Origin of the sequence: Gilliamella sp. ESL0250, from assembly GCF_013345045.1 — a bacterium.
Lineage (GTDB): Bacteria > Pseudomonadota > Gammaproteobacteria > Enterobacterales > Orbaceae > Gilliamella > Gilliamella apicola_H.
Genome location: NZ_JAAEDV010000001.1, coordinates 1 through 57,671 on the forward strand (window position 1 = coordinate 1; position 57,671 = coordinate 57,671).

General features: G+C 35.9%; 46 protein-coding genes, 4 tRNA genes and 2 pseudogenes. 24 read left to right on the top strand and 28 right to left on the bottom strand.

Translation table 11 applies throughout. The features are described from left to right. The first annotated feature begins 158 nt into the window (after positions 1–158). The 4 genes from GYY69_RS00005 (at position 159) to pflA (ending at position 4,984) form a co-directional block, all read left to right on the top strand. Complete coding sequence (locus GYY69_RS00005) at positions 159–437, top strand: hypothetical protein (RefSeq protein ID WP_174795836.1); 279 nt, start codon at positions 159–161, stop codon at positions 435–437. A 313-nt stretch (positions 438–750) separates the two neighbouring features. Next, positions 751–1,599, top strand: a complete 849-nt coding sequence (gene focA / locus GYY69_RS00010; protein WP_238786488.1) for a formate transporter FocA — start codon at positions 751–753, stop codon at positions 1,597–1,599. Positions 1,600–1,667: 68 nt separating this feature from the next. Continuing rightward, entirely contained in the window at positions 1,668–3,950 is a 2,283-nt protein-coding gene (gene pflB, locus GYY69_RS00015; RefSeq protein WP_174795837.1) for a formate C-acetyltransferase, read from the top strand. 254 nt (positions 3,951–4,204) lie between these two features. Beyond that, positions 4,205–4,984 carry a pyruvate formate lyase 1-activating protein gene (gene pflA, locus GYY69_RS00020; protein WP_238786489.1) on the top strand — a complete coding sequence of 260 codons (780 nt, stop codon included), beginning with the start codon at positions 4,205–4,207 and terminating at the stop codon, positions 4,982–4,984. Positions 4,985–5,035: 51 nt separating this feature from the next. Here the strand turns inward: pflA and rarD are convergent, their stop codons facing one another. The 10 genes from rarD to recA all read right to left on the bottom strand — a co-directional run bounded on the left by rarD (position 5,036) and on the right by recA (position 12,676). Next, positions 5,036–5,929, bottom strand: a complete 894-nt coding sequence (gene rarD / locus GYY69_RS00025) for an EamA family transporter RarD (RefSeq protein WP_174795838.1) — start codon at positions 5,927–5,929, stop codon at positions 5,036–5,038. Between the two features lie 74 nt (positions 5,930–6,003). Continuing rightward, positions 6,004–7,296 carry a serine--tRNA ligase gene (gene serS / locus GYY69_RS00030; protein ID WP_174795839.1) on the bottom strand — a complete coding sequence of 431 codons (1,293 nt, stop codon included), beginning with the start codon at positions 7,294–7,296 and terminating at the stop codon, positions 6,004–6,006. A 153-nt stretch (positions 7,297–7,449) separates the two neighbouring features. Beyond that, a tRNA-Arg gene (locus GYY69_RS00035) sits at positions 7,450–7,526 on the bottom strand. A gap of 20 nt (positions 7,527–7,546) precedes the next feature. Then, a tRNA-Arg gene (locus GYY69_RS00040) sits at positions 7,547–7,623 on the bottom strand. An 18-nt stretch (positions 7,624–7,641) separates the two neighbouring features. Further along, positions 7,642–7,718 (bottom strand) — tRNA-Arg (locus GYY69_RS00045). Between the two features lie 18 nt (positions 7,719–7,736). After that, positions 7,737–7,829: transfer RNA gene (locus tag GYY69_RS00050), tRNA-Ser, on the bottom strand. A gap of 123 nt (positions 7,830–7,952) precedes the next feature. Further along, positions 7,953–8,153, bottom strand: coding sequence for a carbon storage regulator CsrA (csrA, locus tag GYY69_RS00055; protein WP_065638771.1), 201 nt, complete (start codon positions 8,151–8,153; stop codon positions 7,953–7,955). Positions 8,154–8,292: 139 nt separating this feature from the next. Then, on the bottom strand, positions 8,293–10,926 hold the full coding sequence (gene alaS, locus GYY69_RS00060) for an alanine--tRNA ligase (protein ID WP_174795840.1): 2,634 nt from the start codon (positions 10,924–10,926) through the stop codon (positions 8,293–8,295). A gap of 204 nt (positions 10,927–11,130) precedes the next feature. Continuing rightward, positions 11,131–11,637 carry a regulatory protein RecX gene (locus tag GYY69_RS00065; protein ID WP_174795841.1) on the bottom strand — a complete coding sequence of 169 codons (507 nt, stop codon included), beginning with the start codon at positions 11,635–11,637 and terminating at the stop codon, positions 11,131–11,133. Then, on the bottom strand, positions 11,630–12,676 hold the full coding sequence (gene recA, locus GYY69_RS00070) for a recombinase RecA (protein WP_174795842.1): 1,047 nt from the start codon (positions 12,674–12,676) through the stop codon (positions 11,630–11,632). The genes GYY69_RS00065 and recA overlap by 8 nt, the downstream gene beginning before the upstream one ends. Positions 12,677–13,211: 535 nt before the next feature. Between recA and GYY69_RS00075 the strand changes: the two genes are divergently transcribed. The 3 genes from GYY69_RS00075 to GYY69_RS00085 are packed head-to-tail and all read left to right on the top strand — an operon-like array spanning position 13,212 to position 16,693. Then, the gene (locus tag GYY69_RS00075) at positions 13,212–14,456 is read left to right on the top strand and encodes a PqiA/YebS family transporter subunit (RefSeq protein ID WP_174795843.1); all 1,245 of its coding nucleotides are present in this window, start codon (positions 13,212–13,214) and stop codon (positions 14,454–14,456) included. A 15-nt stretch (positions 14,457–14,471) separates the two neighbouring features. Beyond that, complete coding sequence (pqiB, locus tag GYY69_RS00080) at positions 14,472–16,109, top strand: intermembrane transport protein PqiB (RefSeq protein ID WP_174795844.1); 1,638 nt, start codon at positions 14,472–14,474, stop codon at positions 16,107–16,109. Beyond that, entirely contained in the window at positions 16,109–16,693 is a 585-nt protein-coding gene (locus tag GYY69_RS00085) for a PqiC family protein (RefSeq protein WP_174795845.1), read from the top strand. The genes pqiB and GYY69_RS00085 overlap by 1 nt, the downstream gene beginning before the upstream one ends. 44 nt (positions 16,694–16,737) lie before the next feature. Here the strand turns inward: GYY69_RS00085 and pabB are convergent, their stop codons facing one another. From pabB to GYY69_RS00100, 3 genes are all read right to left on the bottom strand, one after another. Continuing rightward, positions 16,738–18,492 (bottom strand): aminodeoxychorismate synthase component I, encoded by a 1,755-nt coding sequence (gene pabB / locus GYY69_RS00090; RefSeq protein ID WP_174795846.1) that lies wholly within the window; start codon positions 18,490–18,492, stop codon positions 16,738–16,740. Between the two features lies 1 nt (position 18,493). After that, complete coding sequence (locus GYY69_RS00095) at positions 18,494–19,069, bottom strand: anthranilate synthase component II (protein WP_174795847.1); 576 nt, start codon at positions 19,067–19,069, stop codon at positions 18,494–18,496. A gap of 363 nt (positions 19,070–19,432) precedes the next feature. Then, positions 19,433–20,029 carry a CHAP domain-containing protein gene (locus tag GYY69_RS00100; RefSeq protein ID WP_174795848.1) on the bottom strand — a complete coding sequence of 199 codons (597 nt, stop codon included), beginning with the start codon at positions 20,027–20,029 and terminating at the stop codon, positions 19,433–19,435. A gap of 268 nt (positions 20,030–20,297) precedes the next feature. Here GYY69_RS00100 and yccX point away from each other — a divergent pair, with 268 nt between their 5' ends. From yccX to GYY69_RS00125, 5 genes are all read left to right on the top strand, one after another. Next, positions 20,298–20,576, top strand: a complete 279-nt coding sequence (gene yccX / locus GYY69_RS00105) for an acylphosphatase (RefSeq protein WP_174795849.1) — start codon at positions 20,298–20,300, stop codon at positions 20,574–20,576. An 81-nt stretch (positions 20,577–20,657) separates the two neighbouring features. Continuing rightward, positions 20,658–21,221: an LPS export ABC transporter periplasmic protein LptC gene (gene lptC / locus GYY69_RS00110; RefSeq protein WP_174795850.1), complete on the top strand. Its 564-nt coding sequence runs from the start codon at positions 20,658–20,660 to the stop codon at positions 21,219–21,221. Positions 21,222–21,224: 3 nt separating this feature from the next. Then, the gene (gene lptA, locus GYY69_RS00115; protein ID WP_174795851.1) at positions 21,225–21,767 is read left to right on the top strand and encodes a lipopolysaccharide transport periplasmic protein LptA; all 543 of its coding nucleotides are present in this window, start codon (positions 21,225–21,227) and stop codon (positions 21,765–21,767) included. A 1-nt stretch (position 21,768) separates the two neighbouring features. After that, positions 21,769–22,494 (top strand): LPS export ABC transporter ATP-binding protein, encoded by a 726-nt coding sequence (lptB, locus tag GYY69_RS00120; RefSeq protein ID WP_174795852.1) that lies wholly within the window; start codon positions 21,769–21,771, stop codon positions 22,492–22,494. Continuing rightward, complete coding sequence (locus tag GYY69_RS00125; RefSeq protein ID WP_174796140.1) at positions 22,494–23,909, top strand: RNA polymerase factor sigma-54; 1,416 nt, start codon at positions 22,494–22,496, stop codon at positions 23,907–23,909. Before lptB ends, GYY69_RS00125 begins: the two co-directional genes overlap by 1 nt. Positions 23,910–23,939: 30 nt before the next feature. Here GYY69_RS00125 and GYY69_RS00130 read toward each other — a convergent pair whose 3' ends face one another. The 5 genes from GYY69_RS00130 to leuA all read right to left on the bottom strand — a co-directional run bounded on the left by GYY69_RS00130 (position 23,940) and on the right by leuA (position 29,547). After that, positions 23,940–24,704, bottom strand: a complete 765-nt coding sequence (locus GYY69_RS00130; RefSeq protein WP_174795853.1) for a class I SAM-dependent methyltransferase — start codon at positions 24,702–24,704, stop codon at positions 23,940–23,942. A 46-nt stretch (positions 24,705–24,750) separates the two neighbouring features. Then, on the bottom strand, positions 24,751–25,353 hold the full coding sequence (gene leuD, locus GYY69_RS00135; protein ID WP_174795854.1) for a 3-isopropylmalate dehydratase small subunit: 603 nt from the start codon (positions 25,351–25,353) through the stop codon (positions 24,751–24,753). An 11-nt stretch (positions 25,354–25,364) separates the two neighbouring features. Continuing rightward, positions 25,365–26,765: a 3-isopropylmalate dehydratase large subunit gene (gene leuC / locus GYY69_RS00140; RefSeq protein ID WP_174795855.1), complete on the bottom strand. Its 1,401-nt coding sequence runs from the start codon at positions 26,763–26,765 to the stop codon at positions 25,365–25,367. A gap of 86 nt (positions 26,766–26,851) precedes the next feature. Then, positions 26,852–27,931: a 3-isopropylmalate dehydrogenase gene (gene leuB / locus GYY69_RS00145; RefSeq protein WP_174795856.1), complete on the bottom strand. Its 1,080-nt coding sequence runs from the start codon at positions 27,929–27,931 to the stop codon at positions 26,852–26,854. A gap of 68 nt (positions 27,932–27,999) precedes the next feature. Further along, positions 28,000–29,547 (bottom strand): 2-isopropylmalate synthase, encoded by a 1,548-nt coding sequence (gene leuA / locus GYY69_RS00150; protein WP_174795857.1) that lies wholly within the window; start codon positions 29,545–29,547, stop codon positions 28,000–28,002. Positions 29,548–29,985: 438 nt separating this feature from the next. On the opposite strand from leuA, the gene nfsB reads away from it, so the two are divergent. The 3 genes from nfsB to GYY69_RS00165 all read left to right on the top strand — a co-directional run bounded on the left by nfsB (position 29,986) and on the right by GYY69_RS00165 (position 34,671). After that, positions 29,986–30,630: an oxygen-insensitive NAD(P)H nitroreductase gene (nfsB, locus tag GYY69_RS00155; protein WP_174795858.1), complete on the top strand. Its 645-nt coding sequence runs from the start codon at positions 29,986–29,988 to the stop codon at positions 30,628–30,630. A gap of 502 nt (positions 30,631–31,132) precedes the next feature. After that, positions 31,133–32,668, top strand: coding sequence for a hypothetical protein (locus GYY69_RS00160; protein ID WP_174795859.1), 1,536 nt, complete (start codon positions 31,133–31,135; stop codon positions 32,666–32,668). A gap of 410 nt (positions 32,669–33,078) precedes the next feature. Further along, positions 33,079–34,671: a hypothetical protein gene (locus GYY69_RS00165; protein WP_174795860.1), complete on the top strand. Its 1,593-nt coding sequence runs from the start codon at positions 33,079–33,081 to the stop codon at positions 34,669–34,671. 267 nt (positions 34,672–34,938) lie between these two features. On the opposite strand, the pseudogene GYY69_RS00170 reads toward GYY69_RS00165, so the two are convergent. Continuing rightward, a pseudogene (locus tag GYY69_RS00170) lies at positions 34,939–35,121 on the bottom strand (integrase core domain-containing protein); the annotation flags it as partial. A 443-nt stretch (positions 35,122–35,564) separates the two neighbouring features. Here GYY69_RS00170 and GYY69_RS00175 point away from each other — a divergent pair. Further along, positions 35,565–36,593 carry a hypothetical protein gene (locus GYY69_RS00175; protein ID WP_174795862.1) on the top strand — a complete coding sequence of 343 codons (1,029 nt, stop codon included), beginning with the start codon at positions 35,565–35,567 and terminating at the stop codon, positions 36,591–36,593. Positions 36,594–37,231: 638 nt separating this feature from the next. Here GYY69_RS00175 and GYY69_RS00180 read toward each other — a convergent pair. Next, positions 37,232–37,408: pseudogene (locus GYY69_RS00180) on the bottom strand (integrase core domain-containing protein); the annotation flags it as partial. Positions 37,409–37,851: 443 nt separating this feature from the next. Between GYY69_RS00180 and GYY69_RS00185 the strand changes: the two are divergent. Together GYY69_RS00185 and ettA are read left to right on the top strand one after the other, a co-directional pair. Then, positions 37,852–38,877, top strand: a complete 1,026-nt coding sequence (locus GYY69_RS00185) for a hypothetical protein (RefSeq protein ID WP_174795864.1) — start codon at positions 37,852–37,854, stop codon at positions 38,875–38,877. Between the two features lie 611 nt (positions 38,878–39,488). Then, positions 39,489–41,156, top strand: coding sequence for an energy-dependent translational throttle protein EttA (ettA, locus tag GYY69_RS00190; protein ID WP_174795865.1), 1,668 nt, complete (start codon positions 39,489–39,491; stop codon positions 41,154–41,156). A gap of 94 nt (positions 41,157–41,250) precedes the next feature. Here ettA and GYY69_RS00195 read toward each other — a convergent pair whose 3' ends face one another. Genes GYY69_RS00195 through GYY69_RS00205 form a run of 3 tightly spaced genes read right to left on the bottom strand, consistent with a single transcriptional unit; the run spans position 41,251 to position 44,815 of the window. Then, positions 41,251–42,879, bottom strand: coding sequence for a DUF2813 domain-containing protein (locus GYY69_RS00195; RefSeq protein WP_174795866.1), 1,629 nt, complete (start codon positions 42,877–42,879; stop codon positions 41,251–41,253). A 15-nt stretch (positions 42,880–42,894) separates the two neighbouring features. Beyond that, a complete protein-coding gene (gene rfaP, locus GYY69_RS00200; RefSeq protein WP_174795867.1) occupies positions 42,895–43,698 on the bottom strand; it encodes a lipopolysaccharide core heptose(I) kinase RfaP in 804 nt (267 codons plus the stop codon). Then, the gene (locus GYY69_RS00205) at positions 43,691–44,815 is read right to left on the bottom strand and encodes a glycosyltransferase family 4 protein (RefSeq protein WP_174795868.1); all 1,125 of its coding nucleotides are present in this window, start codon (positions 44,813–44,815) and stop codon (positions 43,691–43,693) included. Before GYY69_RS00205 ends, rfaP begins: the two co-directional genes overlap by 8 nt. Before the next feature lie 352 nt (positions 44,816–45,167). Here GYY69_RS00205 and GYY69_RS00210 point away from each other — a divergent pair, with 352 nt between their 5' ends. The 3 genes from GYY69_RS00210 (at position 45,168) to GYY69_RS00220 (ending at position 48,014) form a co-directional block, all read left to right on the top strand. Beyond that, positions 45,168–46,094 carry a TIGR01212 family radical SAM protein gene (locus GYY69_RS00210; protein ID WP_174795869.1) on the top strand — a complete coding sequence of 309 codons (927 nt, stop codon included), beginning with the start codon at positions 45,168–45,170 and terminating at the stop codon, positions 46,092–46,094. A gap of 92 nt (positions 46,095–46,186) precedes the next feature. After that, a complete protein-coding gene (locus tag GYY69_RS00215; protein WP_174795870.1) occupies positions 46,187–46,462 on the top strand; it encodes a DUF2645 family protein in 276 nt (91 codons plus the stop codon). Between the two features lie 589 nt (positions 46,463–47,051). Then, on the top strand, positions 47,052–48,014 hold the full coding sequence (locus GYY69_RS00220; protein WP_174795871.1) for a hypothetical protein: 963 nt from the start codon (positions 47,052–47,054) through the stop codon (positions 48,012–48,014). 377 nt (positions 48,015–48,391) lie between these two features. Here the strand turns inward: GYY69_RS00220 and cydC are convergent, their stop codons facing one another. From cydC to trxB, 3 genes are read right to left on the bottom strand one after another with little or no spacing between them, the layout of a single operon-like run. Beyond that, positions 48,392–50,023 carry a heme ABC transporter ATP-binding protein/permease CydC gene (gene cydC / locus GYY69_RS00225; RefSeq protein WP_174795872.1) on the bottom strand — a complete coding sequence of 544 codons (1,632 nt, stop codon included), beginning with the start codon at positions 50,021–50,023 and terminating at the stop codon, positions 48,392–48,394. Further along, on the bottom strand, positions 50,017–51,732 hold the full coding sequence (gene cydD / locus GYY69_RS00230) for a heme ABC transporter permease/ATP-binding protein CydD (RefSeq protein WP_174795873.1): 1,716 nt from the start codon (positions 51,730–51,732) through the stop codon (positions 50,017–50,019). The genes cydC and cydD overlap by 7 nt, the downstream gene beginning before the upstream one ends. 15 nt (positions 51,733–51,747) lie before the next feature. Next, positions 51,748–52,701: a thioredoxin-disulfide reductase gene (trxB, locus tag GYY69_RS00235; protein WP_174795874.1), complete on the bottom strand. Its 954-nt coding sequence runs from the start codon at positions 52,699–52,701 to the stop codon at positions 51,748–51,750. A 342-nt stretch (positions 52,702–53,043) separates the two neighbouring features. Between trxB and GYY69_RS00240 the strand changes: the two genes are divergently transcribed. Then, positions 53,044–53,229: a hypothetical protein gene (locus GYY69_RS00240; protein WP_065585956.1), complete on the top strand. Its 186-nt coding sequence runs from the start codon at positions 53,044–53,046 to the stop codon at positions 53,227–53,229. A 71-nt stretch (positions 53,230–53,300) separates the two neighbouring features. On the opposite strand, the gene GYY69_RS00245 is transcribed toward GYY69_RS00240, so the two are convergent. Both GYY69_RS00245 and GYY69_RS00250 read right to left on the bottom strand, forming a co-directional pair. Further along, the gene (locus GYY69_RS00245) at positions 53,301–53,963 is read right to left on the bottom strand and encodes an NAD(P)H-dependent oxidoreductase (RefSeq protein ID WP_174795875.1); all 663 of its coding nucleotides are present in this window, start codon (positions 53,961–53,963) and stop codon (positions 53,301–53,303) included. 8 nt (positions 53,964–53,971) lie between these two features. Beyond that, positions 53,972–55,234 carry an AmpG family muropeptide MFS transporter gene (locus GYY69_RS00250; protein WP_174795876.1) on the bottom strand — a complete coding sequence of 421 codons (1,263 nt, stop codon included), beginning with the start codon at positions 55,232–55,234 and terminating at the stop codon, positions 53,972–53,974. A gap of 282 nt (positions 55,235–55,516) precedes the next feature. On the opposite strand from GYY69_RS00250, the gene GYY69_RS00255 reads away from it, so the two are divergent. Both GYY69_RS00255 and mltB read left to right on the top strand, forming a co-directional pair. Then, a complete protein-coding gene (locus tag GYY69_RS00255) occupies positions 55,517–56,506 on the top strand; it encodes an NAD(P)-dependent oxidoreductase (protein WP_174796141.1) in 990 nt (329 codons plus the stop codon). A gap of 56 nt (positions 56,507–56,562) precedes the next feature. Further along, positions 56,563–57,636, top strand: a complete 1,074-nt coding sequence (mltB, locus tag GYY69_RS00260; protein ID WP_174795877.1) for a lytic murein transglycosylase B — start codon at positions 56,563–56,565, stop codon at positions 57,634–57,636. The last annotated feature ends 35 nt before the right edge of the window (positions 57,637–57,671 follow it).

A 57,671-nucleotide genomic window follows, 5' to 3' on the forward strand; every position in this document is an offset into this window, starting at 1 on the left:
ACGATGTAATCTACAACGACGATGACTCTGACTTTGACAGTTTCAGTGTTATTTGCACCGCACCTTAGCTTTTAGCATTGAGTTCTTAATCATTAAGGCGCAGTGATACTTATATGACTGTAGTTGGCTAAGTTATCAAAGAACAGCCCCGAGTCAGTTTGGGAGGGAAGGCAGAGCTGCGAGCTTTGCGCTTTAATGACGGAAAATCAAAAAAAAGCACTTCTCTGACTGCCGATGTCAAAGGCATGGTTGGCATTAAAAGGGTCAGTCTTAAAGGTATTTGGGTCGGTAAGTTTTTGCGTTTTGATACTAACGTTGTTTATTTTCCTAAAAGGTTAAAATCTCCAAAACTTAACCATATCCACATAGGCTTTATTCAAATACAAAATCTCCCAAAAACACACTATAAGTACTTGATTTTATCAAAAAATCATTAATCGGAAAAATAAATAAAATCAATGCTCTACTTGGCTGTTTTTATGGAAAAACAGTTCAGTTTTTGCAGCACCAAAAAGCTAATCTAACTATTAATTTAGTGTTAGAATGCAACAATAAATAAACAACGTACGTTTCCATCGTGGATAAGGTTTCCAGAAAACTTGCCTTACTTATTTTTTACGATAAGCAACTCTTTTAATAAACAGTGATTTTTTTAGTTTTAAAATTTTTTAATAAAAAAAACGTGATCTGCTTCAAATTTTGAGTATACTATGCCTCTCATAAAACCCTAGTTTTTTTGAGGATGTTAGTTTGAGTACCGATAAACTTGTAGATTCCTATTCTCCCGCACAAATGACCCAAATTGCCGAAGATATTGGTAATTACAAAGTAAATAAACCCTTATGTAGCACAATGTTATCTGCGATTCTTGCAGGGGTTTTTATCTCTATTGCTTTCGTATTTTATATTACCGTAACAACTGGAACCGCAACCGTTACTTTTGGTTTAGCAAAATTGGTCGGTGGTATCTGTTTTTCATTAGGACTGATGCTGGTTGTTTGTTGTGGTTCGGACTTATTTACTTCAACCGTATTAACCATTTTACCCAAAATGACTCGCAAAGTGAGTTGGGCGAAAATGATCCGTAATTGGATTTTGGTCTATATCGGTAACTTTATTGGTGCTATACTGTTTGTCACAGTTATTTGGTTTTCTGGTCAGTATATGGTTGCTAATGGTTTGTGGGGATTGAATGTTCTACAAACAGCTGATCATAAATTACATCATACCTTTATTGAAGCTGTGTGTCTTGGTTTTCTCGCTAATTTAATGGTTTGTTTGGCTGCTTGGATGAGTTATGCTGGACGTAGTTTACTCGATAAAATGCTCATTATGGTATTACCTGTCGCCATGTTTGTCGCCAGTGGTTTTGAGCATAGCATTGCAAATATGTTTATGATCCCAATGGGCATTGTTATTAACAATTTTGCTTCTCCTGAATTTTGGCAAGCAGTTGGTGTATCGCCAGATGCATTTAAAGAGCTAACAGTAACACATTTTGTATTTAACAATTTAATCCCAGTGACAATAGGGAATATTTTAGGTGGTTTAGCTGTGGCGCTACCTTATTGGGCTTTATATTTACGTAAGCCACATTGATTTTATAATATTTACCCTCATATATATGGGGATAAATAGATATTTTTGTAAACCTGAGGTGAAAAACTATGAGTAATTTAAACGAAGTACAAGCAGTTGCTTGGAAAGGCTTTAAAGATGGTGATTGGCAAAATAATGTTAATGTCCGCGATTTTATTCAAAAAAACTACACGCCATATGAGGGCGATGAGTCTTTCTTAGCTGGCGCAACTGAAGCGACAACTAAGTTATGGGATAAAGTAATGGAAGGCATTAAAATTGAAAATGCTACCCATGCCCCTGTGGATTTTGATACTAGTGTTATTTCGACAATTACTGCTCATGATGCAGGTTATATTGAAAAAGATTTAGAAAAAATTGTTGGTTTACAAACTGAAAAACCACTAAAACGTGCAATTATTCCGTTTGGTGGTATCAAAATGATCGAGAATTCTTGTAAAGCTTATAACAGAACTCTTGATCCTTTAGTTAAAAAAATCTTCACAGAATACCGTAAAACACATAACCAAGGTGTTTTTGATATTTATACACCAGATATTCTTCGTTGTCGTAAATCAGGTGTTATTACTGGTCTTCCTGATGCTTATGGTCGTGGTCGTATTATTGGTGATTACCGTCGTGTTGCACTTTATGGTATTGACTACTTAATGCAAGATAAATTTGCACAATTTAATTCATTACAAGCAGATTTCGAAAACGGTGTTGATTTAGCAATGACTATGCAACGTCGTGAAGAAATCGCAGAACAACATCGTGCGCTTGGTCAAATTAAAGAAATGGCCGCTAAATATGGTTACGATATTTCAGCACCAGCTAAAACAGCACAAGAAGCAGTGCAATGGACTTACTTCGGTTATTTAGCTGCGGTTAAATCACAAAATGGTGCAGCAATGTCATTAGGTCGTACGTCGACTTTCTTTGATATTTACTTCCAACGTGACCTTGAAGCTGGATTAATTACTGAAAAAGATGCGCAAGAAATTGTTGACCATTTCGTTATGAAATTACGTATGGTTCGTTTCTTACGTACTCCTGAATATGATGAATTATTCTCTGGCGATCCAATTTGGGCAACTGAATCTATCGCAGGTATGGGAGTTGATGGTCGTACTTTAGTTACTAAGACTTCTTTCCGTTTCTTAAATACTTTATATACAATGGGTCCATCACCAGAACCTAATATGACTATCCTTTGGTCTGAAAAATTACCAAGTGGATTTAAAGAGTTCGCATCAAAAGTATCAATTGATACTTCATCATTACAATATGAAAATGATGATTTAATGCGTCCTGATTTTAACAATGATGACTATGCTATTGCATGTTGTGTAAGCCCAATGATTGTGGGTAAACAAATGCAATTCTTTGGTGCGCGTGCAAACCTTGCTAAAACACTTCTATACGCAATCAACGGCGGTGTGGATGAAAAATTAAAAATGCAAGTTGGCCCTAAAGAAGCCCCAATCACTGATGAGTATTTAGATTTCGATACAGTGTTTGCTCGTTTAGACCACTTTATGGATTGGTTAGCAAAACAATATGTAACAGCATTAAATGCTATTCACTACATGCACGATAAATACAGCTATGAAGCATCATTAATGGCGCTTCACGACCGTGATGTTATTCGTACTATGGCATGTGGTATTGCCGGTCTTTCTGTTGCTGCTGACTCACTTTCTGCAATTAAATATGCAAAAGTAAAAACTATCCGTGATGAAGATGGTTTAGCGACTGACTTTGAAATTGAAGGTGAATATCCACAATTCGGTAACAATGATCCACGAGTCGATGATATTGCTGTTGATTTAGTTGAACGTTTCATGAAGAAAATTCAAAAACTTAAAACTTATCGTAATGCAATCCCTACTCAGTCAGTATTAACTATTACTTCAAACGTTGTTTATGGTAAGAAAACGGGTAATACTCCAGATGGTCGTCGTGCTGGTGCACCATTTGGCCCAGGTGCTAACCCAATGCATGGACGTGATCAAAAAGGTGCGGTGGCTTCATTAACCTCTGTTGCTAAATTACCATTTGCTTATGCTAAAGACGGTATTTCTTATACTTTCTCTATCGTTCCAAATGCATTAGGTAAAGATGATGATGTGCGTAAACGCAATTTAGCTGGCCTAATGGACGGTTACTTCCATCACGAAGCAACAATTGAAGGTGGTCAACATCTGAATGTTAATGTCCTAAATCGTGATACATTATTAGATGCAATGGAGCACCCTGAAAAATATCCACAATTAACCATTCGTGTTTCTGGATATGCAGTACGCTTCAACTCATTAACTAAAGAACAACAAAATGACGTAATCAATCGTACATTTACTCAAGCAATGTAGTTGAGTTAATTGATTAACTGATCGAAATAGCGTCCTTAAGGGCGCTATTTTTTTATCTAGTTTGAAAGAATAAAGAATATTGGTGACAACTTTAATTAAATATCAATATGATGATAATAATTGAATATTGTTGGTATTTATTCGGTATAATTAAACAAAATATAATTATCGTCGATTAATATAATTGGTGTAAGCCAAATGCTATCGGCGCTAAAATTATTAAAAGTAATATGAGCAATGATTAGAGATTATCTATGGAACAACAAAATATTATTATGACAACAAAATCGCCTATTAAAGGTCGCATTCACTCTTTTGAATCCTTTGGCACTGTTGATGGTCCAGGAATCCGTTTTATTGTCTTTTTTCAAGGTTGTTTAATGCGTTGCTTGTATTGCCATAATCGTGATACTTGGGATTTAAAAGCAGGAAAAGAAGTCACAGTTGAAGAACTGATGAAAGAAATTATTTCTTATAAAAGTTTTATTATGCCAAATGGTGGTGGGGTAACGGCTTCTGGTGGTGAAGCAACGTTACAAGCTGAATTTGTTACAGAATGGTTTAAAGCCTGTCATCAAGAGGGGATCAGCACATGTTTAGATACAAATGGTTATGCAAGACAGCTCGATCATGTTGTTGATGAACTTTTAGATGTCACTGATTTAGTTATGCTTGATTTAAAACAAGTCAATGATGATATTCATCAAAAATTAGTCGGTGTCCCTAATAAACGGGTTCTTGAGTTTGCCAAATATTTACAAAAAATCAATAAACGAACTTGGATACGTTATGTAGTTGTTCCCGGATGGACCGATGATGATAATTCAGCGCATTTGCTTGGTCAATTTATTCACGGGATGGACAATATTGAGCGTGTAGAATTACTTGCTTACCATAAAATGGGGGCATATAAATGGGATACACTTGGCGATGAATATAAGTTGGAAGGGGTTGAAGCGCCACCAAGAGAAACGCTTGATAGGATCAAAGACATCATAGAAAGTTATGGTCATTATGTCACTTTTAGTAAATAATAGATAAGAGGTCGACAAAAGGCACAATGAATTGTGCCTTTTTAGTATCCACTAAATTCTTTTACGTTTTATTGCTCGCATAACAAAAATCCCACCTTCCAAAGCTAGAATACAAACTGATAGCCAAATAAATCCATATGACACAATGTGCTTTAATGAGACTGTTTCATGTAAAAATACTATTGAAATAAGTGTTAGTAGTACGGGTTCCACGTATCCCATTAAGCCAAATAATCCCATGGGCAATAAACGACTAGCAACGAAATACATTGCAAAAGCAACCGCAGTGATGATACCTAACATAGGGATATAAATATGGAAATGAGAAAGATCACTGATTATTTTGTCTAAACGATAGTTTAAAGCACAATATATAAGGCACCCTAGGAAGATAAACAAAAAATCAGAAAACGTGCCAGAAATGCCATCTATTTGCAATTTGCGCCTTACTATAAAGTATATTGGGTACCCCAAGGCAATAACAGCTGTTTCCCATGAAAATGCTCCAGTAATGTAGATTTCAATAGCAACGCCTAATACAGCGAGTCCAACCGCAATTTTTTGTAAAAAACTAAGTTTTTCTTTATAAACGATCTGTCCAGAAATCACCATTGCTAATGGTAATAAAAAATAACCTAGTGAGGCGGATAGTCCATGTCCATTAAGTGGCGCCCAGATAAAAATCATCATCTGTATTGTGAGTAAAGCCGAAGAGAATAATAACCCCAGTAAAAGAAGAGGTTGTTGTTTTATTCGGCTAAATAGTGCAGTTATGGCTGGCCACTGTTTTCCAGCAATGATCAATACAACTATTGCAGGAAAGGATGTTAATAATCGCCAACAAAAAATATCAACAACAGATAAGGGATTTAATAAAACAGGATAGTAATAAAGTAGCCCAAATAAACATGATGCCATTATTGAAAGCATAACTCCTTTTATCATTTCTCCACCTACCTTAATTAATAAAAAAATAGCGCTAATTATTAGCGCTATTGTCTATGTGATATGTAGTTATCTTATCCGATAAACTCAACGCCATTCATATAAGGAACTAAAACAGATGGAATTTTAATTGTGCCATCTGCTTGTTGATAGTTTTCCATAATGGCAACCAGCGTTCGACCAACTGCTAATCCAGAACCATTTAGCGTATGTACTAAATAGGTTTTATTGTCAGCTTTATTACGATAACGAGCTTGCATACGTCGAGCTTGGAAATCCCACATATTTGAACAAGAAGATATCTCACGATAGGTATTTTGAGCCGGTACCCATACTTCCAGATCATAGGTTTTACATGAACCAAAGCCCATATCACCAGTGCACAGTATAATTTTTCGATATGGCAGTTCAAGTAATTGTAGTACTTTTTCTGCGTGAGCAGTTAGTTCCTCTAGCGCTTTCATAGACTCTTCAGGCTTAACAATTTGAACCAATTCTACTTTATCAAATTGATGCATACGAATTAAGCCGCGAGTGTCTTTTCCATAAGATCCCGCCTCTGAACGGAAGCAAGGAGTATGTGCTGTCATTTTTAATGGTAATACACTTTCATCAAGAATTTCATCGCGTACAAGGTTAGTGACTGGCACTTCAGCGGTTGGAATTAACGCATAATTGCTGCTGTCTGCTTCTTCATCTAGTGGTTTAGTATGAAATAAATCACCTGCAAATTTAGGTAATTGTCCTGTACCAAAAAGTGTTGCTTGATTTACAAGATACGGTACATAAATTTCGGCATAGCCGTGTTGTTCGGTGTGTAAATCTAACATAAATTGGGTGATAGCGCGATGTAAGCGTGCTATTTGTGATTTCATGACCACAAAACGAGCACCTGTTAGTTTTACGCCAGCTGCAAAATCAAGCCCACCAAAACGTTCACCTAATGCAACGTGATCTTGAACAGGAAAATCAAATGTCCTTGGTGTACCAAAACGTGATATTTCGATATTATCGCTTTCATCTTTACCATCAGGGACAGATTCATCAGGAATATTCGGGATAGTAGAGGCAATATCTTTAATTTGATTGAGTAATATATCAAGCTCTGTTTTTGCTCTATTAAGTTTTTCACCTAGTTTGTTAACTTCTTCACGAACAGCTGTGATATCTTCACCGCGAGCTTTTGCTTGACCAATAGCTTTTGAGCGAGCGTTACGCTCAGCTTGTAAGTTCTCAGTTTCAACTTGTAATATTTTGCGCTTTTCTTCTAGATGACGAATAGCATCAACATCTAATTTAAATCCACGACGTGCTAATTTATTAGCGACAAGATCCAATTCATTTCGGAGTAAATTTGGGTCTAACATACATAATGTCCATTATTAATTAGGGAATATCTTTCTACTTTGTTGTTATTCTAATATAGATAACAGAACATATAAATCAAAAAGTAGATTGATTTATTGATATTAAATTTTGTGAGCTTAGTATACTAGAATTATATCGGGATTCAACCTAAATGGCGCACCCGAAGGGATTCGAACCCCTGACCGCTCGGTTCGAAGCCGAGTGCTCTATCCAGCTGAGCTACGGATGCGTGTAAGTTCGTTAAAAAAGTGGTGCATCCGAAGGGATTCGAACCCCTGACCGCCCGGTTCGTAGCCGGGTACTCTATCCAGCTGAGCTACGGATGCGTTTTGAATTTATTAAAATGGTGCATCCGAAGGGATTCGAACCCCTGACCGCCCGGTTCGTAGCCGGGTACTCTATCCAGCTGAGCTACGGATGCATATTTTAATTTTTTAAATGGCGGTGAGAGAGGGATTCGAACCCTCGATGCAGCTTTTGACCGCATACTCCCTTAGCAGGGGAGCGCCTTCAGCCTCTCGGCCATCTCACCAAAACATTATGACTCTGCTTTAACAACAAAATCATAATGTGTGGCGCACATATTACGGTTTACAAAAAATAAGTCAAACATTTTTTTGCTTACGCGTGCTAGTTGTTTATTTACTACCCAATATTACTCTGTAAGGTCAGATGATCCATCGTTTACATCTTGGTGTTGATGAATTTTATTATATATCTCTTCCCTATGAATCGAAACTTCTTTAGGGGCATTGATACCAATTCTGACTTGATTACCTTTGACACCTAAAATAGTAATGACTACATCGTCACCAATAATTAGTGTTTCACCTACTCTCCTAGTTAAAATTAACATTAGATCTCCTAATATCAGTTAAGTATATATCCAAACAATTTTTAAGATATAGCTTCGTCAGCCCCCATCAGTAAGATAGAAAGACGGAATTTTACAGAAAAACTCTAATATTTAATTAAAAATATTTGAGTAAATCTGGCTAACTTGCTTGTAATTTATTACTGATTTCTTTTTTCACAGAAGATAACGCTTCTGGTAACGCCGAGAGATCCATTCCACCTGCTTGAGCGAAATCAGGTCGCCCACCACCTTTACCACCTACTTTTAGTGCTAACTGCGAAACTAATTCCCCAGCCTTGATAATACTGACTAAATCATTAGTAACACCAGCTGCTAAATTGATTTTACTATCATTAACGGCAGCTAAAATGATGACGCCTGTTTTTAATTGATTTTTAAGATCATCAATCATCGTACGCAGTACTTTTGCTTCGACGTTATCAAGTTTAGCGATGAGTAAATTTTTATTATTGATTTTTTCGCATTGATTAAGCAATTGAGCACTCTCCTGAGTCGCTTTCTGCGCTTTTAATTGCTCAATTGTTCTCTCAAGTAGCTTAGTTTGATCAAGCAATTGCTCAATACGTGCTAAAACCGCGGATTTGTCACTTTTAACAGCTTGTCCAATTTGAGCTAATAAATTGGACTCATGGTGTATCAAATCCATTGCATTTTGCCCTGACGTTGCTTCAATACGGCGAACACCAGAGGCTATACTTGATTCAGATATTATTTTAAATAAACCAATATCACCAGTTCTATCTACGTGAGTGCCACCACAAAGTTCAATTGAAAAATCACCCATTGTTAAAACTCTAACAATATCTTCATATTTTTCACCAAATAAAGCCATTGCACCTTTATTTTTTGCCTTATCAATTGACATTAACTCAATATCTACAGGTAAATTGCGACGAATTTGTTGATTAACCAAGTTCTCTATTTCAATAATTTGTTCTGATGTAATTGCTTGATTATGTGAAAAATCAAAACGCAAATAGCTGTCATTAACTAAAGACCCTTTTTGATGAACATGGTTACCTAAAACACGTTGCAAGGCGGCTTGTAATAAATGTGTAGCAGAATGATTACGACGAATACGTTCTCGTAGCTCTACATCAATAGCTGCAGTGATATTATCGCCAATTTTTAAAGAACCTTTAATGATTTTTCCTAAATGACCAATGCTTTTACCATATTTTTGGGTATCAAAAATGCTAAATTCAAGATTCGCTGCTGTTAATAAGCCTTTATCACCAATTTGACCACCTGACTCTCCATAAAATGGTGTTTTATCTAAAATGACGATAGCTTCATCACCAGCGCTAATACTTTCAACTTTCTGTCCATTTTTAAATATAGCAATAACTTTTCCTGAGGATTCTGTTGCTTGATAGCCTAAAAACTCAGTTTTATCATCAAGTTTAATAACATTGCTATAATCGACATTAAATGAGCTTGATTCGCGGGCTCGTTTTCTTTGTTCTTCCATACATTGATTAAAGCCAGCTTCATCAATACTAATATTTTTTTCACGACATACATCAGCGGTTAGATCTAGCGGGAAGCCGTAAGTATCATAAAGTTTAAATGCAATATCGCCAGGCAATACTTCACCTGTTAGTTTAGCTAATTCTTGATCGAGTAAAAATAACCCGCGTTCCAAGGTCTTTAAAAATTGTTCTTCTTCAATTTTGAGTGCGTCTTCGACTAATTTTTGATTAGTTTCTAGTTCAACCGCTGCGCTCCCCATCACATCAATTAATGGTTTAACAAGCTTATAGAAGAAAATATCTTTTGCACCAAGCATATGCCCATGGCGCACAGCACGTCGAATAATTCGGCGTAATACATAACCTCGACCTTCATTTGAAGGTAATACCCCATCCGAAATTAGAAAAGCACAAGAACGAATATGGTCAGCAATAACGCGCAAAGATTTACTTTCTAAATCTTTAGTTTGAATAACATTGGCTGCATCATTAATTAATTTTTTGAACAGATCTATTTCATAATTAGAATTAACATGTTGTAATACGGCCGCAATACGTTCTAGCCCCATACCGGTATCGACAGACGGTTTAGGTAATGGCTCCATTGTGCCGTCAGGATGGCGATTAAATTGCATAAAGACAATGTTCCAAATTTCGATAAACCGGTCACCATCTTCTTCAGCGCTACCAGGAGGTCCGCCCCAAATATGATCACCATGATCATAAAAAATTTCGGTACAAGGACCGCAAGGACCAGTATCGCCCATCTGCCAAAAGTTATCAGAAGCATATGGGGCACCTTTATTATCACCAATACGAATTATGCGTTCTTTAGGTATACCGATCTCTTTTTCCCAGATTGCATAGGCTTCGTCATCTGTCTCATAAACGGTGACGGTTAACCTATCTTTTGGGAGATTAAACCATTCTTTACTGGTCAATAATTCCCATGCAAAATGTATTGCATCATGCTTAAAATAGTCGCCGAAACTAAAATTTCCTAACATTTCAAAAAAAGTATGATGTCGGGCTGTGTAGCCAACATTATCTAAATCATTATGTTTACCACCAGCACGCACGCAACGTTGTGATGTCGTTGCTCTACTATAAGAACGCTTATCAATACCAAGAAATACATCTTTAAATTGATTCATTCCGGCATTAGTAAATAACAGTGTTGGATCATTGTGTGGAACAAGGGAACTACTTGTGACAACTTCATGTCCTTTGCCACGGAAAAAGTCAAGAAAACTTTGACGAATTTCTGCAGTACTTTTCATTTATGCTTCCATATAAAACGATAGATTTTCAAACATAGTAATATACCCGCTACAGCTAAAGTTGAAAAGTAAATATTCTTCTATTGATGCGGATCTAGTTAATATTACAAGTAAATTAAGGAAAAAATAAAAAAGAATTAGTGAGCTTTATTTGTAATTGTTTTTTCTAAATTGTATATATTATATTCTAAATATTATAATTATTTAAGTCAATAAATCTTGTACAGCTTTAATATCATCTTGTGTATAACCTCGTGATATTAAAAATTGCATACACTTTTGTTTTTTATTATTATTTTTATGGTTAATTTGTTTTAGCTTTTTTAGTAATTGCTGATGCGCAAGATCTTCCCAGTTGATATTAGCCATTTGCAATAGCTGTCGACTTAAATCAACGGATAAACCGCGTTGTTTAAGTTCCATTGCAATTTTATATTTTCCGTAGCCTTTATTTGCGCGCATAACAATATATTTTTCAATATATTGCTCATCATTAATCCAATTTTTATTAATACAATACTCAATAACATCTTGTATTTCAATTTTTAGTTTGGCTAATTGGCTTTGAGATTCTTCATCTGTACTCTGTTGTTTCTTTGCAAAAAAAAATGTTATTTTTTGGCTTAGCTCATACGAAGAGTGATCGCGCTGTGCAAGTAACTGCACAGCTTTATTTAGGATTAATTTATTGAGTTTTTTCTCATTATTCAATGCTTTCATCCTCAGATGAAATATTTTCGTCATCAGCCGTAAAAACTGCTGGGCTATTAAGTAATAAATCACGTAGTTTAGTTTCAAGTTCTTTAGCGATTTCTGGACGTTCCTGAAAAAACTTAATTGAGTTAGCTTTACCTTGCCCCACTTTTTCGCCATTGTAGCTATACCATGCGCCAGCTTTATCGACTAATTTATGTTTAACTCCTAAGTCAATTAATTCACCCTCTTTAGAAATACCGCAACCATAAAGAATTTGAAATTCGGCTTGTCTAAAAGGTGCTGCAACTTTATTTTTAACTACTTTTACACGTGTATCACTACCAATAACATCTTCGCCTTCCTTTACTGAGCCTGTACGGCGAATGTCTAAACGTACTGATGCATAGAATTTAAGTGCATTACCACCGGTTGTTGTTTCGGGATTACCAAACATAACACCAATCTTCATTCGAATTTGGTTAATAAATACAACTAAGCAATTTGCATTTTTGATATTTGCGGTAAGCTTACGTAATGCTTGTGACATTAAACGGGCTTGTAATCCCATATGTGAATCGCCCATTTCACCTTCAATTTCTGCTTTTGGTGTTAAAGCAGCAACCGAGTCGACAATAATAACATCAACTGCACCAGAGCGAACTAAGGCATCACAAATTTCAAGCGCTTGTTCTCCTGTATCGGGTTGAGAAATTAATAAATCATCGACTTGCACGCCTAATTTTGCAGCATAAATTGGATCAAGTGCATGTTCAGCATCAATAAATGCGCAAGTTTTACCTTCTTTTTGTGCTTGCGCGATAACAGATAAAGTAAGTGTAGTTTTACCTGATGATTCTGGTCCAAAAATTTCAACGATTCTGCCCATTGGTAAGCCGCCGATACCTAATGCAATATCTAGCCCTAAAGAACCAGTAGATACCGCATCCACATCTAACGTTTGGGTATCGCCTAAACGCATAATTGAACCTTTACCAAATTGTTTTTCTATTTGACTTAATGCAGCTGAAAGTGCGCGTTGTTTGTTTTCGTTCATATTATAAAATTCCAATGAGTTAGGATATGGATATACATTATACTGTATTGTTATACAGTATCAAGTTTTTTTTATACAGAAAAATTATTTAGTTAATTATGGGAACTTCTTCACAATTTTTTATAAATAATCCATTTAGTATAATAATTGAAACTAACAGATGGTGATGAAATAATGATATTCAAGATTAACTTTATTGGATTATTTTGTTAATTATTATAATTATAATATTTAATGGCTTTTAGACTAATGATGATAGTTTAAGTACATATAAAAGTCGTCATGCATTTGAGTTAGATTGTTATAAAAAAATCTGATCATAATCAAATTTTACTAATTTAATTTAGTAATGCTTTCATAAAAAATTGCCATTTGATATGATTAGCTGTGAAGAAGGTTTGACCAATTTTTATTTATTGAAATAGTGATTTCTTAAGCAATTGTTTGAAATAATTCAATAGTTTTTATTCGTAAACGTTATGCTAATCTGAAATATTTTTACAGACATAAAATATATATCAAATAAAGGGAAATAATGGCCATTGATAAACAACATTATGTTTTATGCTCACACTGTGATTTGGTCATAGAATTATCTAATATAACCATAGGGCATAAAGCTGTTTGCCCTCGTTGTAATACGACCTTAGCTAAAAATAATAGTAATATGAAGTTTAGCGCAGCTATGTATGCAGTTTGTTCATTAATTATGATTATTGTAGCCTGTGGCTTTATCTTTATTGATATTCGTATTGTGGGCAATTTTATTGGTATTAGCGTAATAGATATCCCTAAAACCCTTTTTTTTGATAAATATAGCTATATTTCAGCGCTTTTTATCTTATTTGTTTTGTTTTTTCCTATATTAAATTTATCAATTATCGTTTTGCTCTGTTCTAAACTACGATTAACAAAGTACCGTAAACGAGATTTGCTTATTTTTTATGAAAAGTTTCAGCATTGGTGTATGCCCGAAATTTTTCTTACAGGAATTTTGGTGAGTTTTGTTAAATTAATGAGTTATGGCAGTATTGGTGTGACTGGCACATTTTGGGCGTTCTGTCTATTTGTCTTTTTTTATATAAAATCTTTAGTGATTTTTTCGCCAGAAACAATCTGGAATGAAATTCATCGTAGTAATTTTGCTACCGATACACTAAAAGTCGGTAAAACTGGCATGTGTCAAAATTTAAAACTTTGCAAATGCTGTCAGGCTATATTGCCAGTGCATTATGTAAAATGTCCGAGGTGTAAACAAAAAAGCAAAATCAGAGATCTTGATAAAATACAATGGACTCTGGCCTTATTGGTTACTTCATTAATTCTTTACATTCCCGCTAATTTATTTGGAATTATGATAACCGTTGTTTTCGGATCGTCATCAACATCGACTATTATGGATGGTGTCATTTATATGTGGCAGGCCGGTGATATACCTGTTGCACTTGTCATTTTTATTGCGAGTGTTGTTATTCCAATCTTAAAGATCATTTCACTCAGTTGGCTTTGTTATTTTGCACTAGCAGTAAAACGAAAAAATAAACATAATTGCTTAAAAATGAAAAAATTGTACACTGCAGTTGAGTTTATTGGTAAATGGTCAATGATTGATATATTTGTGGTTGCTGTTATTTGTTCTTTGGTTAGAAATCAGCAAATGATGGGCGTTTACCCAGATATTGGTGTTACATTTTTTGCAACTGTCGTTATTATCACGATGATTGCATCACAAAAATTTGATCCTCGGTTAATTTGGGATCGTCGGCAAAAAAGAAAATAGATTAATAGGAACAATATGGCAACATCAAGTAAATTAGCAAAAATAATTAGAATTAGAGCTATTTCAGCTATATGGATTATTCCCATTGTGACTGCAATTGTGGGGCTTTGGATAATCTATGCTCATTTTGCCGATAGAGGCACCTCGTTCACATTACTTGCAAAAGACGCAAGTGGCATTATTGCTGGAAAAACAGTAATTAAAAACCGCAGCGTTGATGTAGGTATAGTTGACGAAGTGACTTTATCTGATGACTACAAACAAGTGGTAATAAAAGGTCGTATTTATAATGATATGGATCCGTTACTAAAAAATGACTCGATTTTTTGGGTTGTTAAGCCTGAAATTGGCCGTGATGGGGTGACTGGGTTAGGGACTATTTTATCGGGTGTTTATATAGAATTAGCTGCTGGAAACGATACACATAGTTTTCAACATAAACCGTTCGTGCTTTCGGATGCTCCACCCTTGTCTGATCCAAGCATTAAAGGAATTCGCCTAAATTTAGAAAGTGAGCAAAATGGTGTGATTCCTCGTGGTGCTTCTATCATGTTTCATGGCTATCGTGTAGGTAATGTTGAGACTTCAGAATTTGATGTTGAATCACGTAAAATGAAATATCAAATTTTTATAACTAAACCTTATGATGTACTAGTAACACAAAATGTTCGTTTTTGGAAAGAAGGAGGGATCAATTTAACACTATCATCTCGGGGGGCTAGTCTCGATGTACCTTCTTTAGATGTGTTAATGTCTGGAGGGATTAGTTTTGATTTACCTGAAGGTTCCAAATTAGGTGCACCTGCTGAACAAAATGCAGTTTATAAACTATATGAAGATAAAAAATCTATCCAAGACTCGCAGTATACCGAATATAAAGAGTTTCTTATTATGCTCTCTGACTCAATATCTGGATTAACCGAAGGTGTGCCCGTTGAATATCATGGTATTAGGCTAGGCACAGTATCTAAAGTGCCATTTTACACTGCTGAAATGCTAGAAAAATCGTCAATTTTAAATAAAAAAGTGCCGATATTAATCAGGATTGAACCCGATCGTTTATCTGAACTGGTTGATGAAAAGATCGACATTGCCGCATTAATTATGAAAGAGCAAAAAAATGGATTAAGAGCTTCGTTAAAAACCTTGAACATGTTCACAGGTGCACTATATATAGATCTTGATTTTTATCCTGACTTAAAAAATCAATATGATCCTAAACTAGCGAAACAGTTTGGTTACAACACTATTGAGGCAACTTCGACAGGAATTGCGCAAATTCAAGCAAAAATTATGCAGTTACTTGATAACTTTAATAATTTACCACTTAACAATACCTTATCACAGTTCAACCAATCATTAGCTTCAAGCGAACGATTAATGAAATCATTAAATCAGATTATGGCGAGTAAGGAAATGCAAAATATGCCAAAAGATCTGCAAAAGACATTACGTTCATTAAATGAAACAATGAAAGGCTTACAACCGGGTTCTGAGCTCAACAATCAAATGAAAGAGAGTTTACAAAAAGTGCAACAAATGATGGACGAACTCACTCCATTACTCAATACGCTTAATGATAAAAGTAATGCATTGATTTTTTCTGCGCCAGCGAAAAAAGATCAAGAACCTCAAGCAAAAGGTAAAAAATAATGAACAGAATATATAAAAAACTGCTTATAGTCGTATTTATGCCATTATTTGCTATATTAGTGGGTTGCTCAGCTAGCATCCCGAGTAAAAGTTATTTTCAACTCACTAGCAATTCACAGATTCCTGTATCGCAAAATATGAAAACCACGAATCAATTTATTTGGATTGAGTCAGTTGATGTGGCGAGTTTTTTAAATAAACCGGGTATTGTATTACAAACTGATAATATTAAATATGAAACAGCAATCAACCATTTATGGGTATCAACGTTATCTCAGCAGCTTCAAGACCGATTAACGCAGGATTTAACGGCTATGTTACCTAATTATTTAGTATCCAGTAAGTCAATTACAACACCAACACTAACGGTAAAATTATTTATAGATAGCTTTCATGGCAGTTATACGGGGGATGCGATAATTAAAGGCCGATGGGTTGTTACTGACCGTAAAAATAATATTGAAAGCAAACCATTTGAGCGCCATATTCCTTTAGCAACCAATGGCTATGATGCTTTAGTTAAAGCGCTATCGAAAGGATGGCAAGATGAAGAACTAGACTTTGCAAACTCAATAAAACATTAGTGTTACACTGATATTCTGTCAGCGTGCTGACGGAATGTCTAAACTTAAATGGCAATAGATCTTAGTGACAATTTGAATTGACTAAAGACCTTATCATCGATTTCCACCCATTTGCGAACACTATTGATAAAAGCGATTTTATCAGCATTTACCAGATCATCTTTTAAAATCGTTTTTTCTAACAATTGATTGTGATCCAAATAAAATTGCCGCATAGTGCCGGCTAATAATCCTGATTCTTTTTTAGGTGTCACCCATTCATCATTAATCAGTAACGCGAGATTACCATTAACAAATTCAGTAATCTCATTGTGTTGATTAAAATTAATATATTCTTTTCCTACAGTTAAATCAGGGAAGTGCTCACGATTGGAAGTTTTATGATATAAATACACATTTTGAGTATTAACACATTGTGTTGCCAGATGAATTTCATTAATTTTCATTGGGTTATTAATTATATCTTGGTTAATGGAATAGTGCCCATCTTTTTGCTGTAAGATTCTCACTTTATAAAGGTTGTTAGGCATGGAATTTGCTAACTTAATGAGTTGCATCTTAATTGCATGAATGTCACAGTTAAAATCAAAATAATTAGCTGATTGAGCAAGTCTGCTTAAATGTTCATCTAATAATAAAAATTGCCCTTTTTCAAGCAACAATGATTCAATAATATATTTTGGGGTAGAAATAGTGCGATTCAAAATGGCTGTTTTCGCTAAGATCTCACTATATTCGTCTTGAGATGTTGAATCCCAAGTGATCCCACCACCAACACCATAGCGCATCTGTTGATTGTGTATGGTTAATGTACGAATTGGGATATTAAATATAGCTTTATTCATATAGGGCTCAATATAACCAATTGTTCCACAGTAAACACCCCGTGGTGAGTTTTCAATATCTACGATAATTTGCATAGTACTGGTTTTTGGGGCACCGGTAATTGAGCCACAAGGGAATAGGGCTTGAAAAATTTGATATAAACTGACATTTTCCTTCATTTCAGCTTGAATCGTTGACGTCAATTGCCAAACGGTTGGATATTTTTCCGCTGAAAATAATTTAGGCACCGTTACTGTTCCCGGTTTTGCAATGCGACTTAAATCATTACGCAACAAATCAACAATCATCATGTTTTCAGCTTGATTTTTTTCAGAAAATAACAACTCTAATTGTCGTTTATCTTGTTGATTATTTAAGCCGCGTGCGGTTGTTCCTTTCATTGGTTTTGTCGTAATAATGTTATTGTCTAACTTAAAGAATAATTCGGGTGAAATCGATAAAATATGATAATCGTCAAACTCAAGATAAGCACAATAATCTGCCTGATTGTTTTTTTGTAGAAAGTGGTAATAATCAATAGCGCTTTCATTAAATGGTGCGGTAAATTGGATAGTATAGTTGGTTTGATAAGTATTGCCTGATTCAATTTGTGATCGAATAAAGTCAATTTTTTGATTATATTCATCTCTTGATGTATCGCTTATTAAATCAAAGCTTGGCGGTGTATAATCATTTAGTTCTACTTGTTCAACGATAGAATAATGATCAAAAATACCAAATAACAATAGTGGCAAACCTTGATGGACCTCATCATTATGTTTTGTTTTATTTTCGCTATTTAACCCCGTTGCGCTTTCATAAGCGAGATATCCAACCGCGTAAAAACCTTGTTGCGTAAATTTTTCGATTAAATCGAATTGCTGTTTAATTGTTGAGTAATCATTCGATCTTAAAATAGCGATAGGATTGCAAAAATATTTATGCTGACCTTCAAAATCTATATAAATTTTCATATTAAGATTGCTCATGGACAAAATTGTTAATCATTTGTAAACCTGATTCGGTTTTTATCGCTTCAGGGTGGAATTGAACTGACTCAATGGGTAACGTTTTATGACGTAATCCCATAATCAACCCTTGATTGTTGCGAGCGGTTACAATCAGGTGAGAATTTTTTTGTGAAAAATTATCACATGCAATTAATGAGTGATAGCGAACCACTGAAAGCGGGTTTTTGACTCCTTTAAATATCCCCTGACCATCATGTGTTATTTCATCAACTTTACCGTGCATCGGTGTTGGTGCTTTGGCAATGCGGTAACCATAATATTGTGCAATGGCTTGATGTCCTAAACAAATTCCCAATATCGGGCAAATATGAGCAAATTCGGCAATAATAGCAAGTGATATTCCTGCATTAATTGGTGTCCCTGGGCCAGGGGAGATGATAATTTTAGAAAAGGCGAGTTCTTTTACTTGTTCCATTGTCAGTTCGTCGTTTTTGATGACTTTAACTTCTGCGCCAACTTGGCATAAATAATCGTTAATATTAAATGTAAAAGAATCATAATTATCTATTAATAATATCAAAATACAGTCCATTAATTACAAAGCATATTGATTTAAAAACTGGTAACTGTAACAGTTAAAATCCAGTCGTAACACGATTTATTATACCGTTGATACACTTAAAAGAAGAAATCATTGTGGTTTTGCCCTTTTTTATCTCTTTTTTATACTTAAACACTACCTTTTCTGAAACTTTTTTACAAAATAAACACAATATAAAAAAACAGCTAAACTGAAAACTATTTTAGAGACAATAAAAATAGTATCCAAGTAGTAGAATGAATGGTTTGTTGATTAGTATCTATTAAAGCACTCGATTGTTCTTTTTTTATGTTGTGAATAATTATGTTGCTTATCTTTTTATAACCCGATTTATTTGGACAGCTATTGTTTTTTACGCAAATAACCTAAAGCGCCAGCAATCTCTATTGTCCATATTCCATTTTTAAGAATTAAAGGAAACGTTGCTCTACTGCTAGCATTGGGTCCTGGATTTTGTTGCACAATTTCAATTTCGGTGTCAGTTACTTTACTGATAATAGCAACATGCCCATAGCTAGACCAATTAAGAACAATAATATCATCAACTTGTGGTTTAGTGGGTGATCCATTATGAAATTGTAGTAAATTGCGTTGGCGATTGATCTTTCCATCAGCAATTGATGGGTCAAAAAAATCTTTAGCATGGCCATAGCTATTTGGCATTTTATGATTAAAACGCTGATAATAATAACGTTTAATAAACTCAACACATTGATATTTTTGGCCTAAGTTATAGCCGTCTTTCGCGATATTTCTTCCACTCACGTTATAGATGCTACCATTATAATAGACTTTCACTCCATTAAATTCATCAACGACCTTGCCAATTTTTTGTTTATCAATACCAACATTGGCAAAAGTACATGAACAAAGTGTATAGTAGCTTAATATTGATAATAGCCAAAATAAGAACAGGCTTTTTTTATAGTTCAATACCATTTTTTATATCCATTGTTTTTATAATCTGTTATTAATTCTAATGGTTATTCTATTAAAAAAACAAAATAAATAAAATCGAATCGAGTAATAACAACTTTATAGTAATATTATTACGTTATCTTATATGACACTTACTAGTGTGGTATTTATATTTTTTGGATAAATTAGTGCCTGATGATGGTGAATGATTATTCACTGCTTACAATCTGAATAATCCTATTCATCATTACGATAACTATGTTTGAGTTAGTAATAGCGGGGTTGTAGGATGATTAAGAAAGTTAAAATAAATGTGAGTGGTCGAGTGCAAGGCGTTGGATTTCGTTTTTTTACTTATCAGCAAGCCCAAAAGCTGGGATTAGTTGGTTATGTTCGCAATTTAGAAAATGGTGATGTTGAAATTATTGCTCAAGGTGACGACTTACAAATAGCCAAATTAAAAAAATGGATTGAAAATGGTGGTCCTGCCTCGTCGCGTATTTCACATATAAATATTTGTGAATTATTGCCACAAAACGACTTAACTTCTTTTAATGTTCGATATTAATTTAATAAAAAATAAAGTAAAATAATTAAAATTTTGGACATTCGAAATAATAATTTCTAATTAATGTGAATAACGTATGTTATGAATAAAAAAAATCTAATCTGTTTTTTACTGCTCATTGTTGTTATCGGTGTTTATTATAATTATCAAAAAGAAGATGCGGCAGTAAGCCAATCTACTCAAGATGCATCAGATAAACCGATTTATCAAAGTGATGACATGTTAACAGATATTTACGACTTATCAGGGGAACTTGTTTATAAAATTGAGTCGAGTAATGTTAGGCATTACGATAATTCAGGTAATACTGAATTCGATTTGCCCAATTTTACGATTTATGATCAACAAAATATAGCTATATGGCATATTAAGGCAAAGCAAGCGACGCTAACGAGTGATAAACTTTTGTATCTTTATCATGATGTGCAATTAGATAATTTGACACAAGAATCTCAATTAAAACAAGTCAAAACAGATAATGCGGTGGTAGATTTAACTTCACAGCTAGTTACATCGAAAGATCCTGTCATCATTAATGGGGTGGGATTTTATTCAACCGGTATTGGTTTAGCAGGCGATTTGCGTGCAAAAAAGGCTAACATACTTGAAAATGTAAAAACATATTATAACACTGAGGCAAAATAAAACATGAGTTCGCTAAAACAAGTTGTTTGTTCATTAATTTTATTGCTACCTATTTCTTTAAGTAGTTTTGCAAATGGGCAGACTAAGCAACCTGCAGATCCCAAAATGTTTGCCGATAATAAACCCATTGCAATTGATGCCGATAATCAACAGATTGATATTGAAAATAATACTATTACATTTATTGGCAATGTGGTCATTGTGCAAGAAGGATTAACCATAAAAGCGGATAAAGTGGTTGTCACTGAAATGCAAAACACAGAAAAACAAAAAATTACAGCTTATGGTAATCCAGTGAATTATAAACAAATTTTGCCTAAAAACAATAAGATTGTCACAGGGCAATCTTCACAAGTGATTTACAATGTAAAACAAAATAATATTGTGTTACAAGGTAATGCTGAGTTATTTCAACAAGATAATCATATTGTAAGTGAAATGATTATTTATGATGTCAAAAAACAGCAAATATTTGCGCAGCCAGGTAAGAATAGGCGAGTTAAGAGCACTATCATCCCAAACCAAGTTAAAGAGATGAGCAAATAAAATGTCAATTTTAAAAGCGGAAAATCTAGCTAAAGTATACAAAAAACGCCGTGTAGTTGAAGATGTCAGTTTAACCGTTAATTCTGGCGAAATCGTTGGGTTATTAGGACCAAATGGCGCAGGTAAAACCACCACTTTTTACATGGTGGTTGGTATTGTGACCTTAAATGCGGGTAAAATTTATCTTGATGATCATGACATCAGCATTTTACCCTTACACGAGCGTGCACAAAAAGGCATCGGTTATTTACCGCAAGAGGCCTCTATTTTTAGAAAATTGTCTGTTATTGATAACATTATGGCAATTTTAGAAACGCGAAAAGATATTGATAAAAATGAAAAAATTAACCGCGCCGAAGAGTTACTTGAAGAGTTCCATATTACACATATTCGTGACAGTATAGGGCAATCTTTATCCGGTGGTGAAAGACGCCGAGTTGAAATTGCTCGCGCGTTAGCTGCTAACCCTAAATTTATTCTGCTTGATGAACCTTTTGCGGGCGTCGATCCGATTTCTGTGATAGATATCAAAAGTATTATTAAACATCTACGTGATCGAGGACTAGGCGTATTAATAACCGATCATAATGTCCGTGAAACATTAGATGTTTGTGAGCGGGCTTATATTGTTAATAAAGGACATTTAATTGCTGAAGGTACACCGACCAGTATTTTAAATAACGAAGATGTAAAACGTGTCTACTTAGGAAATGAATTTAGGTTATGATGAAACCCAGTTTACAACTGAAAGTCTCGCAACAGCTTTCGATGACACCACAATTACAATTGGCGATTCGATTGCTACAGTTGTCAACTTTAGAGCTTCAACAAGAGATTCAAACCGAGCTTGAAAATAACCCATTGCTTGAAGTGGCTGATCAATATCACGAAATTGATGTTGAACAAAATGTTAAAGATGAGAATATCGATACGCGTGAAGCCTTAGATAGCCGAGAAATACCCGAAGATATTCCATTAGATGCCTCATTAGATGATATCTATACTGCTGGAACCCCCTCTGGCACTCACTCTGATTATCGTAATGATGAATTGCCTATCTACCAAGGTGAAACTCACGAAACGTTACATGATTATTTAAGATGGCAACTTGAATTAACGCCTTTTAGTGATACTGACAAGGCGATAGCGGTATCGATTATTGAAGCGATTGATGAGCGAGGCTATCTAACGGTTTCATTAGATGAAATTTTGGAAGAGCAGGGTAATGACGAGATTGAATTGAATGAAGTTGAAACTGTTTTAAAGCGTATTTGGCATTTTGATCCAATTGGCGTGGGAGCTAGATCGTTACAAGAATGTTTGTCTATTCAAATTCAACATTTAACCTATCCACTGCTGGTTAAACAAATTATTGATAACTACTTAGATTTATTGGCGACTCGAGATTATAGAACATTAAAAAAAGTATTAAACGCAAGCGATGAACAGTTAAAAGAAGCAGTCAATTTTATTCAACATTTACAACCGTATCCTGGCGATTCAGTCAATACTACACCGCCAAATTATGTGATCCCTGATGTTTTAGTAAAAAAAGTGAATGGAAACTGGATTGTTGATCTGAATAATGACACTATGCCGCGCTTACGCATTAATCAGCAATATGCTGCAATGGAAAAGATAGCAAATGAAAGTGATAGTCAGTATATTCGATCACATTTGCAAAATGCGAATTGGTTTATTAAAAGTATTGAAAATCGTAATGAAACATTACTTAAAGTAAGTCAATTTATTGTTGAGCATCAGCAAGCATTTTTTGAACACGGTACTGAATACATGAAACCAATGATTTTGTCTGATGTTGCGACGGCAATTGATATGCATGAATCAACGATTTCCCGTGTGACAACACAGAAATATTTACAATGCCCTACAGGAATATTTGAGTTAAAATTCTTTTTTTCTAGTCATGTAAACACAGAATCAGGTGGCGAAGCTTCGTCGACAGCTATTCGCGCTTTAATTAAAAAATATATATTGGCAGAAGACAGCAAAAAGCCATTAAGTGATAGTAAATTGGTCGCAATCCTTGAAGAACAGGGTATTATGATTGCCCGTCGAACCGTAGCAAAATACCGTGAAGCCTTATCAATTCCTCCATCAAGCCAACGTAAACAGCTTTAAATTTAAAGCTGTTTATGACAACGGATCATTTTAGATGACTTTTTCAGTTGCAATAATCATCATATCCGTAGTAAAAGAACCATCTGCTTGAAGTTCAAAATAATTTTTTGTATCGTCAGCTGCCGTTTCTTGGTAAGTTCGTATTGCTTCAATTAACTTTTCAGGAGTACGCATTCGTTTAACCCATGTATCAAAAGAGAGTGTTAAACGGTGGCGAGTTATATTATTAATGACAAAACCTGCTTCAGTTAAAAAGGTTAACCACTCACCGGGGGTATAGTCGCGAACGTGTGATGTGTCACGCAAGGCTTCAACAGTTTGAAGCCAAATATCTAATACAGGGTGACCAGGTGAAACAACATCCATAATAATTAATTTACCACCAGGTTTAGTTATGCGATGGAGCTGTCGAATACCTTTGCCCACATCATGCCAGTGATGTGCTGAATAACGGCTGACAACAATATCAAATTGATTATCAGCAAAAGGTGGATATTCAGCATAACCTTGCTTAACGGTTATATTTTGTAAACTGCGCTCTTTCGCTGTTTGCGCTACAACCGATAACATTTCATTTGAAAGATCATAGGCTGTAACATGTTTAACATATTTTGCCGCAATAAAACTGACATGACCTGCGCCACATCCCATATCAAGTAGGTTTGCCTCCGAATGCGATATAAGTAGGTTAGATAAATATTCAAGATCAGGACCTTGAGCATGTACTTTACTGGTTAAATAAGCATTGGCTTGTTCGCCAAACTGCTGTTTTACATTGTCATGATGTGTTGCCATTGTTGATTCTCATTATTGGGCGCAAATAAGCGCCCAAAAGTTAAGGTTAAGCTAAAAATGAAGGGATTTTCTGTTCAAAGTCGCTAATCGCTTCTTCATGTTGTAAGGTTAAGCCAATATTATCTAACCCATTTAACAAGCAATGACGTTTAAAAGCATCGATTTTAAATGTATATTGCTTATCGCCGGCAATAACAACTTCATTGACTAAATCAATGGTAAACTCAATGCCTTCATTGGCTTCGACAATTTTAAACAGCTCATCGACATCTTCTTCGGATAAATTAACCAATAATAACTGATTGTTAAATGAGTTATTGTAAAAGATATCGGCAAAGCTTGAACCAATAATAGTTTTAAATCCATAATCAGCTAATGCCCAAGGGGCATGTTCACGAGAAGAACCACATCCAAAATTTTCACGTGCTAATAAAATACTGGCACCTTTATAGCGGGGTTTATTCAAGACAAATTCAGGATTAGGCTGCTTGCCAGCATCATCTAAAAAGCGCCATTCATGAAAGGCGTGTTGACCAAATCCAGTACGTGTTACTTTCTGTAAAAACTGTTTTGGAATGATTGCATCTGTATCAACATTAGCCGCGTCCAAAGGAACAACTAATCCGGTATGTTTTGTAAATTTAGCCATGACAAGTCTCCTTAAAACGGTTTGCGAATATCAGTAAAATGACCAGTAATAGCCGCTGCAGCAGCCATAGCAGGACTGACTAAATGTGTTCTGGCATCCCGCCCTTGGCGGCCTTCAAAATTACGATTACTAGTTGATGCACAGCGATCCCCTGGTGCTAATTTATCGTCATTCATTGCAAGGCACATTGAACAGCCCGGCAAACGCCATTCAAAACCAGCGTCGATAAAAATTTTATCTAATCCTTCGGCCTCGGCTTGTTCTTTGACAGGACCTGAGCCTGGCACGACTAATGCTTGTACACCCTCTGCCACTTTACGACCTTTAGCAATTTGCGCTGCTGCACGTAAATCTTCAATTCGCGAATTTGTACATGAGCCAATAAACACTTTATTGATCTTAATATCTGTCATTTTGGTGCCAGCGGTTAATCCCATATAAGTTAATGCGCGCTCTGCGGAATGTTTCTCGATAGGATCAGAAAAAAACTCGGGATTGGGTACTGTTGCATCAATGGACGTGACTTGACCCGGATTTGTTCCCCAAGTGACTTGAGGTGCAATATCTTTACCTTCAAGTGTGACTACGGTATCAAACTGCGCGCCGTCGTCGGTTTTTAGGGTTTTCCAATAGGCGACAGCTTTTTCAAAATCCTCTCCTTTTGGTGAAAATTGACGACCTTTTAAGTACTCAAAAGTCACTTCATCAGGTGCAATAAGGCCTGCTTTAGCCCCCATCTCGATTGCCATATTGCATAATGTCATGCGTCCTTCCATTGATAATGATTTGATGGCATCACCACAAAATTCAACCACGTGTCCAGTACCACCAGCACTAGTGGTTTTACCAATAATCGCTAATATAATATCTTTGGCAGTGATTCCTTCAGCTACTTGACCTTTGACCTCGATTTTCATGGTTTTAGCCCGACCTTGTTTTAAGGTTTGAGTGGCTAAGACATGCTCAACTTCAGAGGTGCCAATTCCAAATGCTAGTGCACCAAATGCGCCATGTGTTGCGGTATGTGAATCACCACACACAATAGTCATACCGGGTAAAGTCATACCTTGTTCAGGACCGACCACATGGACAATACCACGTAATGGGCTTTGTAAATCATATAACGAAACACCAAACTCTTTGGCATTTTTTGCCAGTTCAGTTAATTGAATGCGAGCCATTTCGCTGCAAGCATTTAAATCATTACTTTTGGTTGAAGTATTATGATCCATGGTCGCAAAAGTTTTATGAGGCTGACGCACTTTACGATTCATTGCACGCAAACCATCAAATGCTTGTGGAGAGGTGACTTCATGCACTAAATGACGATCAATATATAAAATAGGTGTTTCGTTTGGTGCTTCATAAACGACATGTGCATCATATAATTTTTGATACAGTGTTTTTGACATTGCATATTCCTTATTATTTTTACAACAAGTACTAAAGACTTAGTTTATCGCATTATTTTATTTACGGTTATAATCAAACCATGCGGTTAAAGCAGCTTACAAATAATATCACCCATTTCATCGGTCGATACTGGCTGTTCTTTTTGGGCTAGATCAATAGTACGATAGCCTTGCTCTAATGCTTTATTTACGGCTGTTTCGATAGTTGAGGCAATATCATCTCTTTTTAAGCTATAACGTACTAGCAATGCTAAAGATAGAATTTGTGCTGCTGGATTGGCAATGTTTTTACCTGCAATATCTGGTGCACTACCGCCCGCAGGTTCGTATAATCCAAATCCTTGTTCGTTAAGGCTGGCGGAAGGCAGCATTCCCATAGAGCCAGTTATCATGGCGCATTCATCAGACAAGATATCACCAAATAAATTTGAACATAAAATTACGTCAAACTGTGAAGGATCTTTAACTAATTGCATAGTGGCATTATCGATATACATATGTTCAAGAGCAACATCTGGATAGTTTTTAGCAACTTCATTCACTACTTCGCGCCATAAAATTGAGGTTTGCAATACATTAGCTTTATCAATTGATGTCACTTTTTGGCGGCGTAAACGTGCGGCTTCAAAGCCCATTTTAGCGATACGTTCGATTTCAAAACGGTGATACATCTCAGTATCAAAAGCCTTTTCTTGAGCACCACTTCCTTCTCGTCCTTTCGGTAAACCAAAATAGATACCACCAGTTAATTCGCGCATGCATAAAATATCAAAACCACGCTGGGCAATATCAGCCCGTAATGGGCAAAGATCTTCTAACCCTTTATATAAGCGAGCAGGGCGCATATTAGCAAATAATTTGAAATGTTTGCGTAGTGGCAATAACGCACCTCGTTCAGGTTGTTGGTCGGGGGGTAAGTTAGTCCATTTTGGCCCACCCACTGAGCCAAATAAAATAGCATCGGCTTTTTCGCATCCTTCAAGGGTTTCATTAGGTAATGGGCAACCATGAATATCAATCGCTGCACCACCGACATCATATTCACTAGTAGTAATAGAAAGTTGATATTTTTTGCGGATAACGTCTAATACTTTATAGGCTTGTTTCATCACTTCTGGGCCAATGCCGTCGCCGGGCAGAACTGCAATATGGTAGTTTTGTGACATTTTTTATTCCTTTTCAATCTTATTTAATTTTCTTATTTTGCTGTTGCACGAGCAAAACAAATTATTATTTAATCTTTGTGTAATTTTTGTTTTTCTTGGGCAACTTGATTTGCTCTATACACATTATTTAATACATTAATTAAAGCCAAAGCGGATGAGTGAACAATATCGGTTGCAAGTCCAACACCATGGAACTTACGTCCCTTATATTCTGCAACAATATCCACTTGCCCTAACGCGTTTTCACCTTGTCCTTTAGAAGCTAATTGGTATTTGACAATCGAAATAGGCTCGCCAGTAATCCGATTTATGGCTTGGTAAACCGCATCGACAGGGCCATTACCCGTTGCTGCATCAGAATACTTTTTATCGCCAATTAATAAACTGACTGAAGCAGTTGAAACTACTGTTGAACCTGACTGAACATTAAAATAATCCAAAACATAATGTTCTTTTTCATCTTTCAATTGGTTGATGAAGATTAATGCTTCTAAATCATAATCAAACACTTGACCTTTTTTATCAGCCAGTTCTAAAAACGCCTCATAGACTTGATCTAAGTTATAATCTTTATCGTGATAACCCAGTTCTTCTAAACGATGTTTAACCGCGGCGCGTCCTGAGCGAGAGGTTAAGTTTAATTGAATTTGATTTAAGCCGATTGATTCTGGGGTCATAATCTCGTAAGTTTCACGATTTTTTAAAACCCCATCTTGATGAATCCCTGACGAGTGCGCAAAAGCGTTACTACCAATAATTGCTTTATTGCCCGGAATAGGCATGTTAGTAATTTGACTGACAATTTGGCTTGTGCGATAAATCTCTTGATGATTGATATTGGTATGAACATCTAAACTATTTTGGCGAACTTTGATTGCCATAATCACTTCTTCAAGTGCGGTATTACCCGCACGTTCGCCTAAACCATTCATCGCCCCTTCAATTTGCCGAGCGCCTTCTTGAACCGCGCTAATCGAGTTAGCCACCGACATGCCCAAGTCATCATGGCAATGAACAGAGATAATCGCTTGATCAATGTTCGGGACACGTTCAAATAAGGTATGAATAATGCCACCAAATTGATAAGGGACAGTATAACCGACAGTATCCGGAATATTGATCGTTCTTGCCCCGGCTTTAATTGCTGCTTCAACGATCCGACATAAGTTATCAATTGGGGTACGACCTGCATCTTCACAAGAAAACTCCACATCATTAGTATAATTACGTGCACGTTTAATACAGTGCACAGCCCGCTCAATGACATCATCAAATGTCATTTTTAATTTATCTTTAACATGTAAGGTTGATGTTGCCATAAAAGTATGAATTCGAAATTGATCGGCAACTTTTAATGCCTCGGCAGCAACATCAATATCTTTATCAACACAACGAGATAAGGCACAAACTCGGCTATCTTTAATGGTTTTAGCAATCGTTTGGACCGATTCAAAATCACCGGGTGATGATACAGGAAAGCCAACTTCCATCACATCGACTCGCATTCGCTCAAGTGCAAGCGCTATTTGTAACTTTTCTTTAACACTTAAACTTGCTTGCAATGCCTGTTCGCCATCACGTAACGTTGTATCAAAAATAATGACTTGATCGCTCATTGTTTTTCCTTTTTATATATTTTAGCGCTATTACGGTATTTCAAGTTAAGAAAACAAAAAACCCGCACTTTAGCGCGGGTTCTTGTAATTTGTTGAGTTTTTATTTAACTACTTCTTTTACTCCACACACAAGCTATCCGCGCAAGTTGATGCGAGGAGGAGGCTGAGGTCGAGTGATAAATAGTTAACAAACATAAAAAATCTCTATTTTGATTGTAATTAATACAGACTAAAACTGATGATATTTTTACCAAATGATATTAGTGGTGTCAATGATTATTTGTAACCAATCTTAATATATTCTATATTTTATTAAAATAAAGTACCCAATGCTAATAAGTATTGCTTCACTATTTGACAAATCTATTAAAATAATAAGTTGAGACATAATGAAACCGAATTATAATAATGAAAAGAATAACACACGAGGGTATAACAATGAACATAGTTGATATTTCTCAAAAACGCTATACGACTAAACATTATGATCCAACCAAAAAAATTCCTGCCGACAAGATTGAACAATTATTAACTGTTTTAAGAAATAGCCCATCATCAGTTAACTCACAACCATGGCATTTTTATGTGATTGATAACGAAGCAGCCAAAAATAAAATTTTACCCGCTATACTTGAATTTAATCAACCAAGAGTGACTGGCGCTTCGCACACTATTGTTTTTTGTATTAAAACGCCAATAGATGAAGCCCATTTAGTCAACCTGCTTAATCAAGAAGATAAAGACGGTCGATATCCTTCAGCCGATCTTAAACAAGCGCAAGATCAAGGTCGTCGACACTTTGTAAAGCTCAATAGCACAACCATTGAATCGCAACAATGTTGGGAAAGTAAGCAAGTTTATCTGGCATTAGGGCAACTGCTTTTTGCAGCAGCGGCAATTGGTATTGATTCAACGGCTATTGAAGGATATGACGCCCAAAAAATGGACGAGATCTTAGATCTGAAAAGCAAAGGACTTAAAAGTATTATTGTTGCCACATTAGGCTATCGAGCCGAAAATGACGGCAATGCGTATCGACCAAAATCACGCTTACCAAAAGAACAAATTTTCACATTTTTATAATATAACTTGAAATATCCTCCATCTGAATTGAGCTAAATGCGGAGGATATTTTTTGATTGATTTCAGTTAACTATTCTATCCAGCTTGTAGATCATTGGGTTATAACTATATTTATGTTCATATTTCATAGTTAATTATCAGTGTTAATAAATGTCAATTTTTGATACTGGATTTTTTTACTAATTTTTGAAAATTAAGTTTGGTTATTAGCATTTAATATGTTGTTCTTCTTATCCAAACTTGTTTTGATAACCACCGTAAAAGTGTTTTACAAATCTTAATAAAGCAGTCATTTTTTTACTTTAAAGTCGCATTATATTTTGATTATAATTAGTCTTGTATTTTTGTCAGTAGTTGCAGGTTAAGTGCTATCAATTTTAAAAGTCATTTTTTATTGATAGTCAAAACATTGTTAGTGATTTGAAAAACAGGTAGTTAGGTGTTTTTAATATGGAAAACACCTAACTAAGCAAAAAATTAACGAATAATGAGTAAATATGCTATGACAAAACCAATAATCCCTCATCTTGGTCAACTAAATCATTTAACGTTAAAAATTGTGGGGCATTATGCATTGCAATTAATTTGTGTGTTATTGTTAGAGTTGACGATAGCAAACCATGCGCTTGCCTTATCCGCAAACACAACAGCAGTGATTCAAGGCAGTGCGCCTTATTTCACTTTTGATGGTGGTAGAACTAAAGTAACAAACAGTCAAGGACTATTAGGCATAACGTTATCGGATGGTCGCCAGTATGTTGCACCAGGCAGTCCATCAGGGCTATATCCTAATGGGATAGAAAACACCTCAAGTGTGGAAAACCCAATATTATTACCTAATGGAATCACAACCTTTGCTAGCATTAAAACGTCAGTTCCCTTAGTCAGCGATGGTAATAACAGTTATCCAAATATTACTTTAAACAATCTAGCTAGTTCATACGGCTATTGGGCGGATGATGATGGCGATAAAAATGTGCGTGCTACAGGTAATTTAACCGTGGTATGGCAGGATAAAAATGGAATAGACATTACAAGCCAAATCAGAAGTAATCAAATACAAACATTAGAGCCGTGTGATGCTCCTTATAAGCTAGAAGTCAAGGCAACGAGTGGTCAACTATCTACTTTGTATGGTATACCCAATATAACTCGCTTTAGTAAAGAAGCAACATCATATTATATCAGCCCTAGAATAGATAGACCTTATGTTTGTTATGCACAGCCGAATCTACTTAATAGCTGGGGAGAGACAAAGGATCCAAGTTGGGTTGATAACAAGGGATTTAAGGTGGTAAGTATTAGTAATCTTGCTGACAATTTTCCATCAACTGGGTCAAATGGGTTGCATTTTTATTTGTTATTAGCAGGCATTACCCCAGAGCAAGTCATCGCAGCAAATGGCACAACCATTTTTGCAGAAAGTGGCGGAAACACGGTAAACTTGTCTCTCACAGCAGAACAAAAATCTACTTTTCTTTCTCGCCCTCAAGTGGCATTAAAGATTTTATTAAATGGACCAAACAAAGATTCAAGCAATACAAAGTTTACCCCCTCAGAATTTAAGCTGTATGCTGATAGTGAGCATAACCAGTTACTTTATCGCTTTAAAATCGAACGCTGGTACGTTATTAAGCCTGGTTTTGCTGGTGGTTATGATAATGCTAAACTATTTTGTAATAGTCTTGGTAATGGTTATCGAATTCCAGATGTTGAAGACTATACTAATGCGAATGGGTATCGTTGGAAAGATGGTGCTCCTGGTGTAGGTCCTTATTATCGTCGGCAAATGAGTTATAAAAATAGTAACAAATGGGTGGGAGGTTTATTAAATGAATGGGGAAAATTGGATTCGGCTGATAAGGATTATCCCGCTGCGATAGACTGGAAAAATAGTGGAGGTCCATGGGGATACGACATATATTGGGCATTCCAATTTTCGGGCATTGGAGAATACTATGATGTTAACAGCAATGGCTATATAGGAAGCAATTACGAAACAACGATAACCCATAGGGTAGTCTGTGTCGCACCTTAAAAGATAGTGCGCAATAAATATGGTACCATAAAATAATCACTAAAAACCGTAATGAGCAACTAATATTGTTGTCCATTACGGGTGTTTAAAAATGATAACTCTTTTTATAAATCCGTTTTCATATAGATATTAAATCTATTCCTTTATTTTTTCTATAACAAGATCAATTAGCATGAGTCTTACAAAACTTAACAAAAAAGTTATTCTTTTTTATTTGAAATAGCATTATATTTTGATGGAAATCAAAACTCATGTTGTTATTAATGATTATGGTTTGAATGCGAGCGATTTTTTAATTGATGAATAAAGTATCATTAGTATTATAAAAAATAGTATTGCTAGGTGATTTCTCTATAGAAAATAAAGAAATCAATCAGAAAAATAATTAATAATAATGGAATAGACGTAGAATGGGTAGAAACACAAAACCAACTTTTGAACACCCCAAAAATTCGACATCAAATACAGTTAAGATTTTTAACCAAACTTTGCGAACCACATCATCGAGCTCACATATTAAACGTTATGTTTATGGAGCGGTAATTGCAACGTTGGGCTTAATGATATCGGGTAATGCTATTGCCTTATCTGCAACCACAACAGCGGTGATTCAAGGGAGCGCGCCTTATTTCACTTTTGATGGTGGTAGAACTAAAGTAACAAACAGTCAAGGACTATTAGGCATAACGTTATCAGATGGTCGCCAGTATGTTGCACCAGGCAGTCCATCAGGGCTATATCCTAATGGGATAGAAAACTCCTCAAGTGTGGAAAAACCAATAGTATTATCTGGTGGAACCACAACCTTTTCTAGTATTAAAACGTTAGTTCCCTTAGTCAGTGATGGTAATTACAGTTATCCAAGGATTGCTTTAAACAATCTAGCTAGTTCATATGGCTATTGGGCGGATGATGATGGCGATAAAAATGTGAGTGCTACAGGTGATTTAACTGTGGTATGGCAGGATAAAAATGGAATAGACATTACAAGCCAAATCAGAAACAATCAAATACAAACATTAGATCCGTGTGATGCTCCTTATAAGCTAGAAGTTAAGGCAACAGGTGGCCAATTATCTACTTTGTATGGTATACCCAAAATAACTAGCTTTAGTGAAGAAGCAACCTCATATTATATCAGCCCTAGAATAGATAGACCTTATGTTTGTTATGCACAGCCGAATTTGTATCGGAGGGAGGGTGGTCCAAATTGGGTTGATAAAAAGGGATTTAAAGTGGCAAGTATTCATAATTTTGCTGACAATTTTCCATCAACGGGATCAAATGGGTTGCATTTTTATTTGTTATTAGCAGGCATTACTCCTGAGCAAGTCATTGCAGCAAATGGGGCAACCGTTTTTGCAGAAAGTGGTGAAAGCACGGTAAACTTATCTCTCACTGCGGAGCGGACATCTGGTTGGGAACTGCAGGGAGCTGTCCGTGAAGTGGCATTAAAGATTTTATTAAATGGTCCAAACAAAGATTCAAACAATACAAAGTTTACCCCATCAGAATTTAAGCTGTATGCCGATAGTGGGCATAACCAGTTGCTCTATAGCTTCAAAATAGAACGTTGGTATATTATTAAGCCTGGTATTGCTGGTGGTTATAATAGTGCTGAAGTATTTTGTAATAGTCTTGGTAATGGTTATCGAATCACAGGTATTGAAGACTATACTAATGGAAATCTCTCATCTTATTGGACAGGGGGAATACCTGGGCTAGGGAATACCTATCGTCGGCAAATGAGTTATAAAAATGGTAACAAATGGGTCGGTGGTTTATTTAATGAATGGGGAAATGTGGGACATCCTAAAACGTATTATCCGTCTGCGATAGGCTGGGAAAAATATAGCGGTAATCAATATGGATATGATGTATTTTGGACATCCGAAAAAACCAGCCCTACATATTACAACTATTACGACGTTAATAGCGATGGCTATATAGGAAGCAATTTTCCATCAACGGCAACCCATAGGGTGGTGTGTGTCGCACCTTAAAAGATAGTGCGCAATAAATATAGTACCATAAAATAATCACTAAAACCGTAATGGACAACTAATGTTGTTGTCCATTACGAGTATTTAAAAATGATGAATCTTTTCATATAGATATTGAGTCTATTCCTGTATCTTTTCCATGACAAGATCAATTAGCGAGGGTTTTACAAAAATTAACGTAAAAATTATTTTTTACTTTAACGTCATATTATAATGAGTCTTGTATTGTAAATACTTCCATTTTTAGTAAAAAACTAACGTAGAAAATTATGCTACTTGTTTTTGTGTTTTATATTCAATGGGCGTCATATTATTTAATACCTCATGCGGTCTTTCAGTATTATACATGGTGAGCCATTGTTCGGTCTTTCTCCTAGCTTGCTTTAGGTTGTTAAAAAAATATAAATCTAACACTTCTGTTCGATAAGTCCGGTTAAATCGTTCAAAATTGCTAAATTGAACGTTATTACCAATATTAAATATTTCTACAAAAGTTAAAACTTTAGAAATATAACATCATATTTTAATTAAAAAATTACTATCACCGTAGAGTTGAATTGTTTTTATCTTCACATTTCTTTACAAAAAAAGCTAGCCAACCATTTTTTTAACGGCTATAATTTGATCGCTATAGAAGTTTAAGCTTATTAAATAAGCGAACGGTTATAAAAATATAAATAAAACAAAATATTACTTGACAGGTGGGACGTGATGCATTATCATTTTAGACACCAGACACCAGACACCAGCACTGGCAAACCTGCGTCTTAAATTTATCCAATAACGCACTTAGGCAATTTTTCACACTTTTCTCATTTATATCCTCAAAGTTATCGCTTAAATTATTATCGAAATTGTTCCGAAAAATCTTGTTGGTGTTGGGACTGTTATTATTGCCGTATTCATGGAGTTTAGAGGCATTAACAAGTAAAAGTGGTCGAGCAAATAATCATCGTAGTGATGCTATAATATTACCATCGTCCGAAAACCCGTGTTTAAAATATGATAAAGGTGGGGATGCAAGTTCAGCTGATATATGGATATGGAATCCTGATTATTTTGATCCAAGTGCGCCATTGGTTTGTTATGCTCAACCTAATTTATCAAACGATTCCAGTAATAATACTGTATATCAAGATTTAGATGGTCCGGATTGGGCAAAAGGAAAAGGATTTGTTCCACAAGATGTAAACAATCCACAACGTAATTTCCCGTCGACAGGAACAAATAATGTTTATTTTTATTTATTGTTAGCAAACGTAACACCAGAAGCTATTATTTCAGCTAATGGCGCTAGTGTATCCCCAGAGTTAGGGAGTGGTATTAGTTTAGCTTTATCATCTGCACGTACACCGGGTTGGGGAAAAGGCTCACAAGATGTTGCTTTAAAGATAGTATTGAAAGGTCCTACAAATAGTAGCGCTAATAAAAATTTTAGTCCCTCTACATTTAAGCTTTATTTAGACAAAGCAAAAACTAAGTTATTGTATAGTTTTAAAATTGAAAGATGGTACATAGCCCAAGGGGTTGGTATAAATGTTTCAGCGAGTGAGACAAAAGATTATTGCAATCAAATTGGTTATCGGATGCCGAGTGTGGCAGATTATACTAATGCAAATTATAATGATATTTGGAATGGTGGAATACCTGGTCGAAATATCAATGGTTATCGACGCCAATTAAGTTATCGGGGTAGTAATGGCAAGTGGATTGGTGGCCTATTTAATGAATGGGGAACCCTATTTAACAATCCTGATCACTATTTAGGTCTTGACGACTGGGAAACTAGCCATCCTCAAGATTGGTATTGGGTAATTGATACATACAAGGGAGAACCAATACGGGTCGATTTAGGGGATGGAGATTTATATGATTCTAAAGCAACTAATGGTCAATATAGAGCCGCTTGTGTTAAGCCTTAGTTAAAAATCTATTTTTATATATTTAGCATGTATTTTAACTTTGTGACTTTTTGACGTTAAAGAGTTTATTAAAATTGTGTACTTTCTACCAATCTTAACAATTAAAACACAATGCTTTTTATATACAATTAGCAGATGTAGATTTATCGAAAATAAGAGATAATCATTTTTGTTAATAAATCTGGTTGTGTTTTACAAACCTTAACAAAAAAGTCATGGTTTTTTTGAAATAGGACTATTCTACTGGTTGTGAGTATCACCATAAGGTTTGAGAATGTTTATGGTATATTAACAATAATACAATATTTCATCAAAGACTACTCATAAGGTAGCCTGTGTTGCGCCTTAAAAAATAGTGAGTAATGAGTAGTATAGCGCTATAAAATAATCTTTAAAAGCCGTGATGGGTAACTAATATTGTTGTCCATTACGGATGTTTAAAAATGATAACTATTTTCATAAAATCCTTTTCACATAGAGATTAAATTTATTCCTTTATTTTTTCCATAACAAGATTAATTAGCGCGGGTTTTACAAAACTTAACATAAAAATTATTTTTACTTTAACGTCATATTATAATGAGTCTTGTATTGTAAATACCCCAATTTTTAGTAAAAAACTAACGTAGAAAATTATGCTACTTGTTTTGTGTTTTATATTCAATGGGCGTCATATTATTTAATACCTCATGCGGTCTTTCAGTATTATACATGGTGAGCCATTGTTCGGTCTTTCTCCTAGCTTGCTTTAGGTTGTTAAAAAAATATAAATCTAACACTTCTGTTCGATAAGTCCGGTTAAATCGTTCAAAATTGCTAAATTGAACGTTATTACCAATATTAAATATTTCTACAAAAGTTAAAACTTTAGAAATATAACATCATATTTTAATTAAAAAATTACTATCACCTTAGAGTTGAATCGTTTTTATCTTCACATTTCTTTACAAAAAAAGCTAGCCAACCATTTTTTTTACGGCTATAATTTGATCGCTATAGAGGTTTAAGCTTATTAAATAAGCGATCGGTTATAAAAATATAAATAAAACAAAACATTACTTGACAGGTGGGACGTGATGCATTATCATTTTAGACACCAGACACCAGACACCAGCACTGGCAAACCTGCGTCTTAAATTTATCCAATAACGCACTTAGGCAATTTTTCACACCTTTCTCATTTATATCCTCAAAGTTATCGCTTAAATTATTATCGACATTGTTCCGAAAAATCTTGTTGGTGTTGGGACTGTTATTATTGCCGTATTCATGGAATTTAGAGGCATTAACTAGTAAAAGTGGTCTAGCAAATAATCATCGTAGTGATGCCATAATATTACCATCGTCCGAAAACCCGTGTTTAAAATATGATAAAGGTGGGGATGCAAGTTCAGCTGATATATGGATATGGAATCCTGATTATTTTGATCCAAGTGCGCCATTGGTTTGTTATGCCCAACCTAATTTATCAAACGATTCCAGTAATAATACTGTATATCAAGATTTAGATGGTCCGGATTGGGCAAAAGGAAAAGGATTTGTTCCACAAGATGTAAACAATCCACAACGTAATTTCCCGTCGACAGGAACAAATAATGTTTATTTTTATTTATTGTTAGCAAACATAACACCAGAAGCTATTATTTTAGCTAATGGCGCTAGTGTATCCCCAGAGTTAGGGAATGGTATTAGTTTAGATTTATCATCTGCACGTACACCTGGTTGGGGAAAAGGCTCACAAGATGTTGCTTTAAAGATAGTATTGAAAGGTCCTGCAAATAGTAGCGCTAATAAAAATTTTAGTCCCTCTACATTTAAGCTTTATTCTGATAGAGCCAAAACTAACGTATTGTATAGCTTTAAAATTGAAAGATGGTATATAGCCCAAGGGGCGGGTATAAATGCTTCAGTGAGTAAGGCAAAAGATTATTGCAATCAAATTGGTTATCGGATGCCGAGTGTGGCAGATTATACTAATGCAAATAATGATGATGTGTGGACTGGAGGTATTCCCGGAAGAAATATCAATGGTTATCGACGCCAATTGAGTTATCGTAGCGGTAATGGTAAGTGGATTGGTGGGTTATTTAATGAATGGGGAACCCTATTTAACAATCCTGATCACTATTTAGGTCTTGACGACTGGGAAACTAGCCATCCTTATGATTGGTATTGGACAATCGATCCATACAAGGGAGAATCAATTCGAGTCGATCTAGGGGATGGGGATTTAGGTTATGGAGTAACTTATGAACTATACAGAGCTGCTTGTGTTAAGCCGTAGTTAAATTTGTTTTATCTGTTCAGCAAATAGTTTGACTCTGTAACCTTTTGAAGTTACAGAGGTTATTACGAGTAAGTTAATTATAGAACTTACTCGCATTGTTTACAGTAATTTGCGAAAAAACTGTAATAAATAGACATAAAAAAGCAAAATTAACACCTTATCATTGACTATTTATTAGCTATGATAATACGGTTAAACTGCATAAAGCAATTTTGGGGAAAACGCTTTATGAGTTTTTAGAGGATTGTTTTAATGATGAAGTGTAAACAACTCGATGTTTTCCTACATTAAAATAACCGCAATGTGTTATTAACATTATTACATATTGCGGCTTTTTGGGAAGTGATATAAAACTCTTTCTAGTATATATTCTTAATTAGCAATCTATTGATAATAAATTTAAAAATAAAATGTTTTTACTAGACTTAAACAAATATAATCTCCCATTTTTTAATTCTATCAGTATTTAAGATACATTATTGTATAAGCAATTAGAGCATTCTTGTAAATAACCCTAGACCCAATCCTAAGAATCGCTACAATATACGCCATTAGTCGTATAGCAAATACTTTTTGCTATTTTTAATCAATTAAACGGATAATGTTTTATGGCGCAATATGTTTATACCATGAATCGCGTTGGGAAGATTGTTCCTCCTAAACGCTATATTTTAAAAGATATTTCTTTAAGCTTCTTTCCGGGTGCAAAAATTGGTGTGCTGGGTTTGAATGGTGCGGGTAAATCTACTTTACTGCGCATTATGGCGGGGGTTGATACCGAAATTGAAGGTGAAGCACGACCACAGCCTGACATTAAAATTGGTTATTTACCACAAGATCCGAAATTAGATCCTAAACAAACCGTGCGCGAGGCTGTAGAACAAGCAGTTGGTGATGCTAAACAAGCACTGGCTCGACTAGATGAAGTATATGCTGCTTATGCTGATCCTGATGCTGATTTTGACAAATTAGCCAAAGAACAAGCGGAACTAGAAGCCATAATTCAAGCGCAAGATGCGCATAATTTAGATAACCAATTAGAACGGGCAGCCGATGCGTTGCGTTTACCTGATTGGGATGCAAAAATTGAAAACTTATCGGGTGGTGAACGCCGTCGTGTGGCTATTTGCCAGTTATTGCTGGAAAAACCTGATATGTTATTAATTGACGAACCAACCAACCACTTAGATGCCGAATCGGTTGCATGGTTAGAACGATTTTTACATGACTACGAAGGCACAGTTGTTGCGGTAACCCACGATCGCTACTTTTTAGATAATGTAGCTGGTTGGATTTTAGAACTTGACCGTGGTGAAGGTATTCCATGGGAAGGTAATTATTCATCTTGGCTTGAACAGAAAGATCAGCGTTTAGCGCAAGAAGCCTCGACTGAATCGGCACGTCGTAAATCGATTGAAAAAGAACTCGAGTGGGTACGGCAAAATCCAAAAGGGCGCCAAGCAAAAAGTAAAGCCCGTTTAGCCCGTTTTGAAGAACTCAACAGTAACGATTACCAAAAACGTAACGAAACTAACGAACTATTTATTCCACCTGGGCAACGTTTGGGTGATAAAGTGATTGAGGTGAATAACCTAACTAAATCGTATGGCGATCGTGTGTTGATTGATAATCTGTCTTTTAGCATTCCCAAAGGGGCAATTGTTGGCATTATTGGTCCAAATGGAGCAGGGAAATCAACGCTGTTTAGAATGCTATCAGGCAAAGAACAACCTGATTCAGGTACCATTATTTTAGGTGAAACTGTGCAGCTAGCCTCGGTTGATCAGTTCCGCGATAACATGGATGATAAAAAAACCGTTTGGGATGAGATCTCAAATGGTCAAGATATTATGCGTATTGGTAATTTTGAAATTCCAAGCCGTGCTTATGTTGGTCGTTTTAACTTTAAAGGTGTTGATCAGCAAAAACGTGTGGGTGAACTTTCAGGTGGTGAACGTGGACGCGTGCATTTAGCTAAATTATTGCAAGTGGGCGGTAATGTTTTGTTACTTGACGAACCGACCAATGACTTAGATGTCGAAACGCTACGTGCGCTGGAAAATGCATTATTAGAGTTCCCGGGCTGTGCCTTAGTGATTTCGCATGACCGTTGGTTCTTAGATCGCATTGCGACCCATATTTTGGATTATCAAGATGAAGGCCATGTTGAATTTTTTGAAGGTAACTTTACCGAGTACGAAGAGTGGAAAAAACGCACACTGGGTGCTGAGGCATTAGAGCCAAAACGCGCTAAATATAAACGAATTACCAAATAGATTTAATCTTCATTGTATTCCGCTGAAATTATGTCAGCGGAATGGTTTTATCTTCTTGATATCTATCTGAAACTATTTTTTAGACGGTGATGACTTAAACTAACGCCTTAGAAACTTTAATAATGTTGGCAAAGGTCTCAGTTAGCAAACGCGGTATAGCGTTTATACCACGTGATTTTACATCATCACAAATGGCAATCGCAAGATCAGGTTTTGAACTTTTATGAATCGCTTTTTGAATAATTTGATGTACAGGCAGATCAATATGCTGTGTTGTATTATAAGCAGCGAGTTTATAAACGTGGCTAAATCCATGTTTAAATAAAAAGTTTTCAATATCTCGGGCAGGTAAAACGGTTAAGTAATCATTGGGGTTTTTATCGTCACCACATAGCGATTTTATGGTATCGGCATATTTTTTACCAGCCATATCTCCATCTGTTATCACATACCAATGGATACCCATTTTATTGGCATATTTTATAAGTGGTTTTAAACCGCACTGAGCAAACTCAATGAGCTGAACTCCTTCTGAACTCAAATGGTAACCACTTTGTTCTGCAAGCTCACGCAATAACCACACTTCGGTTTCGCCCTCAACTAATAACCAACATCGTGCAAATAAGGCGTTAGCTCGCCGGTAAAGAATATGAAAGGCAATACGACGGCTATCGCTTATGCTTAATGAATGGGATTCGATATATTTGGCAACAATATGATCAGGCTGGCGGATTAATCGATAAAGGCTTTCTAATGGAAATAGTGAAACCAGATCACTTGAGTTCGAGGTAATGATTTTTTGGGTAGGAAAGTTTTTAAGTAAACGAAATGCGACAGATAAAATAATAGGATGAAGTGAACTCTCAGGCTCTTCTAAAATTAAAATTGGCATGGCGCTTGATGAAAGTGAATAATCTCCTTTCGCTTCAATGATAGAGCCAAAAATACCTAAAAATACAGTGCGTAAATAATCATTATCCAGATTATCTAATACGTCATTGATCTGTTCTAAAACCGTCCAATCTTCTGTTCTTGGTGTACTTGTTGCATTATTTTGCTTGTAACGATAGCGATGCGCTTGATCGACAAAGTAATATGCTAATAATGAGCGTGCGGCTTGTAGACCTCGAGCTAGTTCCTTTTGGGTTAATTCGGCTGAATGGGCTTTTAGTTGGTTAGAAAGCTGTGCAATATAGTTTTCGGAAAATGGCTCGTTAGTTACAGGTAATTGTGTAGGGTTAATCGCATTTCGAAGTGTCATTACTGGGTTTAGGCTGATTAAAATCGCAATTAATAATTTTTCATTTTCAATATTAACAGGTTTATCCTGTCCATTGAGCAATTTATGTTGGGTTATAATTTGGTTATTTTGTTTATTGGCCGAAATTTGATAAGTAATTCGATGCAAATTATCTTGCTCTGATAGATACGAAACAGAGCATAATGGTTGATAATCTTCATGATTCAATTCATGTAAATGCGATTGGCAATAAGTGGCCTTAATGATGATATTATCGCCATAATGTTGATATTGATCATGGTAAAAATCGGATTCAACAAATTGATAAAACTTATTATCGAGCGATAACAGTTGCAACGCACTAATTAAACTCGAGCGCCCCCAACGATTTTCCCCCATGAGTACACTAGAGCCCGCATTTAATTTCAAAGATAGCTGATTGATACCCTTAAATCCTGAAATATCAATTTGTTCAATAAACATAATGTATCCTTATGGCTAAAGGTGATACTTTTCGGTGCGTTTACGAATTCGTTCTGCTTTTTTGTGCGTACTATTAATTAATTTCGATTCATCATACACAATGGTTTTCAGAGGCTTATTAAAATAGATTTTTAAAAACAGCCAAATATCACGATCAGTTAAGCCAATTTTAGTTGATGAAAAATAAAGCCCAATTAAATCTTTATCTCGCCAGCGAGTAGGCACTTTATTGCGAGTCTGTGCTCGGTGTAAATCGATAACCGATAATTTGATTTGCTGCTGATTTTCAAATAGCGGTAAATCCAGCAAAAAATGACACAAATAACAGTCACGATGATTAACACCAGCAGCGTGCATTTTAGCTACCATTTTTGCCAAATAAACAATTAAAGAACGTTTTAAGTGATAGCTTGGCGGCTTAGTTAGCCACGAGTTTGTAAAATCTTCTAAACTGATTGTCGGATTAAGATCTTGAGTGATAATAAATGAATAACGAGTCAACGGATTTAATCCTTTGCGTCCAAAAGCACGCCCATCCATGGTATTTACGCCAGCTTGCGCTAGGCGATGAATAGCACCCCATTCCTGCTTAGCATCTAAAACGGGTAAACGTAACGAAATTAGATTTTTCACAATCTCTTTAACCGTTGTGCCACGATGAATTTTAATAAAGTAAGATTGCCCAGCAAGCTCAAAATTCAACGTTTTGCGTTGTTTAACTGCACGATAGACTTTACCCGATATTAACTCAACCTCAGCAAATGGATCTTTACCGCTCCACAACTGATCAAAAGGTGATTTTAACTCAATTTCATTCATGATTATCACAACCTAAAATAATATCTGCGGCTCGCTGCGCTAAATGATACAAATCCGCCGTTTTACCATAATTTATCGCATTGTTATGCCATGTTATTAATTGATCGTGATTGGTTATGGCATTTTGTACCGCCTGATTGAGATCTGCTTGTACAAAAGGCTCGGCAAGGATCACCCCAGCGTTTGCATCGTGTATATGATAAGCATACCCTGAAATGCCCGATACAATAACCGGCACACCAGCGACCAATCCTTCAACCAAAACCATACCGGCGGCTTCTTGCCTTGCTGGGTGCAATAGCAAATTTGCTGCAAATAAAAAGTCAGGGATATCATTACGCCCTGCAAAAAAACGAACTTGATGCTCAATGCCCAGTTTTGCAGCTAGTTTTTGATAAGCATCGGGTTTGTCTTGTCCTACCACTAAAAAAGTGACTTTTTGCTTTAATTCGTTAGGTAAAGCTGCAATGGCGATTAACGAACGATCCACCCCTTTTCGTTTAAAATCTGAGCCAATTTGTACCATCACAAAATTATGTTCATCAATTTGATTGGCTTGTCTAAATTGCTTACCTTTAGCTAGCGACTCATGATTGTATTGGCGATCTTGCGCAATACCGGGTGGCAAAAGGTAAAATCGAGATGGATCAGTATGGTAATAGTGCTCAAAATCACTAATTTGCTGTTTAGTCAAAACCATGACTTTGGTTTGGCTATGTTGATTAAATACCGCATCTTCAAAAGCCAAATAATGCTTACAGCGTTTAGACAATTTATAAAAAAAGCCCTTATGCGATACTTTTTCAGCAAAGCTGGTATCCCCTGAAAAATAGACATCCAAGCCAGGCATTTTATTAAAGCCAACTACACAGTCAACCGGATTCGCTTGCAAATGCATTTTAACCCAATGGTAATAAGATAGATTACAGCTATGATTCGACCAGCCCTTTCTAGGCACTAAAATAATATCAAACCCAGCAGGCTTATCGCCTTGCCACGCCATCACATAAATTCGCACACGATGACCACGAGCTTGACAAGCCTTAGCAATTTGCAAAAAATCACGTTGCAAACCACCAAAAGGAAAATATTTATAGATACAAAACGCCAGTTGCATGCAGGTTGCCTCAAATTGGAAAGGGATATTATATACTTATTGATAAGCAAGGTGCAAAAATAGCTGGTTTTGTGAGGATTTTCTTAAAAAGTAATTAGGTATTAAATTGATTTTATTGATGTTTTTTTCTTTTTATTAAAATCAATCATTTAAGTTTAAAAAAGAAGATGTTCCATAAATCTTATTGATCAACGATAAGTAAACCCTTACTCTTAATTAAAAATGGCTATTTAATAGTGCAAAAATAGGAGTAATGGAATTGATTTTAAGTAAGAAACAAGTTTCATATATCGTTGCTTGAACTAAATACCCTAACTCCGTAAAATAAACAAAATTTTATTTTTGGTCTATTATGCAACTTCATCTTGTCGTCAATACTTTTGGTTCCGATCTTCAGCGTCGATATGGCGAAAAGATCTATAAACTGACCTTACACGGGGGATTTAGCTGTCCTAACCGCGACGGCACTATCGGCTTGGGGGGGTGTACTTTTTGTAATGTTGCCTCGATTATTGATGAGTCGATTCAAGTTAAATCAATTGCCGATCAACTTGTATCGCAAGCCCATCAAATGAAAAAATCTAAACGCTATCTTGCATACTTTCAAGCCTACACCAGTACTTATGCTGAAGTTGCAATCCTAAAAAATATGTATGAACAGGCACTAAATAGTGCTGATATTGTTGGGCTTTGTGTGGGTACTCGCCCTGATTGCGTACCGAATGAAGCACTTGATTTACTGGCAGGTTATCAATCTCAAGGTTTTGAAGTATGGTTAGAACTGGGCTTACAAACCGCTCATGATAAAACCTTACATGATATAAATCGTGGACATACTTTTAACGATTATCATCAAACCGTACAAAAAGCTCGTAATCTTGGTATTAAAGTGTGCACTCACTTAATTATTGGCTTACCCAAAGAAACCAAACAAGATAATTTAATCACGCTTGAACGTGTATTAAATAGTGGTGTTGATGGCTTAAAATTGCACCCTTTGCATATTGTTGATGGCAGTATTATGGCAAAAGCATGGCGAGCTGGGCGTCTTGGCGTTTTATCATTAGATCAATATGTCGATATTGCTGGCGATATCATCAGGCAAACGCCCGCCAATATTTTATATCATCGCATTTCAGCTAACGCTAGAAAGCCAACCTTGCTAGCGCCAGATTGGTGCGAAAACCACTGGCAATCAATGAACGCAGTCGATCATAATTTGCGCCAATTTGGTGCCCAAGGTAGCGCTATTGGCGATGGTTATTGTTTTAAGTTGTAGTAGCTTTTTTGAATGGTACTACAAAGCAGGTAAAATAATCATAACATCATAATTTAAATTAAAATTAAAATTAAAAGGATTTTGGGTAGATTATGAAACTTGTTTCGTTTATCTATTTGTTTTTGCTATTAGGTTTAATTAATTTATTTTCAACTTCTCATTACGAATGGATGTTGGAATCAGGCGATATCGATAACCTCTGCCAACTTCCATCGGGTGGACGATATACAGCTGAACCGATAATTTTTTTAATTCCCTGTATTTGTCTGTTATTTTTAATAAAAAATAAAAAAATAAGATATGCATATTTATTAATAGCACTCATCTATCTTTTATGGTCGTTTTTAGGGCGTTACAGTTGGTGTTAACGGCTAAAACCGATGATTTACTCTTTGTTAAGCAGCGATTTTACGTTTTCAGTTAAAAGATCCTCTTTTAGGCTTAACGATGTTATCGTTGTTACCTGAAAGATTTTTGAGCAAAAGATTGTTTGGGATTTAAATAGGTTTCAGAGATTGCCACTAAAGTTATTTTTTGATCAAAGGATAAAATGTCCGAAACTCACGGCATCCCAAAGCTGAATCTAACACATTAACAAAACTTTACTAAAATTAAAAAATACTAGCCAAGATTTTTTTAAACAGTTATACTTCGATCAACTAAAAATCAGTTTATTTAACAAGCAATTAGACATATAAAAGATAAATAAAACAACAATTTAATTGACGGGTGAACTATAATGTATTATCATTTTGAACAGCGAACAGCGAACAGCGAACAGCGAACAGCGAACAGCGAACAGCGAACAGCGAACAGCGAACAGCGAACAGCGAACAGCGAACAGTTGCCTTAAATTTATCACATAACACATTAAACAAGTTTTTACTCTCTCCTCGAATTTATCTCCTCAGACTATTATCAAAATTACCCCTAAAACTCCCGTTTGCATTGTTGTTATTGTCGTCTTTATGGCATTCGCAGGCATTGGCCAGCAAAAATGGTCGAGTCGTTAATAATCGTAGTGATGCAATCGTATTATCGCCATCACCATTCATCAACTTCGCTCGGCCGAATTTGGTTTACGGCACACGTGAAAACGCCGGTCCTGCTGGCATATGGCATCCAAAGAAAGGATTCTTTACGCAATCAATCAACCCCTCATCATATGCGCTTAATTTTCCGACCACGGGTGCTAATGGATTATATTTTGATTTAGACATAGAAGGTGTTGATGCAAGTGAATTGACATGGGAGCCAGTTACACATGAGGGAATAACCGCTACGGTGACACAGAAAGCAACAAGCCATTATGAGGATGATTGGCTTGATGGTCCAGAAGATGTGACGCGTGTTATCTTAACAGGCCCTAGAGTAAATGATGATGATGTTGATGAAAACGGTAATTACCTTGAAATCAGTCAACATCCAACTTACCTAGGTCTAGTTGGCAAGCCAAATTTACCGCAGACATTCGAGTTAGTGGGTAAAGATAAAGAGGGTAATGTGGTTGTAACATATGGATTTGTATTACAGAAGTGGTTCCTCCTGCGCAATAGCGTATGGAATTATAATGCTCCAACCCACGCCGAGTGGTGTGATGGTTTAGGCTATCGACTTCCAAAAGTAAAAGACCTTACCAATGCGTTCTGTCGAGGTTTCGACAGACACGAATGTCAAGGTGCTGTTGGTGCCACGCCGTCATCAAAAGGTAATTATTACCAGCGCCAAATAGGGGCTGGATTTTTCACGGAGTGGGGCGCCATGTACCATTATACCGAGGGTTCAGATTTTGGTAACGACGGCCACCCAGTAAGTGATCCAACGGGTGACAATACGTACTTTGCTGTGACCACATTTGACGGTCAAGTGTTGCGTAACCCTGCGTATATCGATTATGAGGGGCTTTGCGTCACTCCATAGTTTTTTAGTTCTTAGTCTTAGGTAGGAGGGGATGATATTAATTAAGGACAAGCAATCAGAGAAAGCAGCTCAGCATAGGTGACTGAGCTGATGATGATAAGTTTGCGCTTTTGTGGTTAAACTGCAAAAGCGCTTTTTTTTAAAATCAATAAAAAATTGATATCAGAATGTTTTTATAAAATACATACCAATCTTTCACAACACCCAAAACCAACCATTGCAACAAAAATAAATATATAAATATTTGATTTTAATTGAAAATATTAATTTCCTGCCTAAATGTTTTTTATAAGAAAAACACTCGGATTTTTTACGACTCTCAAAGGTCAATATTGCCTTTTAACCGCAATTGAATCCTGCCTAAATTCAGCCACTTGTCAAAGTGAAATAATCCTATCGAACAACGGATTATCAGTCAAACGATGCGTAACCATGATTAGTGTTTTATTTTTGCATGTTTGTTTGATCAATCGAATAATTTGTTGTTCTGTTTGTTGATCAAGGCTTTCTGTGGGTTCATCCATTAAAATTAACGGTGAATTATGCAGTAATGCCCTTGCTATGCCAATTCGGCGAATTTCACCGCCCGATAAAGCGCGACCACCTTGTCCAACTAGTAAATCTAAACCTTGCTCGGTTGTGAGTAATTTGTCGAGTTCAACTTGGTGTAATACGTCGATTAACTGTTGCTCGGTAGCTTGTTGATTGCCTATTAGCAAGTTTTGCCTTAAGGTGTCGCTAAAAATAGTGATCACTTGAGGCACCATGGCGATAGCTTGTCGTAGTGTTTTTTCGTCAAGTTGATTAAGCTCAATACCGTTGATATAGATATGGCCTAATTGAGGTTCCCATGTGCGATTAACCAGACTTAATAAGGTTGATTTACCGCAACCTGTTTTACCAACCACACCAATATGTTCACCTTGTTCTATTGTCAACGAAAAATCCGTTAATACCGCAAAGGGTTGATTGGGATAGCTGAAATTAATTTGTTCAAATTGCAATTTTGCCGAACTTAAATCTATCGCTTTACCTTTGTCAATAAATTGGATATCGGGTATTTGGTTAAAAATAGCCGTTGTACGTGTGGCAGAAGTGAGTACTTGCCCTAAAAAGATAAATGCACCAGGAATTGGCATGAGTATTTCGGCACTTGCAAGACTAACAAATACAAATAAAGCCACTAAAGGGGATAGAGTGTATTGGGTAATTAGCCACAGAACCAGTAACGTTAAAAAGCCAGCAATAAGCAAGACCAATGCACTTGATAGCGCCATTAATGTTGATTGCCGTTGTTGATTATAGAGCCAGTTTGATTCAAGCTCATCAAGTTTCGCGCGATAGCGTGGTTGTGCATTAAATAGGATAAGTTCAGCTTGTCCTTGTAGGTAATTAATTAATAATAATCGGTATTCACTTTGTTGTTTAGCTAGTGTTTTACCTAGCTGTTTTCCAGCTTGATAAAAGATAACAGGTACCACAAGTAAAGTAGTTGTAAGGATAATGGTAATGATTAACGCAATGGGTAAGTTTATGCTTGCTAACCCTACGAACAAAACGCCAATGGTAACTAACGCGGTTACAATGGGCGAAAAGAGTTTTAGGTATAAGTGATCAAGTGCATCAATATCGACAATAAAGCGATTAAGCAAGTCTGCTCGTTGGTAATGAGCTAATTGATGGGTACTTAGTGGTAAAATTTTACGAAAAGCAAGTGTTCTTAAATAAGCCAAAATCTTAAATGTGGTATTGTGATCAACCAAACGCTCCATATAACGTGAAACGGTTCGAGTAATGGCTGCCGCTCGCACACCTGCCGCAGGCAACATATAATTAAATGTATATAAACCAGCCACGCCAACAAAAGCGGTAGAGGCTAAAAACCAACCCGATAGGGATAATAAAAATACGCTAGCAAGCAGTGTGAGAATCGATAGCGATAAGCCAAATAAAATTTGCCAAAAATAGTGTTTATAAAGGGCTATATAGGGGCGCAATATGGCTAGCATAAATTCTCCTTGATATCACAATGTAGCTTGCCATTAGCTAATAGCCAGATCTGTGCAAAATCTTGCATATCATCTGTTTGATGAGTGATGGTGATGCTATTGGGTGCTATATGTTGCTTATCCAAATTTTGTATGGTTTGTTTATCTAAGCTGGCAGTTGGTTCATCAAGAATCAGTAATTGGCAAGGTTTAAGCATTGCTCTTGCTAAAGCGATCCGCTGTGCTTGCCCAACCGACAAACGTACCGCATCTTCACCAACTTGGGTTTCAATACCCTGTGGTAATTTTGCAATGACATCGGTTAATTGGGTTTTGGTTATCACTTCATCAAGTTCTTTTTCAGTGGCATTTTGCTTGCCAAGTAAAATATTATCGCGAATAGAACTATTTAACAGGTAAGGATTTTGTCCAATCCAGCTAATGTGTTGTTGCCAGTTATTAATATCTAATTGATTAAATTCAATACCATTAATTTTTAGTGAGCCTTGATAAGATAAAAAGCCGAGTAGTACTTGTATTAACGAGGTTTTACCTTCGCCACTTGTACCTATTAAAGCCAATTTAAATGGTGTTTGCAGGCTAAACGATAACGGACCAACAATCGGTTGTTGTTCGCTAGATAAAACAATTAAGTTATTGGCTTCAATGGTTTGTAGTGGTTCAGTCAATTTGATGTTTGCGGTATTAGCCTTGGTTTGTTCTTGTGATAATTTTTTAATTAAAAACGTTTCGATATTATCAGCCGCGGCGATTGCTTCGGCTTTGGCATGATAGTAAGTGCCTAAATCACGTAAAGGTTGAAAGTACTCAGGGGCTAAGATTAGTGCAAAAAAACCTGCAAATAAGGTAACGGTGCCATTGTATGTGCCAAAATTAAATTCGCCTAAATACGAAAAGCCAAAATAAACCGCGACAATGGCGATCGAAATAGAAGTAAAAAACTCTAACACTGCGGAAGATAAAAACGCGACTTTTAGGACTTGCATGGTTTTGATTCGAAAATGTTCAGACGCGCGGGCGATTTCGTTGGTCTGTTTTTCGCCTTGGTCGAATAGTCGAATGGTATTAAGCCCCTTTAAACGATCTAAAAAGTGACCACTTAAATAAGCGAGAGCTTTAAAATGACGGCGGTTAATATCAGCAGCCCCCATTCCCACTAAAATCATAAAGATAGGAATCAGAGGTGCCGTGCAAAGCAAAATTGCAGCAGCAGCCCAGTTAAATGGGAAGATAGCAATACAGATTAAAATCGGTGCCATGCTTGCCAAGCGCATTTGGGGTAGATAACGGGCAAAAAAGTCATGCAATTTATCAATTTGTTCAATGAGCAACGTGCTCCATGCGCCAATAGTACTTTGATTTAGATAAGCAGGCCCATGTAGCTCAAGTTGATCAATTACTTGCTGTCGAATTTGCTGCCGAACTTTTTTGCCTATAGCAAAGTTGATTTTTTCGCGTAGATAGATTAAACCCGCTCGAGCGAGTAGTACCGCAATTAATGCGCCAAAAAAGGGTAGAATATCTACAAAATGTTGTTGTTCAATAATGATTCTTTGCAAAATTATTGCAAGCAATCCCGCTTGGATAATGATTAATACCGTTAAAATAAAGCCAGTTAAAATTGAAGCTCGCAAATTAGCTTTATGCCTTTTTGCATGCTGTTTTAACCAGCCAAGTAGATAGGTCTGGCGTTTTTTATCTAATGACATAAAGATTTTTACTGCTTATTTTAAGTTATCCAAATAGTGTTCAGCATCTAAAGCCGCCATACAGCCCGTACCGGCTGACGTGATTGCTTGACGATAGATATGATCCATTACATCACCAGCAGCAAAAATTCCCTCGACACTGGTTTGAGTGGCGTTGCCTTGCGTACCTGATTGTACTTTGATATAACCACCGTTGAGTTCAAGCTGACCTTCAAATATGGTGGTGTTTGGCTTGTGGCCAATTGCGATAAATACGCCTAAAACTGATAATTGTTCGGTTATATTGGGATCTTGTGTGCTGCGGATCCTAACACCAGTCACGCCCATATTATCGCCTAGTACTTCGTCGATAATGCGATGTGTATGTAGGATAACTTTGCCTTCCTTAATTTTTTGATCCAAACGGTCCATCAATATTTTCTCAGCTCTAAAGCTATCTCGACGGTGAATTAAATGGACTTCGCTAGCAATATTGGCTAAATACAGCGTTTCTTCAACCGCAGTATTGCCGCCACCCACTACGGCAACTTTTTGGTTGCGATAAAAAAAACCATCGCAGGTTGCACAAGCAGATACGCCTTTGCTTTTGAATGCTTCTTCTGACGGTAAACCAAGGTATTGTGCTGATGCGCCAGTTGCAATAATAAGGGCATCACAACTATATTCAGTCTCACTACCAAAAAGTTTATACGGCTTAGAACTAAAATCAACACGATCGATCTGATCTAAAATAATTTCAGTATTAAATCTTTCGGCATGTTCTTTCATTTTGACCATTAATTCTGGTCCCGTTAAATCAGGTGCGCCAGCTGGCCAGTTTTCAAGCTCTGTGGTTGTTGTCAGTTGTCCGCCTTGTTGCATTCCAGTAATTAACACAGGAGACAGGTTAGCGCGTGCGGCATAAACCGCTGCAGTATAACCTGCTGGACCAGAACCGAGTATTAATAAACGTGCATGTTTGGTTTTCATTTTAAATCCTTATTTATTTTCAATTTTGGCAACTTTAGACAAAACTCGCGCAATTAATGGCAGTAAGTCTAACATTATCAATCTTTATCGTGCAAAAAAATTGGTTATTGTAGCAATAGGTAATGACAATAGGCTTTATTAACGTTAAATAATTGGGTTATCTGTTCCTTTTCGGTTCTTTTAAAATTAGTTGTGATTTTTAAAACGATATTGGTTTTTGTTTTTGCTTTGTAGCGTTTAAAATACGTCCCTTTCTTATTCTTAAATTCCTTTTTCTATTGTCTGATAATGTAGTTTTGATTATCGATTTATTTGACATCCTAACAAAACGGGGGAGATGCTATGAATAATCCTTCAAAAGAAAGTGTAGAAGCTGTACTTACAAAAATTAATTGGGCACAAGAGATTTTAAATTCGGTACAACAAAATGTCAGCGATCCTCAGATTGGTAATATTTTATCTGGAATTGCTTTTATTATGGACTCAGCTTCAGCTGACGCCGAAGCGCTCTATCAATCAATTGAATAATGATTTTGCCTGTTTTTTATCTACCTTCATTCGCTATGTGGCGATTGAAGGTAGCAAGTTGCTATATCTGTTTAGTGATTATCAGTAAGATACGTCGTTAAATCAGCAAGTGGCCAACGAACATGCGCTGCTGGTTCATTGATTCGATAACCAAAAGCTAAACAAAGCCCTACCCCAAATGATTCTTCACCAATTTGTGGAATATGTTTTTCTAGCATTTTTATCACTTTATCATGGTCGAACCCACCAATAGCACATGAATCAATACCGCGAAATGCCGCAGCAGTCATCATATTGGCACAAGCGATGTAATCTTGCATTTCTGACCAATGGTTGATCGTTAAGCCATCAGCAAGCCCTTGCTCGCAAAAATTGATAAATGCTTGGCAGGCAATATCAATAGATGTTTGATTATTTGGATCGGGTAAAGTGCGCGCAATTGCACGTCGTAAATAATCGCTCTGTAATGTAAAATTATTCGCTTTTCGATAAAGCACAATCACAAAATGTGAGCAACTGGTGACTTGTTCTTGATTGTAGCAAACATTACGTAATTCTGCTTTTATTTTGCTACTGTCAACAACCACAAAATGCCATGGCTCCATGCCAAATGATGAAGGAGATTGCCGACCTGCTTCCAAAATGTATTGAATATCATCATCCGTAATTTTTTTTGTGTCATCAAATTTTTTACATGCATGTCTAAAGTCGAATGCTTGGGTTAATTTATCCATATTTTCTCCTAAGATTTGATATTCCACGGGGCCACTTTTAATAATAATAGCATACCTGGAATGGCAAGAATCGTACATAAACCAAAAAATGTTGTCCATCCCAAATGTTCAACCATAATACCTGTTGTAGCATTAATTAATGTTCTTGGGATAGATGCAATACTGGTAAATAAAGCAAATTGGGTTGCGGTATAAAGGGGATTGGTTGTTTTAGCAATAAACGCAACAAAAGCGGCCGAACCAAGACCAACGCCAAGTGATTCAAAACCAATTACTATGGCTAATAATGTTTTTTGGGATGTCCCTATGACAGTAAAAGGGCCTTCTATTGAAAGCCAAGCAAAACCTAAAATTGAAATGACCTGTACAATACCAAAAGACCATAGTGCGCGGTTTATACCTATTTTAATCATCAAAATCCCCCCTATTAATGCACCAAATACGCTTGGCCATAAAGAGGCGTTTTTAGCAATCCAACCAATGTCTGGTCGGCTATAACCCATTTGTAAGTAAAAAGGGGTGGCTAAAGAGGTTGCCATACTATCGCCTAATTTATATAAAAAGATAAATGCTAAAATTAATATGGCTGTTTTAAGTCCATTTCGAGTAATAAATTCACTAAATGGTCTAATAATGATATCTTCAAAATTATGATTTTTGGGTGTTTGATTAGTTGGTTCTTTAACAAGTAGTGTCATGACGATAGCCGGTAGCATAAATAGTGCAGTAATGATGAAAACACTATTCCATGGTAGAGAGTTTGATAATATCAGTGATAATGATCCAGGCACTAAACCTGCAACTCGATAGGCGTTAGTGTGAATGCTATTACCAAGTCCTAATTCTTTATCAAGTAATAATTCCCGTCTAAAGGCATCAAGAGCGACATCTTGCGTAGCTGAAAAAAGTGCAATAATGAAGCAAATAGCAGCGATTAACCAAATATTTAATGAAGGTGAAAGAAACCCCAATATTGCGATTGAAAAGATAAGTACAATTTGCGAACCAAGCATCCAACCACGTCGCCGTCCTAAATGAAATAATGAAATATTATCCATAAAGGGGGACCAAATAAATTTCAAAATATAGGGAGTTTGTGTTAATGAAAACGCACCAATTGTTTTGATATTTATACTTTCACTTTCTAACCAAGCTGGTAATAGTTGTAATAATAAATAAAAGGGCAACCCAGAAGCTAAGCCGGTAAAAATGCAGATCAGCATTTTAGTGGTAAAAATTGTTTTTAAAAGTGAATTTTGCGCATTATTCATTATTTAACTTTATTGGTTAGTTTTTTTGCAAAGTGCTATCATACCACACAACATTTAAAAAATAATTCTGCAAGCTTAGATAAACTGTTTATCTACAGTCATATTTTCAACATAAGAAAAGTTATATTGCAAATATGTTGAAAGCGAAAAATTCATTATTTTATTTAGGTTTTGTTAAAAAGTTTCAGGAAACTATGTGTTTCAGTATAAAATTAATGCCAATAACCAGTTAAAAAGTTAACTAATTACCATTAAGAGGGGTTTAGTAAGATGAAAAGTTCAATTAAAGTTGCTGTTTTTAGCAGTAAGCATTACGACAAAGAACATTTAGAAATGGCGAACAAAAAGTTTGGTTTCGATATTGAATATTATGAACATAAACTGAGCCATAAAACAGTTGTTACTGCCCAAGGTTATCATGCGGTTTGTGCATTTGTTAATGACGAAGTAGATAAAAAAGTACTACAAAAATTAGCCAGTTATGGCATTAAAATTTTAGCCCTTCGTTGCGCTGGGTTTGACAATGTTGATTTAGCAGAGGCTGAAAAATTGGGTATTACGGTGGTTCGCGTGCCCGCTTATTCGCCAGAAGCTGTTGCAGAACATGCAGTGGCTTTGATGATGACGCTAAATAGAAGGACACATAAGGCCTATCAGCGCACTCGTGATGCTAATTTTTCGTTAGAGGGATTAACTGGATTTAATATGCATAATCGTACCGCTGGCGTTATTGGTACTGGCAAAATTGGTCAAGCAGTTATCCGTATCTTGAAAGGTTTTGGTATGCATATCCTTGCTTACGATCCTTATCCTACTGATATTGCTGTTGAGTTAGGAGCTCAATATGTTGAGCTAGATGAGTTATATGCAAAATCAGATGTTATTACGTTACATTGCCCAATGACGCCTGAAAATTATCACTTACTGAATAAAGAGTCTTTCCAAAAGATGAAAGACGGTGTGATGATTATCAATACCAGCCGAGGGGCATTACTTGACGCCACAGCGGCTATTGATGCATTAAAACAAACAAAAATTGGCGCTTTGGGGATGGATGTTTATGAAAATGAGCGTGATCTATTCTTTGAAGACAAATCTAACGATGTTATTTTAGATGATGTATTCCGTCGCTTGTCTTCTTGTCATAATGTTATTTTTACTGGTCATCAGGCCTTTTTGACACAAGAAGCATTGCTAAATATTTCTGATACCACTTTAAACAATATTAAACAAGTTGCTGAAGGTAAATCATGTCCAAATATTGTTAAATAATAAGAAATATCTTATGATGTTGTCGATTTTTTAATTACTTAAGATATGGATTTTTTATGCAGCGTATTATCATTTTTATTAGCATAATTTTATTGCTTGCAGCTTGTAGTAGTCGTAGATCTTCAACATCACCTATGAAAGAACACCGCGGACATACTAATGTTAAAGGCGGTGTTTATCTTGAAAAAGATCACAATCAATCTAAAATCGCCAGTCCTCCGTTAGCTGTAGATAAAGAAAAATTTATCGATAGAATGGTAAGTAAGCATGGTTTTAATCGTCAACAGCTTCGCAATGTGCTTGCACAAACCAATAAACTTGATTGGGTTATTAATTTAATGGATAAACAAGCTCCAAAAGCTGGCTCAACAACGCTGCCGAATGGCGCTTGGATTCGATATAAAAATAAATTTATTACACCGAGCAATCTTCCTCGTGGAGTCGATTTTTGGAATCAATACGAAAAAGAATTACAACGTGCTTATAATGAATATGGTGTACCGCCAGAAATTATTGTAGGCATTATTGGTGTCGAAACAGGCTGGGGTAGGGTAATGGGTAAAACTAAAGTGATTGATGCTCTATCAACACTTGCTTTTGACTATCCAAGACGGGCGCATTATTTTTCTAACGAATTAGAAGATTTTTTAGTTATGTGTCGTGATGAAGGCGTAGATCCATTTGATTTAAATGGATCGTTTGCTGGTGCAATGGGATATGGTCAATTTATGCCGTCTGCATTTAGACGTCATGCTGTTGATTTTAATCGCGATGGGCATATTGATTTATGGGATCCGGTTGATGCAATTGGTAGTGTGGCGAACTACTTTAAATCATATGGTTGGCAACGTGGTAAAAAAGTGGCAGTAATGGCTGACGGTCAGGCTCTATCACTTGATACTGGTTTTAGCACTAAATACTCAATTGAAACATTAGCAAAAGCTGGGTTAAAACCACAAAGTTCATTAGATGGGCATACTCAGGTGAGTCTATTGCGTTTGGATATGGGCGATCGTTACCAATTCTGGTATGGATTACCGAACTTTTATACTATCACCCGTTATAACCATAGTTCGCATTATGCAATGGCTGTTTGGCAATTAGGACTGGCCGTCAAAGAGGCAAGATAGTCATTGATATTTGGTATCAAAATTTATAAGGTCAC

What these genes read in the sequence shown, in the direction of transcription:
- mltB (WP_174795877.1), top strand. Translation starts at nt 56,563, where the DNA reads ATGCAGCGTATTATCATTTTTATTAGCATAATTTTATTGCTTGCAGCT.
- leuD (WP_174795854.1), bottom strand. Translation starts at nt 25,353, where the DNA reads ATGGCTAAATTTACAAAACATACCGGATTAGTTGTTCCTTTGGACGCG.
- pabB (WP_174795846.1), bottom strand. Translation starts at nt 18,492, where the DNA reads ATGAAAATTTATATAGATTTTGAAGGTCAGCATAAATATTTTTGCAAT.
- cydD (WP_174795873.1), bottom strand. Translation starts at nt 51,732, where the DNA reads ATGTCATTAGATAAAAAACGCCAGACCTATCTACTTGGCTGGTTAAAA.
- cydC (WP_174795872.1), bottom strand. Translation starts at nt 50,023, where the DNA reads ATGCTAGCCATATTGCGCCCCTATATAGCCCTTTATAAACACTATTTT.
- GYY69_RS00165 (WP_174795860.1), top strand. Translation starts at nt 33,079, where the DNA reads ATGGGTAGAAACACAAAACCAACTTTTGAACACCCCAAAAATTCGACA.
- GYY69_RS00205 (WP_174795868.1), bottom strand. Translation starts at nt 44,815, where the DNA reads ATGCAACTGGCGTTTTGTATCTATAAATATTTTCCTTTTGGTGGTTTG.
- serS (WP_174795839.1), bottom strand. Translation starts at nt 7,296, where the DNA reads ATGTTAGACCCAAATTTACTCCGAAATGAATTGGATCTTGTCGCTAAT.
- GYY69_RS00240 (WP_065585956.1), top strand. Translation starts at nt 53,044, where the DNA reads ATGAATAATCCTTCAAAAGAAAGTGTAGAAGCTGTACTTACAAAAATT.
- leuB (WP_174795856.1), bottom strand. Translation starts at nt 27,931, where the DNA reads ATGTCACAAAACTACCATATTGCAGTTCTGCCCGGCGACGGCATTGGC.
- yccX (WP_174795849.1), top strand. Translation starts at nt 20,298, where the DNA reads ATGATTAAGAAAGTTAAAATAAATGTGAGTGGTCGAGTGCAAGGCGTT.
- alaS (WP_174795840.1), bottom strand. Translation starts at nt 10,926, where the DNA reads ATGAAAAGTACTGCAGAAATTCGTCAAAGTTTTCTTGACTTTTTCCGT.
- pqiB (WP_174795844.1), top strand. Translation starts at nt 14,472, where the DNA reads ATGGCAACATCAAGTAAATTAGCAAAAATAATTAGAATTAGAGCTATT.
- nfsB (WP_174795858.1), top strand. Translation starts at nt 29,986, where the DNA reads ATGAACATAGTTGATATTTCTCAAAAACGCTATACGACTAAACATTAT.
- GYY69_RS00125 (WP_174796140.1), top strand. Translation starts at nt 22,494, where the DNA reads ATGAAACCCAGTTTACAACTGAAAGTCTCGCAACAGCTTTCGATGACA.
- lptC (WP_174795850.1), top strand. Translation starts at nt 20,658, where the DNA reads ATGAATAAAAAAAATCTAATCTGTTTTTTACTGCTCATTGTTGTTATC.
- GYY69_RS00250 (WP_174795876.1), bottom strand. Translation starts at nt 55,234, where the DNA reads ATGAATAATGCGCAAAATTCACTTTTAAAAACAATTTTTACCACTAAA.
- pflA (WP_238786489.1), top strand. Translation starts at nt 4,205, where the DNA reads ATGGAACAACAAAATATTATTATGACAACAAAATCGCCTATTAAAGGT.
- GYY69_RS00210 (WP_174795869.1), top strand. Translation starts at nt 45,168, where the DNA reads ATGCAACTTCATCTTGTCGTCAATACTTTTGGTTCCGATCTTCAGCGT.
- trxB (WP_174795874.1), bottom strand. Translation starts at nt 52,701, where the DNA reads ATGAAAACCAAACATGCACGTTTATTAATACTCGGTTCTGGTCCAGCA.
- GYY69_RS00195 (WP_174795866.1), bottom strand. Translation starts at nt 42,879, where the DNA reads ATGTTTATTGAACAAATTGATATTTCAGGATTTAAGGGTATCAATCAG.
- GYY69_RS00100 (WP_174795848.1), bottom strand. Translation starts at nt 20,029, where the DNA reads ATGGTATTGAACTATAAAAAAAGCCTGTTCTTATTTTGGCTATTATCA.
- lptB (WP_174795852.1), top strand. Translation starts at nt 21,769, where the DNA reads ATGTCAATTTTAAAAGCGGAAAATCTAGCTAAAGTATACAAAAAACGC.
- GYY69_RS00075 (WP_174795843.1), top strand. Translation starts at nt 13,212, where the DNA reads ATGGCCATTGATAAACAACATTATGTTTTATGCTCACACTGTGATTTG.
- rarD (WP_174795838.1), bottom strand. Translation starts at nt 5,929, where the DNA reads ATGATAAAAGGAGTTATGCTTTCAATAATGGCATCATGTTTATTTGGG.
- recA (WP_174795842.1), bottom strand. Translation starts at nt 12,676, where the DNA reads ATGAACGAAAACAAACAACGCGCACTTTCAGCTGCATTAAGTCAAATA.
- pflB (WP_174795837.1), top strand. Translation starts at nt 1,668, where the DNA reads ATGAGTAATTTAAACGAAGTACAAGCAGTTGCTTGGAAAGGCTTTAAA.
- rfaP (WP_174795867.1), bottom strand. Translation starts at nt 43,698, where the DNA reads ATGAATGAAATTGAGTTAAAATCACCTTTTGATCAGTTGTGGAGCGGT.
- leuA (WP_174795857.1), bottom strand. Translation starts at nt 29,547, where the DNA reads ATGAGCGATCAAGTCATTATTTTTGATACAACGTTACGTGATGGCGAA.
- lptA (WP_174795851.1), top strand. Translation starts at nt 21,225, where the DNA reads ATGAGTTCGCTAAAACAAGTTGTTTGTTCATTAATTTTATTGCTACCT.
- GYY69_RS00215 (WP_174795870.1), top strand. Translation starts at nt 46,187, where the DNA reads ATGAAACTTGTTTCGTTTATCTATTTGTTTTTGCTATTAGGTTTAATT.
- csrA (WP_065638771.1), bottom strand. Translation starts at nt 8,153, where the DNA reads ATGTTAATTTTAACTAGGAGAGTAGGTGAAACACTAATTATTGGTGAC.
- GYY69_RS00160 (WP_174795859.1), top strand. Translation starts at nt 31,133, where the DNA reads ATGACAAAACCAATAATCCCTCATCTTGGTCAACTAAATCATTTAACG.
- GYY69_RS00085 (WP_174795845.1), top strand. Translation starts at nt 16,109, where the DNA reads ATGAACAGAATATATAAAAAACTGCTTATAGTCGTATTTATGCCATTA.
- GYY69_RS00245 (WP_174795875.1), bottom strand. Translation starts at nt 53,963, where the DNA reads ATGGATAAATTAACCCAAGCATTCGACTTTAGACATGCATGTAAAAAA.
- GYY69_RS00130 (WP_174795853.1), bottom strand. Translation starts at nt 24,704, where the DNA reads ATGGCAACACATCATGACAATGTAAAACAGCAGTTTGGCGAACAAGCC.
- leuC (WP_174795855.1), bottom strand. Translation starts at nt 26,765, where the DNA reads ATGTCAAAAACACTGTATCAAAAATTATATGATGCACATGTCGTTTAT.
- ettA (WP_174795865.1), top strand. Translation starts at nt 39,489, where the DNA reads ATGGCGCAATATGTTTATACCATGAATCGCGTTGGGAAGATTGTTCCT.